Below are 54,558 nucleotides of genomic sequence, written 5' to 3'. Positions count from 1 at the left end.
GCAAGATCAAGGATTACGACTTCTTCTACTTCGACCCTGCTGACCTGAGCGAAGCGGCCGAAAATGCCGTACAGCGCCATGTAGAAACGGTGCTGGCAGACCTGAACATAACCGTGGAAGTCGCCAACCAGGCGCGGGTTCACCTCTGGTATGAAGCGCATTTTGGCCATCCCTATGCGGCGCTAAGCAGTGCCAGGGAAGGCATCGACCGCTTTCTGATACCCGGAACATGCGTTGGCATTAACCCTGATGAGGTCTATGCACCAAACGGCCTTGAGCTTTTGTACAAGGGAACCCTGACGCCAAACCCGCTTACACCGCACAAAAGCCTTTTTGCCCAGAAAGCTGCGTCCTATCAGCAGCGCTGGCCTTGGCTAAGCATCAGCGCTACTGAGCAGCCACTTCACGAGTGCCAGAAATGAATATCACCCTGCGCAACGAATCCCCCGCCGATATCGAGCAAATCCATTCCGTCACCGAACAGGCCTTTCTGGATGCGCCGCACACCGACCATACCGAGCAATTTATTGTTAAGGCGCTGCGCGACGCGGGCGCGCTGACGGTTTCGCTGGTGGCGGAACATGCGAGTGCGGTGATTGGCCATGTGGCGATTTCGCCGGTCCGCATCGGCGATGGCGCAGCCAACTGGTATGGGCTGGGGCCAATTTCGGTATTGCCGGCTTATCAGGACAAGGGCGTGGGCGCACAGCTGATGGAGGCGGCGCTGGCCGCTGTTGCTGCCAAGGGCGCGGCAGGTTGTGTGGTACTTGGCGATCCGGGTTACTACAGCCGTTTTGGCTTCACGGTTGTCGACGGTCTGGTTTTACCCGGCGTGCCCGCGGAATACTTCCAGGCGCTGGCCTTTACCGGTGGTTTTGCCCAAGGCGAGGTGAGCTACCATCAGGCGTTTTCGGCGCAGGCGTAATCGATGCCTGACCAACCTTAATTGCCGAGTTAAGCGCCATGCCCCAACTACCGCACTTCCAGTTACTGGCCCGCTATAACGCGTGGATGAACGCCAAGCTCTACGCGGCTGCCGGCCAGCTATCGGCGCAGGCGCTGAGCGAGGATCGCGGGGCGTTTTTCCCGTCCATTCTCGCCACGCTCAACCATATTGCGGTGGCCGATATCATCTGGCTTAAGCGCTTTGCCGAGCACCCGGCCTGCGCTGAGCTGCGCCAGGCGATCAGCGATCTACAACGGCCGACGGCGCTGGATCAGCTGTTGTTCGACACGCTCGAACCGTTGCATGCCTTGCGCAGCCGGCTGGATGGGCATATCAGCGACTGGGTAGCGGCGCTGACCGAGCAAGACCTAGAGCAGGTGCTGGCCTACGGCAATATGAAGGGCGTGCCGGCGCAGCGCCCGTACGCCAGCCTGATGCTGCATTTCTTCAATCATCAGACCCACCATCGCGGCCAGACCAGCGCCCTGCTGCACCAGGCCGGTCAGGATATCGGCGTGACCGATTTGCTGGCGCTGATTGCCGACATCGACGTCCCTGCGTAACCCGCACACAGCCCGCCGATTGAGCGACCTAGGCCTTGCACAGCACGCCATACCCATGACCGACAGGTCATCCTTGAAGCGTCATGCTTGATTGATCGCTCAACAATAACCGGCCTAGACTGCGCGCATTCCGGGGACAGCCCCATCGATGGAGAAGCAGATGCCCAAGGTCGGAATGCAACCGATCCGCCGCTCGCAATTGATCGCGGCCACCCTCGAAGCGGTGGATCAGGTCGGCATGAGCGATGCCAGCATCGCCTATATCGCGCGGATCGCCGGGGTCTCCAACGGCATCATCAGCCACTATTTCCGCGACAAGAACGGCCTGCTCGACGCCACCATGCGCCACCTGATGCAGGCGCTCAGCGATGCCGTGCGCGATCGCCGCGCCAGCCTACCGCCGGACCAGCCGCGCGAGCACCTGCGGGCGATGATTGAAGGCAACTTCGACGACAGCCAGGTCAACGGCCCGGCGATGAAAACCTGGCTGGCGTTCTGGGCCACTAGCATGCACCAGCCGGCGCTGCGGCGTTTGCAGCGGGTCAACGATCACCGCCTGTATTCCAACCTATGCGGGCAATTCAGCCGGGTATTGCCGCAGGAGCAGGCGCGCACCGCCGCCCGTGGCCTGGCGGCATTGATCGATGGCTTGTGGCTGCGCGGGGCGCTGTCCGGCGAGGGTTTCGACACCCGCCAGGCAATTGAAATCGCCTACGAATACCTCGATCTGCAACTGCTCAAGGCGCAGTAAGCGCCCCTCCTTTAAACAGCCCGAATGCTGCCGACACGCTCTGCGTGTCGCGTTTGGCTGCGCCTTGTCGTTTTTGTTGATTGATTGATCAATTAAGATAATTTAGCCTCGCATCTACATTGCCGACACCGACGACCTGCGCCAGGTGGCTCGCGTCGGCCACCGCCCACGAGGAACGTGCCATGCCCCGCTTCGATGAACAGCAGCTCTATATTGGCGGCCGCTATGTAACGGCCAGCAGCGGCGAGACCTTCGACAGCATCAACCCGGCCACCGGCGAAGTACTGGCCCGCGTGCAGCGCGCCAGCCAGGCCGATGTCGAGCTGGCCGTGGCCAGTGCGACCGCAGGGCAGAAGGTGTGGGCGGCGATGACCGCCATGCAGCGTTCGCGCATCCTGCGCAAGGCAGTCGACATCCTGCGCGAACGCAACGATGAGCTGGCCGAGCTGGAAACCCTCGACACCGGCAAGCCTTTGAGTGAAACCCGCTACGTCGATATCGTCACCGGCGCGGACGTGCTGGAGTACTACGCCGGCTTGATCCCGGCCATCGAAGGCGAGCAGATCCCGCTGCGCGAAACCAGCTTCGTCTACACCCGCCGCGAGCCACTGGGCGTGGTCGCCGGTATCGGCGCGTGGAACTACCCGATCCAGATCGCCCTGTGGAAATCCGCCCCGGCCCTGGCCGCCGGCAACGCGATGATCTTCAAACCGAGCGAAATGACCTCGCTGAGCGCGCTGAAACTCGGCGAAATCTACACCGCCGCCGGCGTGCCGGATGGCGTATTCAACGTGCTCACCGGCAGTGGCCGTGAAGTTGGCCAGTGGCTGACCGAACATCCTGGGATCGAGAAGATTTCCTTTACCGGCGGCACCGTGACCGGCAAGAAGGTCATGGCCAGCGCCTCCAGTTCGTCGCTCAAGGAAGTGACCATGGAGCTGGGCGGCAAGTCGCCGCTGATCATCTTCGAGGATGCCGACCTCGACCGCGCCGCCGATATCGCGGTGATGGCCAACTTCTACAGCTCCGGCCAGGTCTGCACCAACGGCACCCGCGTGTTTGTGCCGCGCATGTTGCAGGCGCGCTTCGAGGCCAAGGTGGTTGATCGGGTCAAACGCATCCGCCTCGGCGATCCGCTGCTTGAGGCCACCAACTTCGGCCCGCTGGTCAGCGCGGCGCATATGGACAGCGTGCTCGGCTATATCGCAACCGGCCGCAGCGAAGGTGCACGCCTGCTGATAGGCGGCAACCGCGTCACCGAGAGCAACTACGCCAAGGGTGCCTATGTGGCACCGACCGTGTTCACCGACTGCAACGACGGCATGACCATCGTCCGTGAGGAAATCTTCGGCCCGGTGATGAGCATCCTGGTTTACGACACGGAAGAAGAAGTGATCCGCCGCGCCAACGCCACCGAATACGGCCTGGCCGCCGGCGTGGTAACCCGCGACCTGAACCGCGCGCACCGGGTGATCCACAAGCTGGAGGCCGGCATCTGCTGGATCAACACCTGGGGCGAGTCGCCGGCGGAAATGCCGGTGGGCGGTTACAAGCAATCCGGCGTCGGCCGCGAAAACGGCCTGACCACCCTGGCGCACTACACGCGGATCAAATCGGTACAGGTCGAGCTGGGCGGTTACACCTCGGTGTTCTGACCACTGTGTTGTGGGAGGGGCTTTAGCCGCGACGCCTTTCGCGGCTAAAGCCCCTCCCACGAATTAAATCGCCGCCCCGTAGCCCGGATGCAATCCGGGAACAGTCACCGCGTTTGCCCCGGAGTGCATCCGGGCTACAGGAGCTTTTATGCCCCAGGAATTCGACTACATCATCATCGGGGCCGGCTCGGCCGGTAACGTGCTGGCCACCCGCCTGACCGAGGACGAAGGCGTCAGCGTGCTGCTGCTGGAAGCAGGCGGCCCGGATTACCGCCTGGATTTTCGCACCCAGATGCCCGCCGCCCTGGCCTTCCCGCTGCAAGGCCGGCGCTACAACTGGGCCTACCTGACCGAGCCCGAGCCGCATATGAACAACCGCCGCATGGAATGCGGGCGCGGCAAGGGATTGGGTGGCTCATCCTTGATCAACGGCATGTGTTACATCCGCGGCAACGCCATGGATTACGACGGCTGGGCCGAGGAAAAGGGCCTGGAAGACTGGAGCTATCTGGATTGCCTGCCGTATTTCCGCAAGGCGGAAACCCGTGACATCGGCGCCAATGCCTACCATGGCGGCGATGGCCCGGTGTCGGTAACCACGCCGAAGAACGGCAATAACCCGCTGTTTCACGCCATGATCGAAGCTGGCGTGCAGGCCGGTTACCCGCGCACCGACGACCTTAACGGCTACCAGCAGGAAGGCTTCGGCCCGATGGACCGCACCGTTACGCCCAAGGGCCGGCGCTCCAGCACCGCACGCGGCTACCTCGACCAGGCCCGCGAGCGGCCGAACCTGACCATCGTTACCCACGCCCTCACCGACCGTATTCTGTTCAGCGGCAAACGCGCCAGCGGTGTGGCTTATCTGCTGGGCGACAACGACACGCCAATCACCGTCAACGCGCGCCGCGAAGTGCTGCTGTGCGGCGGCGCAATTGCCTCGCCGCAGGTGCTGCAACGCTCCGGCGTCGGCCCGGCGGCGCTGCTGCGTGAGCTGGACATTCCCCTGGTGCACGATCTGCCTGGTGTCGGCCAGAACCTGCAGGACCACCTGGAGGTGTACCTGCAATACGCCTGCAAGCAGCCGGTGTCGCTGTACCCGGCGCTGCAATGGTGGAACCAGCCGATGATCGGTGCCAACTGGCTGTTCCTCGGCAAGGGCATCGGTGCCAGCAACCAGTTCGAGGCCGGCGGCTTTATCCGCTCAGGCAGCGAGTTCGAATGGCCGAATATCCAGTACCACTTCCTGCCGGTGGCGATTAACTACAACGGCAGCAACGCGGTGAAGGAACACGGCTTCCAGGCGCACATGGGCTCCATGCGCTCGCCGAGCCGTGGGCGTATCCAGGTCACATCCAAGGACCCGCGCCAGCACCCGAGCATCCTCTTCAACTACATGGCCAGCGAGCAGGACTGGCGCGAGTTCCGCGATGGCATCCGCATCACCCGCGAAATCATGGCGCAGGCGGCGCTGGACCCGTATCGCGGGCGCGAGCTAAGCCCCGGTGCCGAGCTGCAAACCGACGCCGAACTGGACGCCTTTATCCGCGAACATGCAGAAACGGCCTACCATCCGTCGTGTTCCTGCAAGATGGGTGAAGACGCCATGGCAGTGGTCGACGGCCAGGGCCGGGTGCACGGCGTGCAGGGCCTGCGGGTAGTGGATGCGTCGATCATGCCGCTGATCGTCACCGGCAATCTGAATGCGCCGACCATCATGATGGCCGAGAAGATCGCCGACAAAATCCGTGGTCGCGCCCCGCTACCACGCAGCACCGCACCGTATTTCGTCGCCGGCAACGCCGCCGCGCGTGGTACCGCACAGCGCTCCGCTTAACGCGTCGCGCCACACTCAAACGCCGCAGTGGTTTCGCCTCTGCGGCGTTTCTTTATATAGGCCCGGCGCGGCGTGATCTGCCGCCCATAGCGGCAGCCTTTAACCCGGCACAACCACACGCAGCTTGAAGCGGTGGGCGAAGGGCGTCGATAATGCGCAGTTTTCAACCAGCGCCTTTGTGCGCCGCCGCCCTAAACGGCCGACCGAGCAGACCATGAAAGACACTATTCGCCACCTGATCCAGCAAGCCCTGACCCGCCTCACCGCCGAAGGCGTGCTGCCGGAAGGCCTGAGCCCGGCCATTCAGGTGGAGAACACCAAGGACAAGACCCACGGCGACTTCGCCAGCAATATCGCCATGATGCTGGCCAAGCCCGCCGGCATGAAGCCGCGTGACCTGGCCGAGAAGCTGATCGCCGCGCTGCCGGCCGATGCCGCGATCAGCAAGGCCGAGATCGCTGGCCCGGGCTTCCTCAACTTCTATCAGAACACCCAGGCCCTGGCCGCACGTCTGGATACACTGCTGGCCGACGCCAAGCTCGGTGTGCGCAAGGCTGGCCCGGCGCAGCGCGTGGTGGTCGACCTGTCCGCGCCCAACCTGGCCAAAGAGATGCACGTCGGTCATCTGCGCTCGACCATCATCGGTGACGGCGTGGCGCGGGTGCTGGAGTTCCTCGGCGACGAAGTGATCCGGCAGAACCACGTGGGCGACTGGGGCACCCAGTTCGGCATGCTGCTGGCCTTTATGCAGGAAAACCCGGAGGCCGCCGAAAGCGAGCTGGCTGACCTGGAAGGCTTCTACCGCGCGGCGAAGAAGCGCTTCGACGAATCCCCCGAGTTCGCCGAGCGCGCCCGCGAGCTGGTGGTGCAGCTGCAGGCCGGCGACGCCGAATGCCTGCGCCTGTGGCACCGCTTCAACGATATCTCCCTCAGCCACTGCCAGGCGCTGTATGACCGCCTCGGCGTCAAGCTGAGCATGGCCGACGTCAAGGGTGAGAGCGCCTACAACGACGACCTGGCCAACGTGGTCGCCGACCTCAAGGCCAAGGGCCTGCTCAGCGAAAGCGACGGCGCCCAGTGCGTCTTCATGGACGAATTCAAGAACGCCGAAGGCAACCCGCTGCCGCTGATCGTGCAGAAGGCCGGCGGCGGTTACCTGTACGCCACCACTGACCTGGCCGCCACCCGCTACCGCGCCAACGTATTGAAAGCCGACCGCGCGCTGTACTTCGTCGACCAACGCCAGGCCCTGCACTTCCAGATGGTCTTCACTGCCGCGCGCCTGGCCGGCTTCGTCCCAGCCAGCATGCAGTTGGAACATATGGGCTTCGGCACCATGAACGGCGCCGATGGCCGCCCGTTCAAGACCCGCGACGGCGGCACGGTGAAGCTGGTCGACCTGCTCGATGAAGCCGAAGAGCGCGCCTACGCCCTGGTCAAGGGCAAGAACCCCGAGCTGGACGAAGCCGAACTGCGCCAGATCGCCCGCGCCGTGGGCATCGGCGCGGTGAAATACGCCGACCTGTCCAAGCACCGCACCAGCGATTACCGCTTCAACTTCGAGCTGATGCTCAGCTTCGAGGGCAACACAGCGCCGTATCTGCTGTACGCCTACACCCGCGTGGCCAGCGTGTTCCGCAAGCTGGGCAAGGGCTTCGAGCAGATCGAAGGCAGCCTCGACCTGCAAGCCGCCCATGAAATTGAACTGGCCGGCAAGCTCGCGCAGTTTGCGGAAGTGCTCGCCAGCGTCGCCGACAAGGGCGAACCGCACCTGCTCTGCGCCTACCTGTACGACCTGGCCGGGTTGTTCTCCAGCTTCTACGAGAACTGCCCGATCCTCTCCACCGAGGACGAGGCTGTGCGCAACAGCCGCCTGCGCCTGGCCGCGCTGACCGCGCGCACGCTCAAACAGGGCCTGGAACTGCTCGGTCTGCAAACCCTGGAGCGCATGTAAGTGGCAGCGAAGAAAAAGCCTGCTGCCAAACGCGGCGCCAGCCGTTATCAGGCCCCGGCGAAAAAGCCGGTGCCGGGCTGGTTCTGGCTGGTCTGCGGCCTGGTGATCGGCGGCTTTATGGTGTTTCTGTTCAGCCTCGAACCGGGCCGCAATGAGATCAAGCGCGACAAGGGTGAGCCGGCGCGCGCCAATCAGGCGAGCAAACCAGCGGCCATCACGCCTGCAGCCAGCGAGCCGGCCAAGCCCAAGTACGATTTCTACACCCTGCTGCCGGAATCGGAAGTGATCCTGCCGCCGCAAAGCATCGAGCCAGTCGCACCGCCTGCGCAGAAACCGGTCACCCCGGAAGAAGCCGCAAAAATCGACGCCGCCCGCGCCGAAGCTGCGCTCAACGGCCAGGTGCCGCCACCACCGCCGGTGGTCGCCAAAGGCCCGGTCAGCTCGCAGTTCTTCCTCCAGGCCGGCTCGTTCCGCCGCAAGGAAGACGCCGACAACCTGCGCGCGCAGATCATCCTGCTCGGCCAGAGCGTGAAAGTGGAATCCGGCACCGTGCGTGAGGAAACCTGGCACCGCGTGCTGGTCGGCCCCTACGCCACCCGCGAGCAGCTTGGCCAGGCGCAGAAATCCCTAGCCGCCAGCGGCTTTAGCAATCTGTTGTTACAGCAGCGCCAAAGCCAGTAAGTTCGAGCCCTGGGGCGCACTCGCACGACTATTTGTCGGACGGTTTACACCCCAGGGCTTGAAGCGAGCCAGCGCTGCCCCCACTTCATTCAGCATTAGGGCACTTTCGCCCCGCTGCGTGGAGACTCTCCCCTTGACCACCATCGTTTCAGTGCGCCGCAACGGCAAAGTCGTCATGGGCGGCGACGGCCAGGTGTCCCTCGGCAATACCGTGATGAAAGGCAACGCGAAAAAAGTTCGCCGCCTGTACCACGGCCAGGTGCTGGCTGGCTTCGCCGGTGCCACCGCCGACGCCTTTACTCTGTTTGAACGCTTTGAAGGCCAGCTGGAGAAACACCAGGGCCATCTGGTGCGCGCCGCCGTCGAGCTGGCCAAAGACTGGCGCACCGACCGCTCGCTCAGCCGTCTGGAGGCCATGCTGGCAGTCGCCAACAAGGACGCGTCCTTGATCATCACCGGCAACGGCGACGTGGTTGAGCCCGAGCACGGCCTGATCGCCATGGGTTCCGGCGGCGGTTTCGCCCAGGCTGCGGCCATGGCCCTGCTGCAGAAAACCGACTTGAGCGCCCGTGAAATCACCGAAACCGCGCTGAACATTGCCGGCTCCATCTGTGTCTTCACTAACCAAACCCTGACCATCGAAGAAGAAGACTGCGCCGATCCGGCCGTTTAAAGCTGCTGCGCTCGGCCATGCTGCGTTGAAAGCAGGCTCGGAATGCTCATTTACAGACGTAAACTCCGCTTCCTCGCCTACTTTCGCCTTGCCTGACCTTCGCTCGCGACGCTTTAAACACCCTGATTAGCGGTCTTTTCTGGAGTACCCCGCATGTCCATGACGCCCCGCGAGATCGTTCACGAACTCAACCGCCATATCATCGGTCAGGACGACGCCAAGCGCGCCGTGGCCATCGCCCTGCGTAATCGCTGGCGGCGCATGCAGCTGCCGGTTGAGCTGCGCGCCGAAGTGACGCCAAAGAACATCCTGATGATCGGCCCAACCGGCGTCGGTAAAACCGAAATCGCCCGCCGCCTGGCCAAGCTGGCCAATGCGCCGTTTATCAAGGTGGAAGCGACCAAGTTCACCGAGGTCGGCTATGTCGGCCGCGATGTCGAGTCGATCATCCGTGACCTCGCCGATGCGGCGATCAAGATGCTGCGCGAGCAGGAAATGATCAAAGTCCGTCACCGCGCCGAAGATGCCGCCGAAGAGCGCATCCTCGATGCCCTGCTGCCACCGGCCCGCACGGGTTTCAGCGAAGAAGCCGCGCCGGGCAGCGATTCCAACACCCGCCAGCTGTTCCGCAAGCGCCTGCGTGAAGGCCAGCTGGACGACAAGGACATCGAAATCGAAGTCGCCGACGCCCCGGCCGGCATCGAAATCATGACCCCGCCGGGTATGGAAGAGATGACCAATCAGCTGCAGAGCCTGTTTTCCAATATGGGCAAGGGCAAGAAGAAGAGCCGCAAGCTCAAGGTCAAAGAGGCCCTGAAGATGGTGCGCGACGAAGAAGCCGCGCGCCTGGTCAACGAGGAAGAACTCAAGGCCCAGGCCCTGGAAGCCGTGGAACAGAACGGCATCGTGTTTATCGACGAGATCGACAAGGTCGCCAAGCGCGGCAACACCGGCGGTGCCGATGTGTCCCGCGAGGGTGTACAGCGCGATCTGTTGCCGCTGATCGAAGGCTGCACGGTGAACACCAAGCTGGGCATGGTGAAAACCGACCACATCCTGTTTATCGCCTCCGGCGCGTTCCACCTGAGCAAGCCGAGCGACCTGGTGCCTGAGCTGCAAGGCCGCCTGCCGATTCGCGTCGAGCTGAAAGCCCTGACCCCGCAGGACTTCGAGCGCATTCTCACCGAGCCGCACGCCTCACTGACCGAGCAATACGCCGCACTGCTGAACACCGAGGGCCTGGGCATCCAGTTCGTCGCCGACGGCATCAAGCGCATCGCCGAGATTGCTTATCAGGTCAACGAGAAGACCGAGAACATCGGCGCACGCCGCCTGCACACCCTGCTTGAGCGTCTGCTGGAGGAGGTTTCCTTTAGCGCCGGCGACCTGGCTGGCCAGCAGGCTGGCGCGCCGATCGTGATCGACGCGGCCTACGTCAACAGCCACCTCGGTGAGCTGGCGCAGGACGAAGACCTGTCGCGCTATATCCTGTAACGCGCCCGCCCGTAGCCCGGATGCAATCCGGGCTACGGAGCAACCCAGGAAGCAATCATGCGCATCCCTACTGCGATAAAACTGCACAAAGCCTCGAAAACCCTGGAACTGCACTACGGGGCCGACGAGCGCTACACCCTGCCCGCCGAGTTTCTTCGCGTGCATTCGCCATCGGCGGAAGTACAGGGCCACGGCAAACCCATCCTGCAAACCGGCAAGCTGCATGTAGGCCTGAGCAAGATCGAGCCCGCCGGCAATTACGCCCTCAAACTGACCTTCGATGACGGTCACGACAGCGGCCTGTTCACCTGGGACTACCTCGAGCAATTGGCCATGCGCCAGACCGAGCTGTGGAGCGATTACCTCGCCGCCCTCAGCGCCGCCGGGCAAGCGCGTGACCCGAACGAGAGCGTGGTCAGACTGATGCTCTGAAACGCTGCACGCGGCCTGCCGGGCCGCGCTCAGGGGTTGCCTCAGGCACCTCAGGCATTTCCCCATCCAGCGGCTTGTCCAGCGGCAATCGGCCGCATCACGGCAAGCCCTCTAGCCCGCAGCTCGTGCCTGGTTAGAGCGCATTTTCTAATCCTTCCCGGCATACTCATCGCGCATTTGGCCAAGATCGTGGCCAGCTTGCACAAATTCACAAACTCGGGTAACCAAGTAGTTGGAAGTTTTCTTGCATCTGGCCAGGCCAGCGGCAGGGAATATTGCGGAGCGATCCGCCCTTGGTAATCCGGGCAATACCTGGCCCTTAGCCCTGTGTCGCCGTGCACAGCCGTACGCCGGTATTTCGTCTCAGGACAATGGAGCGTTGTAGATGACAGATAAGAATAATGATGACCTGAAACACCAGGCCTCCGAGAACACCTTGGGCCTTAACCCGGTAATCGGCATCCGCGGTAAAGACCTGCTTAGCTCCGCTCGCATTGTGCTCAAGCAAGCCCTCAAGCAACCCCTGCACAGCGCCAAACACCTTGCCCACTTCAGCCGCGAGCTGAAGAACGTGATGCTCGGCCAATCCGACCTCACCCCTGCAGACGGTGACCGCCGTTTCGCCGATCCGGCCTGGAGCCAGAATCCGCTGTATCGCCGTTATCTGCAGACCTACCTGGCCTGGCGCAAGGAGCTGCACGACTGGGTCGAGCACAGCAACCTGTCCGAACAGGATGCCAACCGCGGCCACTTCGTGATCAACCTGATGACCGAAGCCATGGCCCCCAGCAACAGCATGGCCAACCCGGCCGCGGTCAAACGCTTCTTCGAGACCGGCGGCAAGAGCCTGCTCGACGGCCTGTCGCACCTGGCCCAGGACATCGTCAACAACGGCGGCATGCCCAGCCAGGTCAACATGAAGGCCTTCGAGGTCGGCAAGAGCCTGGCCACCACCGATGGCGCAGTGGTGTTTCGCAATGACCTGCTGGAGCTGATCCAGTACAAGCCGGTCACCGAGCAGGTGCACGAGCGCCCGCTGCTGGTGGTGCCACCGCAAATCAACAAGTTCTACGTATTCGACCTGTCGCCGGAAAAAAGCGTGGCGCGTTTCCTCTTGCGCAACGGCGTACAGACCTTCGTGGTGAGCTGGCGCAACCCGACCAAGGCCCACCGCGAGTGGGGCCTGTCGACCTATATCGAAGCACTGAAAGAAGCCATCGACGTGGTCACCGCCATCACTGGCAGCAAAGACATCAACATGCTCGGGGCCTGCTCCGGCGGCCTCACCACCGCCTCGCTGCTGGGCCACTACGCCGCGCTGGGCGAGAAAAAAGTGCATGCCCTGACCCTGCTGGTCAGCGTGCTGGATAACCGCCTGGAAACCGATGTCGCGCTGTTCGCCGACGAGAAGAGCCTGGAAATGGCCAAGCGCCGCTCCTACCAGGCCGGCGTGCTGGAAGGCAGTGACCTGGCCAAGGTGTTCGCCTGGATGCGCCCCAACGACCTGATCTGGAACTACTGGGTCAACAACTACCTGCTCGGCAACGAGCCACCGGTGTTCGACATCCTCTACTGGAACAACGACACCACCCGCCTGCCGGCTGCACTGCATGGCGAATTTATCGAGATGTTCCAATCCAACCCGCTGATTCGTGCGGGCGCACTGGAAGTCTGCGGCACGCCGATCGACCTCAAGCAGGTCACCTGCGACCTCTACTGCGTGGCCGGCACCACCGACCACATCACCCCGTGGGAGTCGTGCTACAAATCGGCCAACCTGTTCGGCGGCAAAGTTGAGTTCGTGCTGTCCAACAGCGGGCATATCCAGAGCATCCTCAACCCGGTGGGCAACCCCAAGGGTCGCTACATGACCAACACCGAGATGCCCAAGGACCCGAAAGCCTGGCAAGCCAGTTCGACCAAACACACCGACTCCTGGTGGCTGCATTGGCAAGTCTGGCTGGCCGAGCACTCCGGCACACACAAGAAGGCCCCGACCCAGTTGGGCAACAAGAAACATGCCGCGGGTGAAGCAGCACCCGGCACCTACGTTCACGAACGTTGATTCACTGCGCGTTGCGCAACACTGCCCGCGGCACTGGAGGTGCCGCTCGCCCTGCTCGGGACTTCCCGGCCAGGGCGAACCAGGCTTTGCCCTGGCGGTTCTGGGAATGACCTGGACGGTCTGACTCAGCGATTTAATTGATAGGGCTTTTGCGCATGTCGCTACCATTCGTATTCCGTACCATCGAACTGGACGGGCAGACCATCCGCACGGCCGTTCGCCCCGGCAATGGCCAGATGACTCCGCTGCTGATCTTCAACGGCATCGGGGCTAACCTGGAACTGGTCATGCCCTTCGTTCGCGCCCTCGATCCGGGCCTGGAGGTGATCGCCTTCGACGTACCCGGCGTCGGCGGCTCCTCCACTCCCAGTACGCCATACCGCTTCCCGGGGTTGGCCAAACTGGCGGCGCGCATGCTCGACTACCTCGACTACGGCCAGGTCAACGTGATTGGCGTGTCCTGGGGCGGCGCCCTGGCGCAACAATTCGCCCACGACTACCCGGAGCGCTGCAAGAAGCTGATCCTCGCGGCCACCTCGGCCGGTGCGGTGATGATTCCTGGCAAACCCAAGGTGCTCTGGTGCATGGCCAGCCCACGGCGTTATGTACAGCCGTCCTACGGCGTGCAGATCGCCCCGGAGATCTACGGCGGAGCCTTCCGCCGCGACCCGAAGCTGGCCCTGGCACACGCCAGTAAAGTGCGTTCAGGCGGCAAGATGGGCTACTACTGGCAGCTGTTCGCAGGGTTAGGCTGGACCAGCATCCACTGGCTGCACAAGATTCGCCAACCGACCCTGGTAATGGCCGGTGACGATGACCCGCTGATCCCGCTGGTGAACATGCGCCTGCTGGCCTGGCGTATCCCCAACTCGGAACTGCACGTGATCGACGACGGCCACCTGTTCCTGGTAACCCGCGCCGAAGCCGTTGCGCCAATCATCATGAAGTTCCTCGAAGAAGAGCGGCAACGCGCCGTGATGCACCCGCAACCCACCCCGGCCCGCAGCCACGGATGACTGCACCTTGGTTGGGCGAGCACTCCCACAGCGCGCACTGACGCTGTGCCTGCAAGTCAGTGCTTGACCCCTTTTCGAGCACGTTGTATTACCTGGGACTTGTCGCGCGGCAGTCTGGAATGCACCTTGCGCGCGCATTGGTATAAGCCTTGCTGCTTATCTATCGACCTTGAAGTCTCATGGTTTGACGACGGAGTGTTGCCCAATGCGAGACCAGCTATCGAAACGCGCCTTACCGGCGGCCAACAGCGTGATGAACGCCCAGAATGCAGTGGTCGGCCTGCGTGGCCGCGACTTGCTCTCCACCCTGCGCAGCCTGGCCTTGCAAGGCGTCAGGCAACCCGTCCACAGCGCCCGCCACGTCATCGCCCTGGGCGGCCAACTGGGCCGCGTGCTGATGGGCGACAAGCCGTTCAAGGTCAACCCGCAGGACCCGCGCTTCGCCGACCCGACCTGGCGTGACAACCCACTCTACAGCCGCAGCCTGCAAGCCTACCTGGCCTGCCAGAAACAGCTGAACAGCTGGATTGACGAAAGCAACCTGGATGCCGACGACCGTGCCCGCGCACGCTTTGTCGCCACCCTGCTGGGCGACGCCCTGGCCCCGTCCAACACCCTGCTCAACCCGCAGGTGATCAAGGAACTGTTCAACAGTGGCGGCAGCAGCCTGCTCAAAGGCGCGAGCCACCTGTTCGACGACCTGATCAACAATGACGGCCTGCCCAGCCAGGTCAGCAAACACGCCTTCGAAGTCGGCCGCAACCTGGCCACCACCCCTGGCGCGGTGGTGTTCCGCAACGACATGCTGGAGCTGATCCAGTACAAGTCGATGAGTGAAAAACAGTACGCCAAGCCGCTGTTGATCGTGCCGCCGCAAATCAACAAGTACTACATCTTCGACCTGTCGCCGGAGAAGAGCTTTGTCCAGTACGCCCTGAAAGGCGGCCTGCAGACCTTCGTGATCAGCTGGCGCAACCCCGACCCACGGCACCGCGAGTGGGGCCTGTCGAGCTACGTCGAAGCCCTTGAGCAAGCCATCGACGCCTGCCGTGAAATCACCGGCAGCAAGGACGTCAACCTGCTCGGGGCCTGCGCCGGCGGCCTGACCATTGCCGCCCTGCAAGGCCACCTGCAAGCCAAGCGACAACTGCGCAAGGTCGCCAGCGCCACCTATATGGTCAGCCTGCTCGACAGCCAGATCGACAGCCCGGCCATGCTGTTTGCCGACGAGCAGACATTGGAAGCTGCCAAGCGCCGCTCCTACCAGCAAGGCGTGCTGGATGGTCGCGACATGGCGCGGGTGTTTGCCTGGATGCGCCCCAACGACCTGATCTGGAATTACTGGGTCAACAACTACCTGCTCGGCAAACTGCCGCCGGCGTTCGACATCCTCTACTGGAACAACGACAACACCCGCCTGCCCGCTGCCCTGCATGGCGACCTGATCGACTTCTTCAAGCACAACCCGCTGACCCACGCACGCGGCCTGGAAGTCTGCGGCACCCCAGTCGACCTGCAGAAAGTCACGGTGGACAGCTTCAACGTCGCCGGCATCAACGACCACATCACGCCCTGGGATGCGGTGTACCGCTCGACCCTGCTGCTGGGCGGCAACCGCCGCTTTATCCTGTCCAACAGCGGGCATATCCAGAGCATCCTCAACCCGCCGGGCAACCCCAAGTCCAATTACCTGGAAAACCCCAAACTGACCGGCGACCCACGCGCCTGGTACCACGACGCCGAGCACGTGCAAGGCAGCTGGTGGCCGGTGTGGCTGAACTGGATGCAGGAGCGCTCGGGCGAACAGAACGACACTCTGATGGCACTGGGCAACCAGCATTACCCGGCGCAGGAGGCGGCACCCGGCACTTACGTGCATGTGCGCTGAACCACTCGCAACCTGACCGCAGCCCGCTGCGGCCGGCGACCTTCACCCTTAACGCGGCCAGAATAAGAAGACCGGATGAAAACCCGCGACAGAATCCTCGAATGTGCCCTGCTGCTGTTCAATCAGAAGGGCGAACCCAACGTCTCCACCCTGGAAATCGCCAACGAGCTGGGCATCAGCCCGGGCAACCTGTACTACCACTTCCACGGCAAGGAACCGCTGGTTCTCGGTCTGTTCGAGCACTTCCAGGCCGAGCTGGCACCATTGCTGACGCCGCCGGAAGACGTACAGCTGGATGTCGAAGACTATTGGCTGTTTCTGCACCTGATCGTCGAACGCCTGGCCCACTACCGCTTCCTGTTCCAGGACCTGTCCAACCTGACCAGTCGCCTGCCCAAACTGGAACGCGGCATGCGCCATTGGCTGAATAGCCTGAAGCGTGCGCTGGCCGAGCTACTGGCGCAGCTGCACAGCCACGATCAGCTGCAAAGCGATACCCAGGCGCTCGGCCAGCTGGTCGAGCAGATCACCATGACCCTGCTGTTCTCCCTCGACTATCAGCGCATCATCGGTCGCGAAGGCGAAAGCCGTCTGGTGGTGTACCAGGTGATGATGCTCGTGGCCCCGCACCTGGCCGAAGAATCGCGCTACGCCGCCGAACACCTGGCGCAGCGTTATCTGGACGATTAACCCGCCCGTATAAACGCAAACGCCCGGCACTAGGCCGGGCGTTTGCGTTGACTGCTGCGCGTCTTACGACTGGGCGGCAGGTGTCACGGGTGCAGCAGGAGCGGCTACCGCAGCAGGCGCAGCAGCCACCGCCGGAGCAACCGGCTTGGCGGCTACGGGCTTGGCCGGTGCCGGCTTAGCTGCCGCTTTGACTGCCGGTTTAGCAGCAGGCTTGGCTACTGGCTTGGCAGCAGGTTTGGCGGCTGGCTTAGCCACAGCTTTGGCAACCGGCCTGGCAGCGGGTTTAGCAGCAGGCTTGGCCGCGGCTTTGGCTACCGGTTTAGCGGCAGGCTTAGCAGCAGGTTTGGCCGCTGGCTTAGCCGCAGCTTTGGCAACCGGCTTGGCAGCAGGTTTAGCGGCAGGCTTGGCAGCCACCTTCTTGACGGCAGGCTTGACCGAGCTCACCGATACGCCGGTGAGTTTCTCAATCTGCTTGGTCAGGCTTTCGACTTTGGCGTTGAGTGCTTTCACTTCATTGCGGCTCGGTACACCGAGGCGCGAAATGGCATTGTTCAGACGCTTGTCAAAGGCTTCTTCCAGCTCGCCCCACTTGCCAATAGCCTTGTCTTTGACTTCATCGACTTTCGACTTGGCCGAGCCCACTGTTGAACCCACGGTGGACTTCACTGCGCCAACTTGTTTGTCGACTTCGGTCTTGGCTTGCTTCTCAGCTTTTTCGCCATCCTTGACCAGCGTGTCGAACAGCTTGTTGCCGTCCTTGCTGACCTTGGAGTAGGCACCCAAACCAGCCAGCCAGATTTGACGCGAGTATTTTTCTACTTCGCCGATCCAGGAAGTGGTTTGCTTTTCGGTTTTCTTTTTGACAGCCATCCTGCTCTCCTTACTTGGTACGCGCGACGTGCTCGAGCAACGCGCTCAGCTCATCCAGCTTAGCAGAGAGTGCTTCAACATCCTGCTTGGACGGGATACCGATGCGGTTCAGGGCGCTGGCAACACGGTTGTCGAAGGCTTTCTCGATCTTGTCGAGTTGCACTTCAACCTTGCCTTTGACGCTGCTGACGTTGCTGGTGACAGTGCTCTTAACGCTGTCGATTTGGCTGTTGGCGGCTTCAACTTGTTCGTTGACCAGTTTTTTGCCTTGTTTTTCAACGCCTTCGCCGCTCTTCACGAGCTCTTTGAAGTACTCGGAACCTTCTTGACCGGCTTTGGCGTAGGCACCCAGGCCAGCCAACCAGATCTTGCGGGCGTAAACTTTTGCGTCGCTCAGCACGCTGCTGGTTTCTTCAACGACGGCTTTCTTTTTAACGGCAACTTTCGACATGGTGCACCTCACTCTAAATGTTTCGAGGAAACGCCCACGGAATGCAGGCTTAGCTGCACGGTATCGATGAAAATTAGAAACCGCATACTAAGCGTGAGAAAAAACTGCCGGGAGCAGTTTTTAACGTTGCGCAGCGACGGCCCGAAGGGGGGCTGCCAGGGATGGCAGGCCATCAAAAAACTGCCTAGGGGTCGTCAGGCGACACCTTACGCCTGCAGATTCTTATCCAGCACCTCTTCGATCTCACGCTTGATGCTGCCGCTCATGGCCGACAGCAGCAGACCCAGGCTGAGCTGCACGCGCACGCTGTGTTCATGCACTTCGATACGCCCATCCGCACCACTGCGCTTGAACTCCAGGGTGTCGCCATTCCAGCGATAACGCACGTCGTATTCGCGCGCCAGGCGCTCGGCCAGTTCTTCGGCCTTTTCCCGGGCAACTTCGCGACCGAGGTTATGGGAACGTTCAACACTGATTTTGGCCATGGCATTCTCCTCGCCAGTTAACTGCGACCTTAGGTCGCGAGACTATAGCAAGGCTGTCTGCGGCAAGCTGCACACACACCAGCACGCCCAGTTTTTCGTCTGCGCTTACCGGCCTGCGCCCGCAAGCGCTTTTTGGGTTTAGAATGGCCGCCACTTTGATTCAGCCTCTGTGTTTTAGGAAAGGGCACGATGAACGACCCGCGCAAGAGCAGCGACAGCGAACCCACCACACACTTTGGTTTCCAGAGTGTGCCGGAAAGCCAGAAGGCCGATAAGGTCGCCGAAGTCTTTCATTCGGTGGCGGCCAAGTACGACCTGATGAACGATGTGCTGTCCGGCGGCATGCACCGTCTGTGGAAGCGTTTCACCATCGAACTGTCCGGCGTGCGCAGCGGCAACCGGGTGCTGGATATCGCCGGCGGCACCGGTGACCTGACCCGCAAATTCTCCGCCCTGGTCGGCCCGACCGGCGAAGTGGTGCTGGCCGATATCAACGAATCGATGCTGCGCGTCGGCCGTGATCGCCTGCTCGACAAGGGCGTGGCCGGCAACGTCAGCTTCGTCCAGGCCGATGCGGAAAAGCTGCCGTTTCCGGACAACCATTTCGACGTGGTCACCATCGCCTTCGGCCTGCGCAACGTCACCCATAAGGAAGATGCCATCCGCTCCATGCTGCGGGTGCTCAAGCCGGGCGGCCGGCTGTTGGTGCTGGAATTCTCCAAACCGTCCAGCCCGCTGCTGTCGAAGTTCTACGACGCCTATTCGTTCAAGTTCATGCCGCTGGCCGGCAAGCTGATCACCAACGACGCCGAAAGCTACCGCTACCTGGCCGAGTCAATCCGCATGCACCCGGATCAGGACACGCTTAAAGCGATGATGGTCGAAGCCGGTTTCGAGCGCGTGACCTACCACAACATGACCGGCGGCATCGTCGCCCTGCACCGCGGCATCAAGCCCTGATGCTGCTCACCGGGCTGCTGGCCGGGGTCGAACTCGGCCTTAACCGGGTATTGGCCATGGACAGCACGGCGCTGCCGCGCCTGGCGCGCTTGAGCGGCAAAGTGATTGCGGTCGAGTGCGCCGCGCCGAATCTGCAGCTGTTTATTCTGCCCAGCGCCACTGGCTTGCAACTCGCTGCGCAGTGGGCCGGCGAAGCGGATTGCCGTTTGCGCGCACCTGCCGCCAGCCTGTTGCGCCTGGCCACCAGCAAAGACAAAACCAGCATCCTGCACAGCCCGGACGTCAGCCTGGATGGCGACAGCGCCGTCCTGCTGGAGCTGGCCGGGATTCTTCAGGATCTCGAACTGGACTGGGAATACGAGCTGTCGCGCTGGCTCGGCCCGGTCGGCAGCCAACTGCTCGGCGGCCATCTGCGCAGCCGGGTGAACTGGAGCAGCCAGGCGCTCGACAGCCTACGCCTGAACCTGGCTGATTACCTCAGTGAAGAATCCCGCAGCCTGGTGGGCCAGCGCGAAGCCGATGCGCGCTTCGACGAATTGGACCACCTGAAACTGTCCCTCGACCGCCTCGACGCGCGCATCGAGCGCCTCGCCCAACGCCATAAGCCCATCGCATGAAGCTGCTTGCCGTTCGCCGTCTGTTGCGTATTCAGCGCGTAGTCATTCGCTACCAGCTGGACGACCTGTTGTTCGCCCTGCCGCTGCCATTGTGGGCGCGCATACTGCGCTATGCCCTGCCCTGGCGCTGGCTGCCACGCCGCGATCTGCTGCTGTCGCGCGGCGCACGCCTGCGTCTGGCGCTGGAAGAGCTGGGGCCGATCTTTATCAAGTTCGGCCAACTGCTTTCCACCCGCCGCGACCTGCTGCCGCCAGACATAGCCGACGAACTGGCCAAGCTGCAGGATCAGGTGCCGCCTTTCGATCCGGCCAAGGCGCTGGCCCTGATCGAATCGCAGCTGGGTGCCAAGGTCGGCGAGGTATTTGCCCGTTTTGATACTCAGCCGCTGGCCTCGGCCTCCGTCGCCCAGGTGCATGCCGCGCAGCTGAAAAGCGGCGAAGAGGTGGTGGTCAAAGTCATTCGCCCCGGCCTGAAACCGGTTATCGAACAGGACATCGCCTGGCTGTTTTTGCTGGCCAAACTGGCGGAAAAATCCTCCGCTGATGCGCGCCGCCTGCGCCCGGTGGAAGTAGTCAGCGACTACGAAAAGACCATCTACGACGAACTCGACCTGCTGCGCGAGGCCGCCAACGCCAGCCAGCTGCGGCGCAACTTCGAAGGTTCGCCGCTGCTCTATGTGCCGCAGGTGTACTGGGACTATTGCCGGCCAAAGGTGCTGGTGATGGAGCGCATCTACGGCATCCAGGTCACCGACCTGGAAACTCTGGCCGACCAGCGTACCGATATGAAACTGCTGGCTGAACGCGGCGTGGAGATCTTCTTCACCCAGGTATTCCGCGACAGTTTCTTCCATGCCGACATGCACCCCGGCAATATCTTCGTCAGCACGCGCACACCGTGGAACCCGCAATACATTGCGATCGACTGCGGCATTATCGGCAGCCTCACCGCCGAAGATCAGGACTATCTGGCGCGCAACCTGATCGCCTTCTTCAAGCGCGATTACCGCCGCGTGGCGCAGCTGCATATCGACTCGGGCTGGGTACCGGCAGAAACCAAGATCAATGACTTCGAGGCGGCGATCCGCACCGTGTGCGAGCCAATCTTCGAGAAACCGCTGAAGGACATCTCCTTCGGCCAGGTGCTGCTGCGCCTGTTCCAGACCGCACGACGCTTCAATATGGAAGTGCAGCCGCAACTGGTGTTGTTGCAGAAGACCCTGCTGAATATCGAAGGCCTGGGCCGTCAGCTGTACCCGGACCTGGACCTGTGGAGCACCGCCCAACCGTTCCTCGAACGCTGGATGCGCGAACGCATCAGCCCGCTGCACCTGCTGCGCAACCTGCAACAGCAGGCCGAGCAAGTGCCACACCTGTCGCAGATCGCCCGCGACACCCTGGAGCGTCTCAACCAGCAGCCGGTGATCCGCCAGCAGCAGCCTGAGCCGAGCCGACAATGGCCAGCGCGTTTGCTCGGTGCCGCGCTGATCGGCGGGGCCGTCAGCCAGGGCCTGCTACTCAGCCTGGTGGCCTGGCCAAGTTGGCTGATGCTCACGGGCGGACTCTATCTGGTGCTGCGCCGATAGCCAGCGCGAGTGCGCACTGGCACACTGGCTCAATAATTGAACAAGCCCTGCGGGGCGGAATGCGTAATGACTGACTGGCTCGACGACATCAATTGGAACAGCGACGGCCTGGTGCCGGCGATCGCCCAGGACCACAAGACCGGCCGCGTGCTGATGATGGCCTGGATGAACCGCGAGGCCTTGAGCCTGACCGCTGCCGAACAGCGCGCCATCTACTGGTCACGTTCGCGTGGCAAGCTGTGGCGCAAGGGCGAGGAGTCCGGCCATGTGCAGAAACTGCACGAACTGCGCCTGGATTGCGACGCCGACGTGATCATCCTGATGGTCGAGCAGCTGGGCGGTATCGCCTGCCACACCGGTCGCGAGAGCTGCTTCTATCGGGTCTACGACAACGCCGAGTGGAAGATCGTCGACGCCGTGCTGAAAGACCCGCACGCCATTTATGCAGCAGGACATAAACATGAGTGATTCGGCCATGACTGACACCCTGAGCCGCCTGGCCGCAGTGCTGGAGTCGCGCAAGGGCGCGGCCGCCGACAGCTCCTATGTCGCCAGCCTGTACCACAAGGGCCTGAACAAGATTTTGGAGAAAGTTGGTGAGGAGTCGGTGGAAACCATCCTCGCCGCCAAGGATGCTGAGGTCAGTGGCGATTGCAGCGACCTGATCTACGAAACCGCCGACCTGTGGTTCCACAGTCTGGTCATGCTGGCCGCCTTAGGGCAGCACCCGCAGGCGGTACTGGATGAACTGGACCGGCGTTTCGGCCTGTCCGGGCACGCGGAAAAAGCCGCGCGCGACACCAATTAATCAATCTTACGAGGAGCGCCGTTCATGGGTATTTTCGATTGGAAACACTGGGTAGTCATTCTTATCGTGGTGATCCTGGTGTTCGGCACCAAGAAGCTGAAGAACCTCGGCTCTGACCTGGGCGAAACCATCAAGGGTTTCCGCAAGGCCATGAACACTGACGAGGACGCGGACAAAGCCGAGCCGCAGCCAGCCCCGGTACAGCAGGCACAAGCTGCCCCGCTGCACCAGCCGCAGACCATCGACGGACACGCGCAAAAAGTCGAAGAACCCGCCCGTAAAGACTGAGTCCACGCCATGTTCGATATCGGCTTTTCCGAGTTAGTGCTGGTGGGCGTAGTCGCCCTGGTGGTGCTCGGCCCGGATCGCCTGCCCGGTGCCATACGCACCGCGAGCCTGTGGATCGGCCGGATCAAACGCAGCTTCCTGTCGATCAAGCAGGAAGTGGAGCGCGAGATCGGTGCCGACGAAATTCGCCGGCAACTGCATAACGAGCAGATTCTCGACCTGGAGCGGGAAATGCAGGCGATGAAGCAGAGCCTTATCGCCCCCGCCACCCCCGTAGAAAACAGCGTGGCCCCGGCCGACACCAGCCTGCCGCCCACCATCGCCAGCCAGAACAAGACCCCACAACCATGAGTCGACGACCGGAAAGCGACCAGGAAATGCCCCTGGTGTCGCACCTGACCGAACTGCGTTCGCGCCTACTGCGCTGCGTGGTATCGGTACTGCTGCTGTTCGGCGGGCTGTTCTACTTCGCCCAGGACATCTACACCATCGTTTCCGCGCCGCTGCGGGCCTACCTGCCGGAAGGCGCGACGATGATCGCCACCGGCGTGGCCTCGCCGTTTCTCACCCCATTCAAGCTCACCGCCTGGATCGCCCTGTTTCTTAGCGTACCGGTGATTCTGCATCAGATCTGGGGCTTTATCGCGCCGGGCCTGTACAAGCATGAGAAGCGCATCGCCGTGCCGCTGCTGGTCTCCAGCATCTTCCTGTTCTACGGCGGCATGGCCTTCGCCTATTTCCTGGTGTTCCCGATCATCTTCCACTTCTTCGCCAGCGTGACCCCCGAAGGCGTGGCGATGATGACCGACATCAACGAATACCTGGACTTCGTCCTCACCCTGTTCTTCGCCTTTGGCGTGGCCTTCGAGATCCCGGTCGCGACCTTCCTGCTGATCTGGGTCGGTATCGTCGACGTCGACACCCTGCGCAAGAGCCGGCCGCATGTGATCGTCGGCTGCTTCGTGGTCGGCATGGTGCTGACACCGCCGGACATCTTCTCGCAGACCCTGCTGGCCGTGCCCATGTGGCTGCTGTTCGAGGCCGGCCTGCTGTGCGGCAGCATGATCAAGCGACACGACGAGCATGAGCCGGACGAAACCGCAGCAGAAGCCAAAGACCAGCCGCCAGCCCCACTGCCGTGAACCTGCTGCTGCTGGAAGACGGCGACTTTATTGCCGATGACCGCGTGCTGCTCAGTGGCCGTCGCCTAAAGCACCTGCATGAAGTGCACCGCGCCGAGGCCGGCGACAGCCTGCGGGTCGGTCGCCTGAATGGCCGAATGGGCAGCGGCCAATTGCTGCGCCTGGAGGCCGACCAGGCCGAACTGTCGATCCAACTCGATCAGCCGCCACCGGCCAAACTGCCACTGACCCTGCTGCTGGCCCTGCCACGACCGAAGATGCTCCGTCGCGTGCTACAGACTGTCAGCGCCATGGGCGTGCCCAGGCTGATCCTGCTGAACAGCTACCGGGTGGAAAAAAGCTTCTGGCAAACCCCCTTCCTCGAGCCGGCGGCGATCCGCGAACAGCTGATTCTCGGCCTGGAGCAAGCGCGCGACACCGTGCTGCCGGAAATCATCATCGAGAAACGCTTCAAGCCCTTCGTCGAAGACCAGTTGCCACAACTGGCCGCCGGCAGCCTCGGCCTGATTGGCCACCCCGGCGCATATCCCGCCTGCCCGCGCGCGGTCGAACAGCCGGTGACCCTGGCCATTGGCCCGGAAGGCGGCTGGATCCCCTACGAAGTGGAAAAACTGCAGGAAGCCGGCCTGCAACCGGTGCAGCTCGGCGAGCGCATTCTGCGGGTGGAAACCGCGGTCACCGCGCTGCTTGCTCGCTTGTTCTAAGCCTGTGCTTGCCTGGCATGCCAATGCGCCGGCAATAGCTGGCCCTTGAGCGCTGGCGCTTCGCGCAGCAGCACATCGCCCGGGGCCAACGGCTCACCACAATCGGAACACACCAGCACGCCGTGCATGCGCTGACCGCAGCTGCGGTGGATATGCTCGATCGGCGCGCCCTCGGCACCGCTCATATGGCGGTCACCCCAATTCACCAGCGCCATGATGGCCGGGTAGAGATCGCGGCCCTTGGCGGTCAGCCGATACTCCTCGCGCAGCGGGCGCTGCTGGTAGGCCACTTTCTCCAGCACCCCAGTCTCCACCAGCTTTTTCAGGCGATCGGCCAGCACGTGGCGGGTAATGCCCAGGCGTTTCTCAAACTCGTCGAAACGGCGGATGCCGAGGAAGCTTTCCCGCAGCACCAGCAGCGTCCAGCGGTCACCCACCACCGATAACGTGCGGGCTAAAGAGCAGGGTTGTTGCTCGAGTTCTTCCCAGCGCATTGTGCAGTCTCCATGTCGCGATGGCTCACCATAGCTTGACAGGTTCCAAAATGGAACCGACTATCAGGCCAGGTTCCAAAATAGAACTGACGGAGAACTGCAATGACCGAACGCAAAGCAATCCTGGTGGTGGGTGCCGGTGACGCCACCGGCGGTGCCATCGCCAAACGTTTCGCCCGCGAGGGCTATGTGGCCTGCGTGGCACGGCGTAATGCCGACAAGCTGACGCAACTGGTCAGCGAGATCGAAGCCGCAGGCGGCAGCGCGCGCGCCTTTGGCTGTGACGCGCGGGTCGAGGAACAGGTAGTCGAGCTGTTCAGCACCATCGAGCGCGAGGTCGGCCCGCTGCATGCGGTGATCTTCAACATCGGCGCGAACGTGCAGTTCTCCATCACCGAGACCACCGAACGGGTCTACCGCAAGGTCTGGGAAATGGCCGCACTGGCTGGTTTCCTCACTGGCCGTGAGGCGGCCAAGGTCATGCTGCCGCGCGCTCAGGGCACCATCATCTTTACCGGGGCCACCGCCTCGTTGCGTGGCCGGGCGAATTTTTCCGCCTTTGCCAGTGCCAAGTTCGCCCTGCGCGCGCTTGCCCAGAGCATGGCCCGCGAACTCGGCCCCAAGGGCCTGCATGTCGCCCACCCGATTATCGACGGAGCCATCGACACCGCGTTTATCCGCGACACCTTCCCCCAGCTGTACCAGCTCAAGGATCAGGACGGCATCCTCAACCCTGAACACATTGCCGACACCTACTGGCAGATCCATTGCCAACCCCGCGATTGCTGGGTGCATGAGCTGGATCTGCGCCCCTGGAGCGAAACGTTTTAAACAGCACGCCCAGCCAATAACAAGACCTCCTTGAGGAGCATGCAATGAGCAAAACCCTAGAGTTCTTTTTCGATTTCGGCAGCCCGGCCAGCTACCTGGCCTGGACCCAGTTACCGCGCATTGCCAGCGCGGCCGGGGCGCAGATCGTCTGGCGGCCGATGCTGCTCGGTGGCGTATTCAAGGCCACCGGCAACCAGTCACCGGTCATGATCCCGAGCAAGGGTGCCTGGATGCTCAAGGATCTGGCACGCTTTGCCCGCCGTTATGGCGCGCCGATGAACTTCAATCCGAACTTCCCGATCAACACCCTGACGCTGATGCGCGGCGCGGCCGGTTATCTCGACAACGATCGTTTCACGCTCTATGTGCAGACCATCTTCGAAGCGCTATGGGTGCAGCAGAAGAACCTCGGCAAGCCCGAAGTGGTTGCCGAAGTACTGAGCGCCGCCGGCTTCGACCCGGTCGAGTTCGAGCGCCTGGTCAGCGATGAGGCGGTCAAGGAGCGGCTCAAGGCCAACACCGAGGAAGCGGTCAAGCGCGGGGTATTTGGCGCACCAACCTTCTTCGTCGGCAGCGAGATGCACTTCGGTCAGGATCGATTGGACTTCGTTGCCGAAGCCCTGGCGCGCTAGCTTTCCAGCAGAAAGGTCACCGGCCCGTCATTAACCAGATGCACCTGCATATCGGCACCGAACTCCCCGGTGGCGACCTGTGGGTGCTTGGCCCGAGCCTGCTCGACCAGCAATTCGAACAGTTCAGCCCCCAGAGCCGGCGGCGCAGCGCTGGAGAAACTTGGACGCAGGCCGCCCTTGGTATCGGCGGCCAGAGTGAATTGCGACACCAGCAGCAAGCCGCCGCCGACGTCGCTAAGCGACAGGTTCATCTTGCCGGCGGCATCGCTGAATACGCGGTAATTGAGCAGCTTGTGCAGGATTTTTGCGACGCTGGCAGGAGTGTCCTGCGGCTCGACGCCGACCAGCGCCAGCAGGCCCTGATCAATCGCGCCAACCACCTCACCCGCCACCTCCACCCGTGCACCACGAACGCGCTGAATCAGTGCCTTCATGCTTCGTCCGGTGCCAGGTTGAGCAGGCGTCGCGCCAGTTCATCGGCCGCTCGCACCAGGGCATCGGTGATCCCGGTCTCGGCCGCCGAATGGCCGGCGTCGCGGATGATCTGCAGCTCACTGTTGGGCCAGGCCTGGTGCAGCGCCCAGGCGTTGTCCAACGGACAGATCACGTCGTAGCGACCATGCACGATCACCCCGGGTAGATGGGCGATCTTCGGCACATCGCGCAGCAGCTGATCGGGCTCAAGGAAGGCGTTGTTGACGAAGTAATGGCATTCGATGCGGGCGATCGACAGCGCCCGGTGCGCCTCGCTGAAACGGTCGACCACCTGCGGGTTGGGGCGCAGGGTGGCGGTGCGCCCTTCCCAGGTCGACCAAGCCTTGGCCGCATGCATCTGGGCAATCTGGTCGGGCCCGGTCAGGCGCTTGTAGAACGCCTGCATCAGGTCGCCGCGTTCGTCCGCTGGAATTGGCGCGAGGTAGTCTTCCCAGTAATCGGGGAACAACCGACTGGCCCCTTCCTGATAGAACCACTGAAACTCCTGCGGGCGGCAGAGGAAGATGCCGCGCAGAATCAACCCATGCACGCGCTGCGGATGGGCCTGAGCGTAAGCCAGCGCCAGGGTCGAACCCCAGGAGCCACCGAACAGCACCCATTTGTCGATGCCGAGGTGCTCGCGGATAAGCTCCATGTCGGCGATCAGGGCCTGGGTGGTGTTGTTTTCCAGGCTGGCGTGCGGGGTGGAACGGCCACAGCCACGCTGATCGAAGGTAACGATGCGGTACAGGTTAGGGTCGAAATAGCGCCGGCTGGCGGCGTCGCAACCGGCACCCGGGCCACCATGGATAAACACCACGGGCAGACCATCCGGCGAACCACTCTCGTCGACATACAGCACATGCGGCGACTGCACCGCCAGCTCATGACGGGCGTAGGGTTTAATCTCCGGATACAAGGTCTGCATGGCATGCTCCTGAATAGATGCGTAGCGTTGGCGGCCTGACACGTGTCGCTAGCGGCCTACACTCTGCCGGGCATCATAACCATGAAACAGGACCATGAGACAGGAGCGAGCATGCCAAGCCGATTATTTGCCTTATCTTTTGTAATGCTTTGCGCACTGCTCGCCGGCTGCGGCGGCCAGGATGACCCGCAGGCGGCGCTGGAAGCCGCCGTGCAGCAACTGCAGGACAACCTCGAGGCGAAGCAGAACAGCGCGGTACTCGACCAGCTACACCCGCAGTTCTCCGCTCAGCAGCAGTTCGACCGCGAGTGGGCGCAGCGCACCATGCTGTTGCTGTTTATGCGCCACAAGAACATCAAGGTGCTGGCCCTGAGCAAGAGCAGCCAGATCGACCCGACCTACCGCGAAAAAGGCCACACCGAGGCCCAAGTCGCCCTGGCCGGCGCCGAGGGCCTGATCCCCGACAGCGCGCGCCACTACAGCGTGAGGATGGAATGGTGGCTGGAAGGCGATGAGTGGAAGCTGGCGCGGCTGAGCTGGGAATAACGGTTGAGCTACGGATTAGAACAACCAGGGGATAAACATCTTGCTGCGCTGCATATAGACGCGATACGCCTCGCCGAACTGCACCAGGCATTCGGCCTCGTCGCGCTTGGCGGTCAACCACAGCGCCAGGCTGGCCAGCAGCGCCAATATCCAGCTCAGACTATTCGGCTGTTTGCAGGCCACACCCCAGGCCAGCAACAGCAGCGAGGCGTACAGCGGGTGGCGGATCAAGCGGAAGATGCCGCTGGTCACCAACTGCGAGGTGCGCTCGAAGGCGAACAGCTCGGCGTCCGTGCGCTTCCCATCCGGACGACCCATGCGCCGTAGCTGATAAAGGCCGGCAAACAGCAGCAGCAAGGACGCGAACAGCAGCAGCCAGGACAGGCGCTGGTGCAGAGCAAAACGGTCGACAAACCAGACCGGTCCGTTAAGCACCAGCAAAGCCAGAATCGCCTCCCAGGCGAAGAAGCGATAGAAGCCATGGGACTGCGGACGGCGCAACGAACGCCAGGACAACGCCAGCAACAGCAGCGTCCCCAGCACAAAAGCCAACCCCTGCAACCACGCCATAAAGCCCTCTCCAACTCCGTCCGATAGTCCGTCAAAGCCAAGCGCTGCGTGCGTTGTAGCCCCTCTGTTACACTGCCGACCTCTTCGTCTCGGCCGCCCGCAATGGATCGCACCCAACTGCACAGCCTGCTGCCCCATCAAGGCCCGTCCCTCTGGCTCGACGGTCTGTTGGCGCATGACAGCCTGAGCATCCAAGGCCTAAGCGCCTGGTGCTATCTCGATGCATTTGGTCCCGAGGCCTCGCCCTGCCTGCTGTTCGAGGCGGCGGCCCAGCTGTGCGCCGCGCATGGTGCCTTATACGGCGACCGCAATGCCATTGAAATGGCCCTGGTCGGCAAGCTCTCGCAGCTGCAGCTGCACCACGAGCCGGTGCAGCGCAGCGGTGCGTTGCAGGTCAGCGCCAACCAAGAGGCACTGAGCCCCGCCGGCGCGCTGTATGCCTTCAGTATCCACAGCGACCAGCGCCTACTTCTCGACGGCAAACTGCTGCTGGTGTTGATCCATGCTTGAGCTGCGCAATGTCGTCCACAGCTACCCAGGCACCAGCCGCGCGGCGCTGCAGGGTATCGACCTGCAGCTGCAGGCCGGTGAATGCCTGGGGCTGCTCGGCAGCAACGGTGCCGGCAAGACCACCCTGCTCTCCTTACTTAGCGGCGTGTTGGCGCTGCAGCAGGGCGAGCTGCGCTGGAGCGGCAAGCCCAGCCTTGGCCTGGTGCCGCAGCAGCTGGCTTTCTATGCCGGGCTCAACGTGGGCGAGAACCTCGAACTGTTTGCCGACCTGTATCGCCTGCGCGGCGCCGAACGCCGTCAGCGTCTGCAGCAATGCATCGATATCTGCGCCCTGGAAGACAAACTGACGCGGCGCAGCGAACAACTCTCCGGCGGCGAACAACGCCGACTGAACTTCGCCATCGGCCTGCTGCAACCGGCCGATCTCTATCTATTCGATGAAGCCACCGTGGGCGTGGATGCCAGTAGTCGCCAGCACTTGCTGGCCGCCGTCGAGCAACTGACTGCCGACGGCAAGGCGGTGATCTACACCAGCCATTACCTGGAAGAAGTCGAGCGGGTGGCGCAGCGCATTCTGCTGCTGCATGAAGGCCAGGTGCGCCTGGACCTGGACACCCGCCAGCTGCTCGGCGACGACCACGGCCTGCTGTTGGAATGGCCGGACGCCGCGCCCGCAGGCCTGAGCGAACTGCTCGCGCGCCTGCAGCTGACGGCCGAAGCCCTGCCCAAGGGCCTGCGAATCGCCGCCCTGAATGGCCAGCAACTGCTGGCGATCACCGAATTTGTCGCCGCCCAGGATGGCCTGCCCAATCTGCTGCGCTTCGGCCGCCCTTCGCTCGAGCAGCTCTACCTGCGCCTTAACAGAGGCCGGCTATGAGGCTCTGGGCGCTCGCACGCAAGGAAGTGCTGTTACTGCTGCGCGACCCCCATGCGCTGGCCGTGCTGTTTATTATGCCGACGCTGTTTCTGCTGCTGATGGCCGGGGCCATGTCCAGCTATATGCAGGACAAACCACCGGCGCTGCGCCTGATTATCGAAGCGCCGCACGACGACGCCAGCCAGTTCTTCCGCGAAGCCCTGCAGGCGCAACTGGCGGACAGCACGCTGCTCACAAACAGCGACGAACATCTGGCACGTGTGCGCCTGCCCGCAGACTTCTCCGACAAATTGCTGGAAAGCCCGCACCAGGGCCCTAGCCTGAGCTTTCCGGCGCAGTTCGATAAACTCTCGCGCCAGCGCCTGCACAGCGCGGTGAGCATCGCCCTGGCGCAAACCCGACTGCTGGCCTATTTGGAAGACAGCGGCGTGGTGGATGCCGAACTAAGCCGCGCCGAGCGCCTGCAACTGGTGCAGCAGCGCACCCAGAGCCGGATCGACGAGCAGGAACAACTGGCCAGCGGCGACCTTAGCGGTCGCGCCAATGCCACCCAGCTGAGCGTGCCGGCCTGGCTGATCTTCGGCATGTTCTTCGTGGTCCTACCGATGGCCGGCGGTTTTCAGCGCGAGCAGCAGAGCGGCACCCTGCTGCGCCTGCGCTGCCTGGGGCTAAACCTCGGCACCCTGGTGCTGAGCAAGCTGCTGCCGTACCTGGCGATCAACCTGCTGCAATTTGTGTTGCTACTGGGCATCGGCGTCTACGGCCTGCCGCTGCTCGGCTTGCCGGCACTAAGCCTGCCCGGCAGCGCCGTGGCCTATCCGCTGCTGGCCATCAGCATCGCCCTGGCCACCTGCAGCCTGGGCCTGTTGCTCGCCGCATTGGCGCGCAGCAGCGAACAGGCGCTGCTGCTCGGCGGCGGCATCAATATCCTCCTCGCCGCGATTGGCGGAATCATGGTGCCGAAAAGCGTCATGCCGGCGGCCATGGCCCAACTGGCGGAAATTTCCCCGATGAGCTGGGCGCTGGACGCCTTTCTCACCCTGCTGGTGGGCCACGGCTCACTGGCCGACATCGCCCCCTACTGCGCGCGCCTGCTGCTGTTTGCAGCGCTGTGCGGCATGGCTGGGCTGCTTCTGTTCACCCGACGAGTACAGCGCACGCAATGGACCACTCACTACTAGAACAACAACTCAAACAACTGCTGATCCGCGAGTGCGACAAGGAAGACGATATCGACTGGCAGAGCATCAGCGATGACGAACCGCTGTTCGGCGCGAAAAGCCGTATCGCCATGGACAGCCTGGATGCCCTGCAAGTCTCCCTGGCGCTGCAACAGCACTACGGCGTGCGCATCGAGGGTGCCAAGGACGGACGGCGTATCCTCGGCACAATCGCCAGCATTGCCGCCTATATCAGGCAGCAGCAGTGACCCCGATCTACCTGCAACGCGCCGCCCTACATTGCGCCCTAGGCGATGACCTGCACAGCGCCGCCCAGGCCTTGCAGGCAGGCCAGCAGCCACAGGGTGAAACTTTCCTGCTACATGAAGTGCATGAACCGCGCACTTATCTGTTCGCCGCTAAAACCGGCGAAAGCCTGAGCGAGCGTCTGGATCGCCTGCTAAGCGAAACCCTCGGCGCAGATGCCCAGGCCCTCGACGATTGCCTGCTGATCATCGCCAGCACCAGCCTGGATATCAGCGAGCTGGAAGCCCTGACCCGCCAGCAGCAGGGCTTTCGCCCGGAAGATTCCACGCCGCTGGATCTGCTCGCCAGCCAGCTGCGCCAGCGCTGGGGTTTTGCCGCCGCTTTTACCCTGAACACCGCCTGCACCAGCGCCGCCAACGGCCTGCTGTACGGTGCCAGGCTGATCAACGCCGGCCAGTATGCGCGCGCCCTGGTGCTGAGTTTCGAGACACCCAGCGCCATCGCCATGCAGGGTTTCGGCGCGCTGATGCTGACCAGCCCCAGCGGCCAGTATCGGCCCTTTCACCCCGAGCGTGACGGCCTGTTGCTGGGCGAAGCTTATGCCGCGGTGCTGCTCAGCCGCGAGACGGGTGACGCCCCACTGGCGCGTCTGCTCGGCGGCTTTAGCGCCTGCGACACCAGCAGCCTGACCACCACCCGCGAAGATGGCAGCCATATCCACGGGGTGATGCAACAGGCGCTGAACAGCGCCGGCTGCGCGTCTGCGCAGATCGACCTGGTGAAACTGCACGGCACCGCCACCAGCGCCAACGATGAAGCCGAAAGCAACGGCATGCGCCTGCTGTATGGCGAACAGATGCCGGCCTTGAGCCTGCTTAAACCCTGGCTCGGGCATACCTTGGGGGCCTGTGGGCTAAGTGAAAGTCTGCTGCTGCTCAAGGCCCTGCACAACGGCCCGCTGCCCGGCGTGAGCTACGCCAGCCAGGCCATGCTGCCGCTGAGCGCAGAACCGCAGACCCTGGCGGCAGACAGCCTGCTGCTGGCCAACTTCTTCGGCTTTGGCGGCAATAACGCCAGCCTGGTTCTGCAAGGCTGCGCACAGGGAGAAAGGGCATGACGGTCATAGCCGCCAGCGAGATCCACGGCCTGGCCGCCACCAGTGATAAAGAGTTGAAGGCAGCCCTCGGCCAATGGCTGGACAGCCCGCCACGGCGCATCGACCGCTTGATCCTGCAATGCCTGCTGGCCGCCGCGCCCTTGAAAGCGCGGGTACGCAACAACTGCGGTCTGTACCTGGCCTCCGCTCACCCGGCGCGGGCCACCATTGGCGCGCTGCTGGAGGCGGTGTGCGTGCAGCACAAACAGCCCAAGCCTTTCGAGTTTGTGAATAGCGTGAGCAATGCCGCCGGTTTCCACATCGCCCAGCAGCTGGGTATCGACGGGCCAAACCTGTTTATCGGTGCAGGGGAACAGGTCTGGGCACAGTTGCAGGCCCTGGCCAATCTGGATTTGCAGGATGGTTTGATTGAGCAGGCGCTGTTGCTGGTCTGCGATGAGTGCGGGGATTTCTGCGTGCAGGCGGTGTTGCTGGACGGTGCAACGACCGGCATACATGCCAATAACTTTGCCAAGTTGACGGCAGATACCGAGGTAGAGCGGATCAAGCTGTAAGGCAACCTTAAACAGGTGATTCTTGGATCAGCGCAGCATTGTGCTTATCCTGAGCGCCCACCATTACGCCGGAGTTTTTTCATGGGTTCTATCTTGTACAACCTTATCGCCTTCGCCATTTTTGTCCTGGATATCTGGGCGATCATCCATGTAGTGAGAAGCAATGCAGAAACCCTGAAGAAGGTTCTCTGGGTCGCACTGATTTCGTTCCTCCCGGTGCTCGGTCTAATCATCTGGGCCCTGACCGGTCCACGCGGCAGCAGTCGCCTGTAAACCTTCACCCCACTGACGAGCAGCACACAAGCCCAGCTTGATCGGTTTGGAGCCGAACACCCTAGACGCGCGTCTTAGCGCTTGCTCCAGGCCGCCAGCTCTTTCATCAGCCCACGCTCCTGCAAGGCGATAGCCCGCAGGTTCTCGGCGATGGGGGCGAAGTTCGGCGTCTCGCCCTTGTTGCGGCTGGCACGCACACAGGCCGAAGCGAACTGCCGCCAGTCATCACCAATCGCCGTCAGCTGAGTCGATGCCTCCTGCAAGCTGGCGTCGCCGATCAGCTCGCCCGCCTCCTGCAGAAAGCTCGCATACATAAAGCGGAAACCCGCGCCGCCGGTGCCGATCTCTTCCTGCATGCGCACGATATGGGTCAGGTACAGACGGTTGTATTTGCTCTGCGCCGGGTCGAGCTGGTCGATCTGTTTGGCCAGGTGCTGGATGCCGCGAATACCGATCCAGGGTAGCGGCATGCCGTCGAGAATCCGTGTGGTTGACAGCACGCTCTGGCGGATCAGCGTGTTCCAGTCCTGCTCCAGCGGCACATCATCGAGCCAGTACATCAGGCCCTTGGCCGCCAATGCGCCCTTGGCGAAACGGGCTTTTTGCAAGTCTTCGGCGGCGCAGCGCACCGGTTCTTCGAACACCGGGTCGCTGATCAGGTAGTCATTGCCGTCACGGCCGTAGGCCAGCAGGTTGTGCGCGTTGAAGTGAAAGCGCATCTCTGGCGGAAAGTACGGCAGCCAGAACACCGAGCTCTGCAGCCCGGCCAAGCGCCCACTGTCCAACGCCGCATCCAGCTCACGACGGCCCTGCTCGGGATCGCCGAAGGTGCGCGTGTGCAGGCGCGCACCAAGGCGCTTGCTCAGGGTCTTGATCAGGTGTTTGGGCGGCATGCGGTAGGCAATCAGCGGCATACCGCTGAGTTTGACGATCGGCAGGTAGGCAAATGCCAGGCCGGAGGCCAAACCAAACGCCATCGGCTCGCTCATCGGCAAACCGGCATGGCTCAGCAAGCTGGCCATCACCCCGCTCTCGCAGTGGGCGCTCTGGCGGTGTTGGAAAGGCTGCTGCAAACGGCTCATACCGGGTCCTTCTGGTAAGCGATCAATTGCTCGACGGGCAGGCCGAAAGCCTCCGCGTAACGCACCAGAATGGCGACCGACAAGCGCGGATAAATGGCCGGGAGAAAGTGCCGGCGAATGCGCCACTGCCACAGTCCGGTGATCTGCGCGAGCGCCGGTTCATCCAGGCGGTAGCGATACATCAGACACTTCAGTGGCGACAGCTCGCCACGCTGCCAGGCGGCTGCGGCCTCGGCTTCCTGCTCTTGCAACTCGGCCACCGCCAACTGGGTGGCAAAAGCCTCCGGCTCCCAACCGTCGCTCTGCGCGCCCTGGTAATGGCCGCTGGCGTCCACCGCGTAGACCAGCTTGCAATGGCCGCCGTACGTGGAGCTGTGGTCCTGAGGTACGTCATCAAGCTTCATGATTGCTTACCGTCCTGGCCGACCACTGTCAGGTGCATAAAGGCACTGGAGAAACGCCCGCTTTCCGGAACGTAGCAGAGCAGGCGCTGGCCGCTGCGCAGCTGGCCGCCATTGAACAACTCTTCCAGCATGATAAAGATCGAAGCCGCGCCGGTATTGCCCTTGCTGGTCAGGTTGGTGAACCAGCGCTCCTGCGGGATCGGCAAATCGGCATTGGCCAGGCCCACGGCCAGGCGCTCACGGAAGAACTCCGAGGAGTAATGCGGCAGGAAGTAGTCGATGTCCGCCGCATGCAGCTCGCGGCGCGCCATGATGCGTTTGAGGGTTTCTTCTACGGTGTATTTGACGATGTTGTCATTAAGCAGTTTGACGTCCTGCTTGATCGCCATCAGCGAGCGACGGTTGCGTTCCTCGCCGTCGAAGCGGCTCCAACCCTGCAGCTGGCCATCCTCCATCTCGGCCCCAGCGTACATGCAGGCCGGCATCTGATCGGCAAAGGAGAAGATGTCGATCCAGTCGATGCGCAAGCTCAGGCCACTGCTATTGGGTTGGCCCTGCAGCAGCACCGCGCCGGCACCGTCGGAGAGCATCCAGCGCAGAAAGTCTTTCTCGAAGGCAATTTCCGGCTGGCTTTCCAGCTCTTCGACACGGCTTTCGTATTCACCATTGAAATTGCGCGCGTGCATCAGGCTGGAGGCGACTTCTGAACCGCAGGCCACAGCATTGTGGCTCTCACCACTGGCCACGCTCATCCAGGCGTATTTCAGCGCGGTCATGCCGCACAGGCAGATACCGGCGGTGGACACCACCTCGCACGGAGGATTACCCAGCTCACCCTGGACCATCACGGCATGGCCCGGCATCACCTGATCCGGCGAGGAGCTGCTGGCCACCAGGCAATCGATGGCCTGCAACGGCAGCTCGGCGCTGAGCAGACCGCGAATCGCCGCGGCGCTGAGCTGGGCATTGTTCATGCTCGGCTCGCCGGTCTGCGGGTCGATCGCATAGTGACGCTGGACAATGCCATTGCTGCGCAGAACCAGCCGCCGCGCCCGCGACGGCTTGCCGCCGACCAGGCCCAGACGCACCTCCATCTGCTCGTTATCGACGGGCTCATGGGGCAGAAAAGCGCTGATGCGATTGATAAATACAGGTTGTACCACGGGGTATCCTCGGGTCACTTCAGGGCACCTCTAAAAACGTAAGCGAGGCAGTCAGCGCAAGGCGAAAGCAGGCGAAAAAGCGCAGTTTACGTGCGGTAAATGAGCATTTTGAGCCTGCTTTTAACGCCGCGATGGCAACGCAGCTAGTTTTTAGAGACTCCCGTTACTCGCCGGACGGGCCGGCGAAGTAAGCCTTCTCACGCTGCGTTCGCTCCTTGAACAGAGGTGCCAGCAATTTTTTAAGCAAGGCACTGAGCGGCACCACGGTGACGATCAGGCACAACAGAAAGACGATATACACCACCAACCCGGCAGCACGGCGGCGGCTCTGCTGCGGGCCAAGCGCGGCGAGCAAACGGCTCCACAACTGGAAACTGCGATTGCCGACCTTCTCGCTGGCGATCAGCTTTTCATCAATACGCACCGCGCCCAGGCCTTGCAGCATCGGATGTTCGAGCGGCAGCGCATCGGCCGTCAGCCGCTGCGCAATGGCTGTGCCGAAACGGCTGGCGGCGACAATTTCCGCCTCATCAATACCGGCGCGCGGCACCCAGCTGTAAGGCTTCTGCCGGCCGGTAAACAGCCACAGCGGCGTCGCCAGGAAGCTCGCGGCGGTGCCACAGGCGTCGGTCAGGGCGATATTGTCCAGCAGGTGCGCGCCCAGTTCAGTGAGCCGGTTCTTAACCTTCTCCTGAGCCATCAACCACATATTGCGGCAGCCGATCAGGGTCACCACCGGGGTGCCCTTGAGCAACTGCGCCGCTTCTGGGGAGGCGAGAAAGGCGGTCATCGGCTGCGACGGTGAAAGGAACCACACCTGATAGGCCAGGATCACCAGGTCATAGCGTTTGCTCGCATCCACCGCCAACGGTAGCAACGGCTGCGGGCGCATCAATACGGTTTCCGGAAAGATCCGAAAGAAGTCGAGAAACGGCCAGGGAAAGGGGTAAGGTTGCGCGGGTTGCAGCGGCAAAAAGTCCAGCTGCACGCCAGTCTGCGCCTGCAACGGCGCGCATACCGATTGCGCCAACCTGTCTAGCTGGCCGGTTTGCGAAAAATGAACGATCAATACCTGACGCATCGCCAGCCACTTCCTGCGAAATGCCCGGATTATGCCACAGAGACCTATTCAAACCGTAAAGAAGGCCGGCTCCGCCACTGGCCTTTTGCTGTTACTGGTCAGTTCGTGGGCGCAGGCGGGTGATGTCCTGGTCAAGGTCGAAGGCATACAGGCCAGCGGCACCTTGCACCTGGCGCTGGTCGCGGCCGCAGGGAGCACCTGGCCCGAGCCACCCCTGCGCCTGTTGCAGGGCGAAGGCAACCTGCTGCGCCTGAGCGCGCTGCCACCCGGCCGCTATGCCATCCAGCTGTTTCAGGACAGCAATGGCAATGGCCGGCTCGATCACGGTCGCCGTGGTATTCCGCTGGAGCCCGTGGGGTTTTCCGCCAATCCATCGTTGCTCAACGGTAAGCCTGAGCCCCGCGACTGCCTGTTCGAGCATGGCACGGCGGACACCCAGCTGCGCATCCGCCTGCAGAGCCCAAAAGCCAAACGCTAGCCGCTAGTTGAGCAACTTGAGCTCCGCATCGGTGCGCCGCCAGATCAGCTCTCCGGTGTCATAGCCGCGCTTGCGTGCCTGCTCCAGCAACAGGTCGCGATTGGCCGCGCTGAGCTGCGGATTGCGTGACAACAGCCACAGGTAATCGCGATTCGGGTGGCCGACCAGCGCATGCTGGTAATCCTCATCCAGGTAGAGCACCCAGTACTCACCCTTGCTTGCACCGGGCAGCAGATCGCTGGCCCAGCTGTCGAAGCGCACCCAGAGCTTATTGGTCTCGCCCGCCACCTGCGGAACGGCCTGGCCCTGCACCTGCTGCATATCACCCGCGAAGGTACGGCAGCGGTTGGTCACGCCAAGCGTGCCGCCGTCCTGCAGTTCGTAGAGCGCCTCGGATTGCGCGCAGTTGCGCTGGAAGAACATCGGCAAGCGCGCCTGCTCGTACCAGGTGCCCTGGTAGCGCTGGAGGTCCACCTTGTCGACCGTGGCCGGCGGCACCACACCGGTGCCGGAGTTGGCGCAACCGGCCAGCACAGCCGCTGCGGCCAATACCGCCAGCAGGCGCATCACTTCAAGCCCTTGCCGGAGAACATCATGACCTTGTCGCCGGCGTACTGAACGCTGATAAAGCGCTGCTCATCACCCCAGGTGCAACTGGACATGCCCAGCGCGCCAGCGCATTCGGTCGGGTTGCCCAGCAGGCTCTCGACCTCAGCCTTGCTCATACCCGGCTTGAGCTGGCTGTAATTATCCTGGCTGACCTTGTTGCAGGCAGCCAGCAGCAGGCAACCGGCGAGTAGTGCGACGACACGCAGAGACATGGGGAAACTCCTGAGGAAATAACCAAGACCAGCTTGGCATAGCAATACCGAGCGTGCCTGCTTGGACGCTAGAAGCGCGAGCCAGGTTCCAGCAGAAAGGCAGATTCCTCGACGCTGGAGGTGCGTCCGAGTATCGCGTTGCGATGGGGAAAGCGGGCAAATCGTGCAATTACCCGTTGATGGCGCTCGGCATAGTCGAGGTAACCGGCAAATAACGCCTGCTCGCCAGGTTCAGCGCTGCCGAGTAATGCAGTGAAATGCCTGATGGCCTGGTCTTGCAGCGCCAGCTCTTCTGCGTGCTCAAGCACCAGGTAGATAAACACCCGCTGGATCGGTGCCAGCTGAAGGTCCCAGCCCTGCGCCAAGCCGTGCTGGGCCAGCTTCCGGGCCAGCGCGTCGCCTGAGAAGGCCTGCGGGCTATCGCGAAACAGCATGCGGGGCAGCTGGTCGAGCAGCAGAATGTTTGCCAGCCAACCCTGCGGAGTGACCTGCCACGCCGGCAAGCCGCCGGCCAGAGCCTGCTCGACCTGTTCGGCGAAGCGCTCGCGGGCCTCGCTATCCTGACTGTCCTGCTTGCCGAACCACAGTTTGCCGCGCGCGGCGGCCACCTCAGCAGCCGTTGCGCCGCGACCAAACCACCAGTCGAGCAACGGCTGCCAGGGCGCGCTCATTGCTTACTCGCGGTGATAGGCGCTGATGCGCAGCACTTCTTCCTTGGAACCGAGGAAGACCGCAACGCGCTGGTGCAGCGAGGTCGGCTGGATATCGAGGATGCGCTGGGTGCCGTCGGTGGCCACGCCGCCGGCCTGCTCGATGATCATCGACATCGGGTTGGCTTCGTACATCAGGCGCAGCTTGCCCGGCTTCTCCGGCTCGCGGCTGTCGCGCGGGTACATGAATACACCACCGCGGGTGAGGATGCGGTGTACGTCGGCGACCATCGCGGCGACCCAACGCATGTTGTAGTTCTTGCCCAGCGGCCCGGTCTCGCCCGCCAGCAGCTCGCTGACGTAACGCTGCACCGGTGCTTCCCAGTGGCGCTGGTTGGACATATTGATAGCGAATTCTTTGGTCGCTTCCGGCACCTTGATGTTGTCGTGGGTGAGCACGAAGCTGCCCAGTTCGCGGTCCAGGGTGAAGCCCTTGACGCCATCGCCCATAGTCAGCATCAGCATGGTCTGCGGGCCGTAGATCGCGTAACCGGCGGCAACCTGCTCGGTGCCCGGCTGAAGGAAGGCCTCCTCGCCAAGGTCACCCTCATCGCCATTGCGATCCGGGCAGCGCAGCACCGAGAAGATGGTGCCGACCGAGACGTTGACGTCGATGTTGCTGGAGCCGTCCAGCGGGTCGAATACCAGCAGGTAGGCACCTTTCGGGTATTTGCCGGGGATCTGGTAGGCGTTGTCCATTTCTTCCGACGCCATGCCGGCCAGGTGACCGCCCCACTCGTTGGCCTCCAGCAGGATTTCGTTGGAGATCACGTCGAGCTTCTTCTGAACTTCACCCTGCACGTTCTCGGTGCCCATGCTGCCCAGCACGCCGCCCAGTGCGCCCTTGGACACCTGATGGCTGATTTCCTTGCAGGCCCGCGCGACCACTTCGATAAGGAAACGCAGATCGGCCGGGGTGTTGTGGCTGCGGGTCTGCTCGATCAGGTAGCGGCTGAGGGTAACGCGGGACATGGATGGCTCCGGGAAGGAAGAAAAATCGCGCGCAGTTTACCCCTTTAGCGGGAAAAGCGCCTCAGCACTGGATAGAAGGAGTCGCGAAGGATAAAGCCAGTGCAATCAGGCCAGGCTGCACACCCGATTACGCCCTTCATGCTTGGCCCGGTAGAGCGCCGCATCGGCAGCCTGCAACAACTCATCCAGCGCCAGCCCCTGTTCGGGCCAAAGCGCCAGCCCGGCCGACAGGGTAACGTAGCGCGCACCGCCACGGGTCGGCAGCGGATGCGCGGCCAAATCCCGGCAGATGGTTTCCAGGCGCTGACGTGCCTCGTGAGCATCGGCGCGCGGCAGGATCAGCAGGAACTCCTCGCCGCCGATACGGAACACCGCATCGGAGCTGCGCAGGTTTTCCAGCAGGTGCTGCGCCACGCCCTTGAGCACATCGTCACCTTCGAGGTGACCGTGCTCGTCATTGAGCAGCTTGAAGTGATCCAGATCGATCAGCGCCAGCGACATCGGCGACTGCTCGCGCTGCGCCAAAGCCAGCTCGCGAGCGAAGAACTCATCCAGGTAGCGGCGGTTGTACAGGCCGGTCAACGGGTCGCACAGCGCCTGTTCCTGCAGCTGTTCATGCAGGCTGGAAATCGTGCGTAGACGCTCCTCGCTCAATGCCAGAGCCTCGGCCAGCTTCAACTCACTGAGATGGCGCTGGGTGACATCGCGCAGGTAAAGCATCTGCCCGAGCACCAGGGTGCCGCGATGGGTCACACGCTCGATGGCGCGGATGCGCACCTCGAAATAGCGCGCCGAGTTGGCCAAGGTCAGCAGCTGTTCCTGCTCATCCTGGCTCTGCCGGCTGAGCAGCTGCTGCAAATCGGCCCCCAGAATCGGCCAGTCGGATAACTGGCGACCCTGCCAGCCACTGCGCAAACTGGCCAGCTTCAAGGCCGCAGGGTTGGCCTCGATCACCCGCAGCTGCGCATCGACCACCAGCACCGGGTCGAGCAGCGCGTCCAACAGCAGATGGCGGGCCACAGGTAGCAGGTCGAACAGGCGCACACCGACGATCAGCCAGGCAAACGCCAGCAGAGTGAAGGCAAAGCTGAAAGGGGTCGGGTCGAAGCCAAACAGCATCCAGCCGAATACCACATAGCTGATATTGGCGACCCAGGGCACCGCAGTGACGAAGACAAACGCCAGGTAGTGCCGGCGGTGCACGCCATGGCTGACCAGCGCCGCGCGCAGCACCACACCCATGCAGAAAGTCATAAACAGATACACGTAAGCCGCCGCCGCGTAGAACAGCGGGCCATGCTGATAGCGAATGGGCGACCCCAGCTCATCACTCAGCGGTGCGGTACCTGCGCCATAGAACAGGCCATGCCAGGGATTGCTCAGGGCCATCAGCCAGATCAGCACCGGCGCCACGATCAGGCCCAGGGTGCTGTTCAACGGCAAGGGCTGGCGCACACTGTTGACGTACTGCCAGAGAAATACGGCCCAGAAGGTCGGCACCGAGAGAATCCCCGGCCAGGCCATGGTCGCCCAAAACACCTTGCAGTTAGCGCCTTGTGCGGACATTTCCAGGCTGGCGGCGATCAGCCACCAGAGGCTGGCCAGGTGCAACACGATAAAGCTCTCGCGCCCAGGGAAGTAACGTTGCCGGGTGACCCAGCGCGCCAGCAACAGCACACCGATGCACACGGTGGCGGTCAGCACCACCGGCGCACTCAGCGCCCAGCCGGAATCACCGCACATATTCATCGGGAGCGGGTTGCAATAGACAAAGGCTGGATACGCCGGCAGAACGGGGCTGCCAAACATGCCGAAGTTGCGGAAACTGCCTGCTGGCGGGTCGAAATAGGGATACGCAAGGGCCTTCCTGACCTCAAACGTCGATCAATTCAAGATGCCGACCATACCGCAAAAATCGTTAGGCAGCTGGGCTTTATTTATGCTGCGCAGCCGCCAATAGCGCTTACTCAGCGCTCGGCCGACGCAGCAGGCTGACCGCCATCAGTGCCAGCAAACCCACACCCAGCAGCAACACCGCCCACAATCCCCAGCGCTTCCAGTCGCCCCGCGCGGTCGCGGGTGTCGCTTGCGCAGCGGCTTGCTCCGTCGGCAACTGCACCTCGGCCAGGCCCAGCTGCGATAAGCGCGCAGGCTGGTAGCCGGGAATCAAGGTCGCCAGGGGCAAGGCTGCCGATTGCGCGCCGGCTCGCCCCAAAGCCAAGCGATACGGTGGATTGCCGCGCTGCAGGAACACCAATTGGCTAGCACGCACCGCCACCTGGATCTGCGGCGGCGTGCTACCCAGGCCGCCGCCGCGCTCATCGACCTGCAAGCGCAGCTGCTGCGCCGGCCAGCCGGGCAGCTGCAGCTCATCCTGGCGAATCTCCACACCGTTCTCCGGCAGGCGATAGAGCAAGCCCTGCGCCAGCGGCTGCCAGGGGCCCTTGCCTTCGCTGCGAGCGCTGACGCGAATCGGCGCCAGGCTGTTGGCCTGGGTGAGCTCGACCTTGAGCCGCTCCAGTGGCAAGGCCAGCGGCAATTGCCACTGATATTCGCCATCCGGGCTGCGCACCGCCGTCAGCGGCTGCGACCACACCAGCGGCGCAGGCGCACTGTCGCTGCGCTGGCTGCGCAAGGTGGCGCTGCTCAGTTGCGGGGCCTGTTGCGGACTCAGCCAGAGCAGACGCAGGTAGCGCGCCTTGTGCCCCGGCAGCTCGACCTGCTGCTGATCGATACGCTCGCCGCCAAACGACAACCGCGCCAACTGCCCGGTGCCCCAGGGCTGCCAGTCTTGCAGGTCATCACTGGCCTCGATGCTGAAGCGCTGAAAACCCTCTTCACCGCCGGTCCAATCCAGGCTCAAACGCACCAGGGCGGCGTCGATACCACTGGCATCGAGCAACCAGCCACGCAGTTGCGCCGGTTTTTGCGCCGCGTCCGGCTGCTCATCCAGCAGCTCGATCAGGGTACCGCCAGTGCTGCGCTGCACCCGCAGGCTCGGGGTGCCGGCGCTGTCGCCCGCTTCGGCATACAGCGGAAACCATTTCACCGCCTGTTCCTGCTGACTATCGCGGGACTCGCTGTGCCCCGCCACCAGGGCATAGGCCAGCGCCTGACCCTCGGCATTGAACACCCGCAGGTCACGCAAGTCGCCATAGCGCGCGGCGAAATGCAGCGCCATGGGCACGTCCAGGCGATACCAAGGCCCCTCGCCCGAGAGAGTCAGAGGTAGTTGCTGCGCGTAGTCATCCAGCTGTTCTTGCGCCAGTACCAGCGGGCTAAGCAACAGGCCGGCGAGCACGCCCCAGGCCGCGTAACGCGATTTGATCATCTTCATACCTGCTCCTGCGGCTGATCCGCCTCGGCCTTGCGCGGCGGCAGTGGGGCGAAATAACCGACGACCAGCAGCAACACGCCCACTCCAATAAACGACACGATACGCTCCAGGCCACCGCGATTACCCAATTCGATAAAGAACAGCTTGGCCACCACCAGGGCGATCAAGGCAGCACCAACCAGCCACAACTCGCGCCGGCCACGGCGGTTGCCGAGCACCATCAGCGGCAGGGCAATCAGCGTCCAGACGATCGATAGACCGGCCTGCACCAGCATCGAGTCGAGTAACGCATCCAGCTGATACGGCACGCCGCCCCAATGATGAGCGGTGCGCATCACCATCGCGGTCAACAAGGCAAACAGCGAGGCACCGGCCAGCGCGTGCGTCAGCCACTGGCTGCGCTGGCCATCCAGGCCCTGCTCGGCCAGGGCCGCGCGCGACCAGGCATACGCCGCGCCCAGAGCAAACAGCAGCCCCAGTTCCAGTGGATTGAGCAGCGGCAGATAGGCCAGCGGTTCGGCGTCGCCAGCGCTCATCACGTTGGCCAGCCAGAACCAGCCGAGCATCAGCACGGCCAGCGGCGCTGCCGCCAACAGACGATATTCGCGGGGATAGGCGGCCAACGGCCAAGGCCAGTTACGCGGCAACGACAGTAGCCACAGGTAGGCACTCGGCAACAGCGCCCAACCGAGCCAGCGCCAGGCGTTGTAATGCTCAGACAGGGCGAAGAACAGGTAACGCAGCTCCAGCGCCAGCACGCCCAGCAGCAACCAGCAGCCCAGCACATGCGCGGCGCTCAGGGCACCGGCGGGCAGCAACCCGGCCAGGCGGCGCAACGACCAGAAGTGCACGGCAAACAGCAGCGCCCAGGCCAGCCAGCCGAACTGCGCCGCCGGGTGATAGTGCAGGTGCCAGGCATACAGCAACACCACAGCCGCCAGCGGGATCAGCAGACTGCATAACAGCGCCAGCTCCTGCCAGCGCGCACGCGGCGCAAGGAAGCTGGCGACGGCCACGCTCAGTGCGAGCAGGCCGAGCAAGGCCGCGCTCTGCCACTCGGGGCCGACGAAACGCAGCACTTCGCTGCTCAGCGCCAGCGCCCACCAGGCCGCGCCCCACACCAACAACAACTGCGCCAGGCCGAGCAGGCTGAAATTGCCCAATGCCCCAGGCGCTTCGCGCCGCGCCAACTGCTGCAAGCGCCAAGCGCCGACCAGTGCGGCAATGCCCAGCACCAGCGGCGTCCAGAAATCGACATGAGCCAGCGGGCGCAAGCCCTCTGCGTCCAGCTGGCCGAACAGCAACGGGCTGACGCTGAGAAACACCAACCCAGCCAGCGCCTGCAGCAGCAAACCGAAGACGAAGCTCGCGCGTTGTTGCAGGTGCAGGCTGAGCCAGATGATCAACAGCCCGCTGCCACCCCACACCGCGCTTGCCGTGGCCCACGGCAAGACGAACAGCACCGCCAGATTGATAAACACCAGGCCAACCAACAGCACCAGCGACAGCCCACGCAGCAACCGGCGATCCGCGCTGACCTGTGGATCCCGCGCCGCCAGCAACATCCCGGCGATCAGGCCGAAACCGATCAGCGAGGACGTCAGCAAGCCCTGCCAGCCGGCGGAAAAACCACCACCGCCAGTCGCCGCATCACCGGCCATCTGCGCCATAAACACCAGGCCACCGAGCAGTTGCACAGCGAAAGCGCTGAACAGGAAGGCGCGTGATTGCAGACGCAGGCCCATCAGCAGGGTCAGCAAACCAGCCAGCGCCCAACTGATCGCCGTGCCCTGAGCGTCGAACAGCAGCGGTGCAAGCAGATAGACAAAAGCCAGGCCGCCACAGGCCAGCACCGGCAGACCACGCACTTCCCAACGACTGGCCAGCGCCATGTTCTGGCGCAATTGCCAGTAGCTGAACAGCAAGGCCACACCGAGCATCAGCGCGCCCAGCGGCGCACCGTCCAGCAGGGTTTGAAAGCCGCCCTGCAAGCCGCTGACAAAGGCCAGCGCCGCGCCGAACTGCAGCAACAAGGCAAACGCCCGCGCCAGTCCGCGCTGCTGACGCAAGCCGAGCCAGTAGATGCCCGCGCCCTCGACCGCCCAGGCCGCCGAAGTCCAGCGCACATCCAGGCCCAGGGGAATCGCCAGGCTGGCAAACACCACGCCCAGCGCCAGGCAGGTTTCCACCAGCAGCGCGGCACGATCACCGGTACGGCTAACCAGCAGCCGCGCCAGCACCATATAGAACAGCCCCAGCGCCAGTGCACTGAAGGCCGCGGCAAACTCGATGTGCTGCACCAGCGCGAACTGCAGGCCAAAGCCCACCAGCGGCGGGCCGAACAGCACGGTGGCGTCGATATAGTCGCCCTTGCGTGCGGCCCACAGCAGCAGCGCATCGCGATCCTCGGGCGCATCCAGGGCTTCGCGCAGCTTGCGCCGGGCAAACAGCAGGCCGATCGCCACGTACATCAGGAAGAACAGAATCAGGAACGGCTCGGTGCTCCACAGCAGCTCCGGCTTGTAGGAGCGAATGCCCCAGGCGAACCCGATGCCGAAGGTGCCGACGAAACCGATCAGGTTGAGCAAGCGCCAGGCCTTGAACCAGGCAATGGCGAAGATCCCGGCGTTGAGCAGGGCGAAGTAGCTGAACAGCGCCACATGGTTGCCGCTACCAGTCGAGGTCAGGATCGGCGCGGCAAAACCGCCCAGGGCCGCGGCGGCAGCCAGGCCCAAGGCATTCTGCTTGACCGCCAGAATCGCCGAAAACAGCGTGACCAGCACCAGCAGGCCCAGCGCCACGCCGGCGTCGAGCAGCGGATGCAGGCGCATGGCGGCGAACACCGTCAGGTACAGCACGGCGATCCCGGTGCCTTGCAGCATCAGCGCGTAGCTCGGGTTGCGCAGACGCAACCACCAGCCCAGCCCCAGCAAGGCCACCGCACTGGCGGCCACGCTGGCGTAGCGCATCTCAACCGGCACCACCATGCCTTCGGTGGCATAGCGCAGAAGGAACGCCAGGCCGAGGAACAGCAGCACCACGCCGACACGCAGCACCGTGTTGCCGCCCAGCAGCCAGTTTTTCGCGGCACTGAAGCCGCGCTCGATCAGCGTCGGTTCGCGCGGGGCGGCAGGCTTGCGCGGCGCAGCGGGCGGCGGTGTGATCGGCGCGGCCTGCATGGCGGCGACCGGCGCGGGCGCAGGTTCGGGCAGAACAAAATCCAGGGTCCAGTCCAGCTCAGGTTCGGCCGCCTGGGCACTGACGACTGGCGCAGCCACCGGCTCGGCGACCGGGCTGACCGCATCCGCCATTGACGGTGCCTCGGGGGCGGACGTTGCGCCCTGCTCCAACGTGAGCAAACGCTCATACAGCGCCGCCGTACCCTGCTCGAAGCGCTGGGAGAAGGCCTTGAGCTGAGCCGTCAGCGCGGCATTCTCGCGCTCCAGCCCCTGCAATTTGAGCGCCTGGCCAAGGCCCAGACCCACCAAGGCACCCAACAGCGCGGCCGTCAGCGTCTCATCCGCCAACGCCCCGAGCACCAAGCCCACCAGCATGAAGATCCATTGCATGCAGCGCGTTCCTATTCAGCTAAACCCGAACATCCTGTTGCCCAGCACCCGGCGCAAACTGCGCAGCAGTATAGGAGCCTGCCCCGTGCATACCCAGGTAGACGAATGCCGCCCCGATCACAGACACATAAAGATTTTCCCCAGGTAAATCGGGGGAAATACGACCAGCCGGCAGATAGTCATCCACAAATCCCCCAAGGCCGCTATCATCGCGCGCCGCACAACTGATGCATGCGAGGGTCTGTTCCCGTTTCGTCGCGAACCACGTTGCTGCGCAAAGTCTCGCCAGGCTAGGCGGAGGACGCAGGTAATGGTTGTTCCCTTGCCAAGTCCTCCAACACCGCATGGCGAGATTTTGCGCGCAACCCGAAGGGCCGGGCCAGTTTTAGCGCGATGCTGCGTTTCTCGACACTCATTTGGAACACCAAACTTCGCGTCTCGCGCCTTGCCTCGCGCTAAAACTGGCTCCGGCGTGGCCGCGAACGAAACGGAAACAGACCCTAACTCCGATGAAAAACAACCTGATTGCCGCCGCCGAACTCGACCGCCTGGAAACCTGGGCCAAGTACACCGCCGATATGTGCCACAGCTGCATGTCCAGCTGCTGCACGCTGCCGGTCGAGGCGCGTCTGAACGACCTGATCCGGATCGGCGTGGTCGACGAATTCGAACGCAGCGAGCCGCTGAAGAACATCGCCAAACGCCTGCAAAAAGACGGCATCGTCGAACGCTTCCATCAGAAGTCGGGCATCTTCACCCTGACCCGCATGAGCAATAACGACTGCTACTACCTCGATCGCAAGACCCGTCTGTGCACCATCTACGACAAGCGTCCGGACACCTGTCGCAACCACCCGAAAATCGGCCCGCGCCCAGGCTATTGCGCCTACAAGCCGAAGAACTGAGCCAACCGGGTCGCGGCAATGCGACACATGCAAGGCGCGCGCGACTCTGGTTAGACTGGCCGGTCAGGTCAGCCGCACAAGACAGTCGCGCATGAATTCGCCCGTTTCACTCAGCCCACTCAGCCTACTCAGCCCCAGCCAGCATGGCCTGCGCTTCCACCCGGAACGCGAGGCGCTGTTCAACGAACTGCATACCCGGCCCTTCCCGGTACTGCCCACGCCAACCCGGCTGGTGCAGCTGGTGTTGCTGCCCACGGCGCAACAACCCACGGCCGAGTACCAGCACCTGCTGCGCCTGTGCGAGCGCCATGCGGTACTGCCGCCGCCCGCCGAATCGTCCTGCTACTACCAGGACTTCGGCGGCTTCGAGCTGCGCTGGGAACGCCACACCGAGTTCTCCACCTACACCCTGATCAGCCAGCAGCTGCAAGGCCAGCCCTTTAGCCAGGACGCCCTGGCCCTGCTGCCGGAACACTGGCTACGGCAACTGCCGGGGCAGTTGATCAGCTGCAACCACCTGGAAATCATCGCCGCCCCGGCCACCACGCCCAGCCCGGACGAGATGCGCGTGCACTTCGAGGGCCAGCGCCTGATCAGCTCCCAGGTCGGCGACGGCCTGGCGCGCCTGTGGAGCGCCTACCGCATCCACAGCGACGGCAGCGGCCGCCTGCTGATCCACAACCACGGCCTCAACCCCTGCCAGACCGGCCGCCTGGTGCGCACCCTGCTGGAGATGGAAACCTACCGCATGATGCTGCTGTTGGCGCTGCCGCAAGCCAAGGCCATCGCCCCGCAGATCAAGGCGATGGAGCAGCAGCTGGCCGCCGCCATCCAGCAGATCAACCAGATCCGCGATCTGGGCGACGAGCGCCGCCTGCTCGGTGAGCTGGGCAGCCTGGCGGCGCGGGTCGAGCAACTGATCGCCGCGCACAACTTCCGTTTCTCCGCCAGCCGCGCCTATCACGAGCTGATCATCAATCGTCTGGGCGAGCTGCGTGAGCAGGAGTGCACCGGCCTGCAGACCTTCAGCGAATTCCTCCAGCGCCGCCTGACCCCGGCCTGGCGCACCAGCGAGGCCGCCGAGCAGGGCCTGAGCGACCTGGCGCGGCGCATCGACCGCGCCAGCGAACTGCTGCGCACGCGGATCGACCTGACCATCGAAACCCAGAACCAGCAGCTGATGCTGGCCATGGACAAACGCAGCCATATCCAGCTGCGCCTGCAACAGACGGTGGAAGGCCTGTCGGTGGCGGCCATCAGCTATTACCTGATCGGCCTGTGCAAATACCTGGCGGAATCGGCCAAGGCCCTCGGCCTGATCGACAGCAGCGCCCTGGCCACCGGCATCGCCGTGCCACTGTGCGTGACCGCGGTGTGGCTGGGCATGCGCCGGCTCAAGCAACGCCTGCACCTGCCCGGCGCGCACGACTGACCGCCGGCATTGAGTCGGCCTGCGCCATCGGGCACTCTCGACGCCATCAACCCGTTCGAGACGCTTATGCAGGCCGACGCCTTCGCCGATGATGCCGCACAGACCGAGCGCACCCGCGCCGCGGTGCTGCGTTATCACTACAGCTGGAAAGACCGCGACCTCGACGCGGTGATGGCGCTGTACCACCCGGATATCCAGTACCACGACTTCTTCCAGCAGCGCTGCATGGGCTTTGCCGAGCTGCGCGACTACGTGCGCAACAACCTGCCGCGCCAACCCGGCGAGGCGCTGGAGCACACCGACCGCATCCGCATTGACGGCCATACCGCGTTTATCCAGTACCGCATCAGTCTGCAGGGCAGCGGCGGCCTGCTGGCGTTTCGCACGGGCGAGGCGATTACCGTGCGCGATGGCCTGATCTGGCGCATCCATGAATACGCCACGCTGATGCGCGAGGAGCGCGAGCAATCCTCCGCCAGTGATTCACGCCCGGCCCTTAGCCGCCTCGGCCTCAGTGCCCGCCAGCTCGGCCTGTTGGCGCAGGATCTGGAAGAGTACATGCAGCGCGCCCAGGCCTACCTCGACCCGCAGCTCAGCCTGCAACAGGTCGCCGCGACCACCGGTTACAGCCGCAATCAGATCTCCCATCTGCTCAATCAAGTGCTCGGCCAGAGCTTCTATCGCTATATCAACCACAAGCGCCTGCAGCACCTGCTCGCGGGGCTGGACGCCGGTAACGACCTGCAGCGCATGGATGACCTGGCCTTCGCCGCCGGCTTCAACTCGCTCTCAGCGTTCTACAGCTGCTTCCGCCGCCATACCGGTTTGTCGCCCAAGGCCTACCTCAAGCAAATTTCCTTGCGGGCACGCACACAAGACAAGCCCTGATCGACCTCCTAGTCTCTGCGCAGAGTTATTGACTTGCCGGAGATCGACGATGAGCCCATGGCGCTCCCTCAGCCTGTGGATGGACCAGCTGGACGAACCGCTGGCCGCCCGCCCGGCGCTGAGCGAAGACCTGCACGCCGATGTGGCCATCATCGGTGCCGGCTACACCGGCCTGTGGACCGCCTATTACCTCAAGCGCCAGGCCCCGCAGCTGCGCATCGTCATCCTCGAAGGCGAAATCGCCGGCTTCGGTGCCTCCGGGCGCAATGGCGGCTGGCTGATGGGTGGCATGCTCGGCGAAGCTGCCATGCTGGCCGACCAGCCCAGTGCGCAACGGCATGCCGCCTTCCAGGTGCTGCACGGGATTCCCGATGAGGTCGCCAGCGTGCTGCAGCGCGAGCAGATCGCCTGCGATTACCGCAAGGCCGGCGTGCTCTACTGCGCCGCGCGCTATCCCGAGCAACTGGCCAGCCTGCGCGAGCAACTGACCGCCCTGCATGCCCTGGGTCTGGATGAAACGGATTACCGCTGGCTGACGCCCTTCGACCTCGGCAAGCAATTGCAACTGGCCAATGCCTACGGCGCGATCTACACGCCGCACTGCGCCACCATCCAACCGGCCAAGCTGGTGCGCGGCCTGGCGCGCTGCGTTCAGGCCATGGGCGTCGAGCTGTATGAACAGAGCCGGGTGACCGACTGGCAAACCGGCCAGGTGCGCACCGCCACCGGCAGCGTGCGCGCCGACTGGATCGTCCCGGCCGTGGAAGGCTATGCCGCCAGCCTGCCACCCCTGGGCAAATATCAATTACCGGTACAAAGCCTGCTGGTGGCCACCGAGCCGCTGTCCAAGGAAATCTGGGCCGACATCGGCCTGGAGCGCGGCCAGGCCTTCAGCGAAAACAGCCGCCAGGTCACCTACGGCCAGCGCAGCGCCGATAACCGGCTGATCTTCGGTGCCCGTGGCGGCTACCGCTTTGGTGGCCAGTTGCGCACCGACTTCAACCTCAACGAAGACGAGCGCGACCTGCGCCGTTACCTGTTCGGCGAACTGTTCCCGCAGCTCAAGCAGGCGCGCATCAGCCATGCCTGGGGCGGCAACCTGGGCATGGCGCGGCGCTTTCGCCCACACATGCTGGTGGACCGCAGCAACGGCATCGCCCTGTCCGGCGGTTACGGCGGCGAAGGCGTGGGCGCGAGCAACCTCGGCGGGCGCACCCTGGCCGACCTGATTCTTGGCCAGCAGAGCGAGTTGACCCGGCAACCCTGGGTGCTGGGCGACCAGCCGCTCAGCCGCCTGCCGCGCTGGGAGCCGGAGCCGCTGCGCTGGCTCGGCTACAACGCAATTATCCAGAGCTTCGTGCACGAAGACCGTGTGCTGGCCAATCCCCACAGCGCGCCGTGGCGACGCCAGCTGGCCAGCGGCCTGGCCGGCACCCTGGAAAAATTCATGCATTAACGGAGAGAGTGATGAGCATCCAACACTTCAAGAACACCGCCCAACTGTCCCTGGCGGATATCAGCCCGGTCGCCGTGCCGCTCAGCGAACCAGTCGCGATCACCCGCAGCCACGGCATCGAACACGCCGACGGCGTCGCCGCCGGGATTTGGGAATGCACGCCGGGGCGCTGGCGGCGGCAGATCGCCCAGCAGGAGTTCTGCCACTTTATCGCCGGGCGCTGCACCTTCACTCCGGATGGCGGCGAGCCCATGCAGATCCAGGCCGGCGATGCGCTGCTGATGCCCGCCAATACCTTCGGCATCTGGGACATCGAGGAAACCGTGCGCAAGAGCTTTGTGCTGCTCAAGTAACCGCTCCAACGCAGGCCATCCACCCCGTTTTAACTGCCACTTCGACAACACCAACAAAAAACGATGAGGTATTTCCATGCTGAAGAAACTGCTTCCCCTGCTACTGCTCAGCAGCGTCAGCCAGGCCGCGGAAACCGTGCGCATCTACAACTGGACTGATTACATCGCCCCCGACACCCTCAAGCAGTTCGAGCAAAGCAGTGGCATGCAAAGCCACTATGACGTTTACGACAGCAACGAAACCCTCGACGCCAAGCTGATGGCCGGGCGCTCGGGCTATGACGTGGTCTTCCCCTCTAACCACTACATGGCGCGACAGATTCAGGGCGGTGCGCTGAAGAAGCTCGACAAGAGCCGCCTGCCAGGCTGGAAGAACCTCAACCCGATCCTGCTGAAAACCCTGGAAACCAACGATCCCGGCAACCAGTACGGCTTCCCCTACCTGTGGGGCAGCACCGGCATCGGCTACAACGTCGACAAGGTGCGCGAAGTACTCGGCAAGGATGTTGCGCTCGATTCCTGGGACCTACTGTTCAAACCCGAGCACATGGCCAAGCTGAGCCAGTGCGGCGTGGCGATTCTCGATAATGGCCCAGAGCTGCTGCCGATTGCCCTGCACTACCTCGGGTTGCCGCACCACAGCCAGAAACTCGACGACTACAAGCAGGCCGAAGCGCTGCTGCTGGAAATGCGCAAGAACGTGCGCTACTTCCACTCGTCCAAGTACGTCGGCGACCTGGCCAATGGCGATATCTGCCTGGCCGTGGGCTTCCCCGGCGACATCATGCAAGCCGGCATACGCGCCGCCGAAACCGGTAACGGCATCAACATCGACTACGTGATTCCCAAGCAAGGCACGTCGATCTGGTTCGACATGGTGGCCATGCCGGCGGACAGCAGCAACGACACCGCCAGCTACGCCTTTATGAACTACCTGCTGCAACCCGAGGTGATGGCCGGCATCAGCAACTATGTGCAATACGCCAACGGCAACAGCGCCGCCGACGCCCTGATCGACCCCAAGCTGAAGGCCGACGCCACCGTTTACCCACCGCAAGACACGATGGACAACCTCTACGCCCTGGAAGCCATGCCCCTGCAGATCGACCGCGTGCGCACGCGCATCTGGAGCAAGGTCAAAAGCGGGATCTAAGCCACCCGCAAGCCGCTAAACCCACTTTACAGGCAATAAAAAAGCCCCCGCAGGCTCTCGCCGGCGGGGGCTTTTTTTAGCTGCGGTGGGCTGGTGTTACGTCAGGAGAAGAGCAGTAATCATGGCTTACCCTCCTCAAGCTGCTGACTAGTTGCCTTGCCCCTCTGACTGCGAATCGCCACTAAAGATTACTTCTTGAGTATCAAAATTCTGAATCTTCGAGTGGATAACAATGTAGCTGTTATGACCTCGGGTCATTCCTGATGTGTTCCAGGTCACCAAGTAACGCTGCCCAGCCTTGAACTCGACATCGCCGGCTCGAAAACTACAGGTCCCGCCACCGGTTCCCAATGAATTTTTGGAAACCCAACACCACTGTAAACTGTGCTTACCCGGCGTAACCTTTACCGCCTGATAGCCACTAAAATCATAAAATTCGCCCCGCCCAGCGCCAGCAAGATGTTGGTCATCGACGTGCGTGGCCAGCAACAGGCGGTGGAATGGAACGCCGAGATCACGGTATGTGGTGGTATCAAAATAAATAATCGGGGCGCCAGGGGTTCTTCCTGAAAGGTCATAGGGCTTTATAACTGCAGGATCAATCTGCCCCTGATAATCCTTGTAGTTAAACCCAGAGCAAGCACCCAGAGCCAAAGAAATAGCAACCAAAACAGAAAAATTAAAAACTCGAATCACAAGAACCCTCTTTATATACGCTTGATTTATTTATACTCCAAATATCATTTGACAACTATCGCCACGTGACACCACATAAAGCTGACAATCCAGAAAAGCAACCCCACTCTAAGCATATCTGACTTATTCCTCCACGAAAGCTTTCAGCAAAGCAAAGCAAAGCAAAGCAAAGCAAAGCAAAGCAAAGCAAAGCAAAGCAAAGCAAAGCAAAGCAAAGCAAAGCAAAGCAAAGCAAAGCAAAGCAAAGCAAAGCAAAGCAAAGCAAAGCA

At 62.9% G+C, this 54,558-nt stretch carries 60 protein-coding genes (1 of these 60 only partly in view); 41 read left to right on the top strand and 19 right to left on the bottom strand.

All coding sequences use genetic code 11. From position 1 onward, the window contains the following. The 15 genes from WBK23_RS16910 to WBK23_RS16840 form a co-directional block, all read left to right on the top strand. On the top strand, positions 1 to 422 hold the 3' portion of the coding sequence (locus WBK23_RS16910) for a nucleotidyltransferase family protein (RefSeq protein WP_424485092.1). It extends 154 nt beyond the left edge of the window; only the last 422 of its 576 coding nucleotides appear in the window; its start codon lies beyond the left edge, outside the window; it ends in the stop codon at positions 420 to 422. Further along, complete coding sequence (locus tag WBK23_RS16905) at positions 419 to 925, top strand: GNAT family N-acetyltransferase (RefSeq protein ID WP_424485091.1); 507 nt, start codon at positions 419 to 421, stop codon at positions 923 to 925. Before WBK23_RS16910 ends, WBK23_RS16905 begins: the two co-directional genes overlap by 4 nt. 38 nt (positions 926 to 963) lie before the next feature. Next, entirely contained in the window at positions 964 to 1,509 is a 546-nt protein-coding gene (locus tag WBK23_RS16900; protein ID WP_424485090.1) for a DinB family protein, read from the top strand. 160 nt (positions 1,510 to 1,669) lie between these two features. Next, positions 1,670 to 2,260 carry a transcriptional regulator BetI gene (gene betI / locus WBK23_RS16895; protein WP_424485089.1) on the top strand — a complete coding sequence of 197 codons (591 nt, stop codon included), beginning with the start codon at positions 1,670 to 1,672 and terminating at the stop codon, positions 2,258 to 2,260. Positions 2,261 to 2,442: 182 nt separating this feature from the next. After that, positions 2,443 to 3,915: a betaine-aldehyde dehydrogenase gene (betB, locus tag WBK23_RS16890; RefSeq protein ID WP_424485088.1), complete on the top strand. Its 1,473-nt coding sequence runs from the start codon at positions 2,443 to 2,445 to the stop codon at positions 3,913 to 3,915. A gap of 148 nt (positions 3,916 to 4,063) precedes the next feature. Then, positions 4,064 to 5,752, top strand: coding sequence for a choline dehydrogenase (betA, locus tag WBK23_RS16885; RefSeq protein ID WP_424485087.1), 1,689 nt, complete (start codon positions 4,064 to 4,066; stop codon positions 5,750 to 5,752). A 214-nt stretch (positions 5,753 to 5,966) separates the two neighbouring features. After that, on the top strand, positions 5,967 to 7,706 hold the full coding sequence (argS, locus tag WBK23_RS16880; protein ID WP_424485086.1) for an arginine--tRNA ligase: 1,740 nt from the start codon (positions 5,967 to 5,969) through the stop codon (positions 7,704 to 7,706). Continuing rightward, positions 7,707 to 8,387 (top strand): SPOR domain-containing protein, encoded by a 681-nt coding sequence (locus tag WBK23_RS16875; RefSeq protein ID WP_424485085.1) that lies wholly within the window; start codon positions 7,707 to 7,709, stop codon positions 8,385 to 8,387. Positions 8,388 to 8,520: 133 nt separating this feature from the next. Next, complete coding sequence (gene hslV / locus WBK23_RS16870; protein ID WP_167146634.1) at positions 8,521 to 9,060, top strand: ATP-dependent protease subunit HslV; 540 nt, start codon at positions 8,521 to 8,523, stop codon at positions 9,058 to 9,060. 153 nt (positions 9,061 to 9,213) lie between these two features. Continuing rightward, positions 9,214 to 10,554 carry an HslU--HslV peptidase ATPase subunit gene (hslU, locus tag WBK23_RS16865; protein ID WP_424485084.1) on the top strand — a complete coding sequence of 447 codons (1,341 nt, stop codon included), beginning with the start codon at positions 9,214 to 9,216 and terminating at the stop codon, positions 10,552 to 10,554. A gap of 57 nt (positions 10,555 to 10,611) precedes the next feature. Further along, positions 10,612 to 10,986, top strand: a complete 375-nt coding sequence (locus WBK23_RS16860; protein ID WP_424485083.1) for a gamma-butyrobetaine hydroxylase-like domain-containing protein — start codon at positions 10,612 to 10,614, stop codon at positions 10,984 to 10,986. A 385-nt stretch (positions 10,987 to 11,371) separates the two neighbouring features. Then, positions 11,372 to 13,051 (top strand): class II poly(R)-hydroxyalkanoic acid synthase, encoded by a 1,680-nt coding sequence (gene phaC, locus WBK23_RS16855; protein WP_424485082.1) that lies wholly within the window; start codon positions 11,372 to 11,374, stop codon positions 13,049 to 13,051. A 155-nt stretch (positions 13,052 to 13,206) separates the two neighbouring features. After that, entirely contained in the window at positions 13,207 to 14,067 is an 861-nt protein-coding gene (gene phaZ / locus WBK23_RS16850; RefSeq protein ID WP_424485081.1) for a poly(3-hydroxyalkanoate) depolymerase, read from the top strand. A gap of 205 nt (positions 14,068 to 14,272) precedes the next feature. Further along, positions 14,273 to 15,955 (top strand): class II poly(R)-hydroxyalkanoic acid synthase, encoded by a 1,683-nt coding sequence (phaC, locus tag WBK23_RS16845; protein WP_424485080.1) that lies wholly within the window; start codon positions 14,273 to 14,275, stop codon positions 15,953 to 15,955. 75 nt (positions 15,956 to 16,030) lie between these two features. Next, positions 16,031 to 16,645 (top strand): TetR/AcrR family transcriptional regulator, encoded by a 615-nt coding sequence (locus tag WBK23_RS16840; protein ID WP_424485079.1) that lies wholly within the window; start codon positions 16,031 to 16,033, stop codon positions 16,643 to 16,645. 63 nt (positions 16,646 to 16,708) lie between these two features. On the opposite strand, the gene WBK23_RS16835 is transcribed toward WBK23_RS16840, so the two are convergent. The 3 genes from WBK23_RS16835 to WBK23_RS16825 form a co-directional block, all read right to left on the bottom strand. Continuing rightward, positions 16,709 to 17,515 (bottom strand): phasin family protein, encoded by an 807-nt coding sequence (locus WBK23_RS16835; RefSeq protein WP_424485078.1) that lies wholly within the window; start codon positions 17,513 to 17,515, stop codon positions 16,709 to 16,711. 10 nt (positions 17,516 to 17,525) lie between these two features. Next, complete coding sequence (locus WBK23_RS16830; protein WP_424485077.1) at positions 17,526 to 17,966, bottom strand: phasin family protein; 441 nt, start codon at positions 17,964 to 17,966, stop codon at positions 17,526 to 17,528. 206 nt (positions 17,967 to 18,172) lie between these two features. After that, on the bottom strand, positions 18,173 to 18,451 hold the full coding sequence (locus WBK23_RS16825) for a polyhydroxyalkanoic acid system family protein (RefSeq protein ID WP_424485076.1): 279 nt from the start codon (positions 18,449 to 18,451) through the stop codon (positions 18,173 to 18,175). 189 nt (positions 18,452 to 18,640) lie between these two features. On the opposite strand from WBK23_RS16825, the gene ubiE reads away from it, so the two are divergent. The 9 genes from ubiE to WBK23_RS16780 all read left to right on the top strand — a co-directional run bounded on the left by ubiE (position 18,641) and on the right by WBK23_RS16780 (position 24,556). Continuing rightward, complete coding sequence (gene ubiE, locus WBK23_RS16820) at positions 18,641 to 19,411, top strand: bifunctional demethylmenaquinone methyltransferase/2-methoxy-6-polyprenyl-1,4-benzoquinol methylase UbiE (RefSeq protein ID WP_424485075.1); 771 nt, start codon at positions 18,641 to 18,643, stop codon at positions 19,409 to 19,411. Further along, on the top strand, positions 19,411 to 20,028 hold the full coding sequence (locus WBK23_RS16815) for a ubiquinone biosynthesis accessory factor UbiJ (protein ID WP_424485074.1): 618 nt from the start codon (positions 19,411 to 19,413) through the stop codon (positions 20,026 to 20,028). The genes ubiE and WBK23_RS16815 overlap by 1 nt, the downstream gene beginning before the upstream one ends. Then, the gene (gene ubiB / locus WBK23_RS16810; protein WP_424485073.1) at positions 20,025 to 21,614 is read left to right on the top strand and encodes a ubiquinone biosynthesis regulatory protein kinase UbiB; all 1,590 of its coding nucleotides are present in this window, start codon (positions 20,025 to 20,027) and stop codon (positions 21,612 to 21,614) included. Before WBK23_RS16815 ends, ubiB begins: the two co-directional genes overlap by 4 nt. A gap of 66 nt (positions 21,615 to 21,680) precedes the next feature. Further along, a complete protein-coding gene (gene hisI / locus WBK23_RS16805) occupies positions 21,681 to 22,082 on the top strand; it encodes a phosphoribosyl-AMP cyclohydrolase (RefSeq protein WP_424485072.1) in 402 nt (133 codons plus the stop codon). Between the two features lie 7 nt (positions 22,083 to 22,089). Next, the gene (locus WBK23_RS16800) at positions 22,090 to 22,422 is read left to right on the top strand and encodes a phosphoribosyl-ATP diphosphatase (RefSeq protein ID WP_424485248.1); all 333 of its coding nucleotides are present in this window, start codon (positions 22,090 to 22,092) and stop codon (positions 22,420 to 22,422) included. A 24-nt stretch (positions 22,423 to 22,446) separates the two neighbouring features. Then, complete coding sequence (locus WBK23_RS16795) at positions 22,447 to 22,710, top strand: twin-arginine translocase TatA/TatE family subunit (RefSeq protein WP_424485071.1); 264 nt, start codon at positions 22,447 to 22,449, stop codon at positions 22,708 to 22,710. Between the two features lie 9 nt (positions 22,711 to 22,719). Next, a complete protein-coding gene (tatB, locus tag WBK23_RS16790) occupies positions 22,720 to 23,061 on the top strand; it encodes a Sec-independent protein translocase protein TatB (protein WP_424485070.1) in 342 nt (113 codons plus the stop codon). Continuing rightward, positions 23,058 to 23,852 carry a twin-arginine translocase subunit TatC gene (tatC, locus tag WBK23_RS16785; RefSeq protein ID WP_424485069.1) on the top strand — a complete coding sequence of 265 codons (795 nt, stop codon included), beginning with the start codon at positions 23,058 to 23,060 and terminating at the stop codon, positions 23,850 to 23,852. The genes tatB and tatC overlap by 4 nt, the downstream gene beginning before the upstream one ends. Further along, positions 23,849 to 24,556, top strand: coding sequence for a 16S rRNA (uracil(1498)-N(3))-methyltransferase (locus tag WBK23_RS16780; protein ID WP_424485068.1), 708 nt, complete (start codon positions 23,849 to 23,851; stop codon positions 24,554 to 24,556). The genes tatC and WBK23_RS16780 overlap by 4 nt, the downstream gene beginning before the upstream one ends. Here the strand turns inward: WBK23_RS16780 and WBK23_RS16775 are convergent. After that, entirely contained in the window at positions 24,553 to 25,050 is a 498-nt protein-coding gene (locus tag WBK23_RS16775) for a winged helix-turn-helix transcriptional regulator (protein WP_424485067.1), read from the bottom strand. The two genes, WBK23_RS16780 and WBK23_RS16775, sit on opposite strands and share 4 nt — an antisense overlap. 102 nt (positions 25,051 to 25,152) lie before the next feature. Here WBK23_RS16775 and WBK23_RS16770 point away from each other — a divergent pair, with 102 nt between their 5' ends. Next, on the top strand, positions 25,153 to 25,881 hold the full coding sequence (locus WBK23_RS16770; RefSeq protein WP_424485066.1) for an SDR family oxidoreductase: 729 nt from the start codon (positions 25,153 to 25,155) through the stop codon (positions 25,879 to 25,881). 44 nt (positions 25,882 to 25,925) lie between these two features. Further along, entirely contained in the window at positions 25,926 to 26,513 is a 588-nt protein-coding gene (locus tag WBK23_RS16765; RefSeq protein WP_424485065.1) for a 2-hydroxychromene-2-carboxylate isomerase, read from the top strand. On the opposite strand, the gene dtd is transcribed toward WBK23_RS16765, so the two are convergent. Next, on the bottom strand, positions 26,510 to 26,947 hold the full coding sequence (gene dtd / locus WBK23_RS16760) for a D-aminoacyl-tRNA deacylase (RefSeq protein ID WP_424485064.1): 438 nt from the start codon (positions 26,945 to 26,947) through the stop codon (positions 26,510 to 26,512). The genes WBK23_RS16765 and dtd overlap by 4 nt on opposite strands. After that, entirely contained in the window at positions 26,944 to 27,915 is a 972-nt protein-coding gene (pip, locus tag WBK23_RS16755; protein ID WP_424485063.1) for a prolyl aminopeptidase, read from the bottom strand. The genes dtd and pip overlap by 4 nt, the downstream gene beginning before the upstream one ends. 111 nt (positions 27,916 to 28,026) lie before the next feature. Between pip and WBK23_RS16750 the strand changes: the two genes are divergently transcribed. Beyond that, positions 28,027 to 28,461, top strand: a complete 435-nt coding sequence (locus tag WBK23_RS16750; RefSeq protein WP_424485062.1) for a hypothetical protein — start codon at positions 28,027 to 28,029, stop codon at positions 28,459 to 28,461. 15 nt (positions 28,462 to 28,476) lie between these two features. On the opposite strand, the gene WBK23_RS16745 is transcribed toward WBK23_RS16750, so the two are convergent. Continuing rightward, entirely contained in the window at positions 28,477 to 29,031 is a 555-nt protein-coding gene (locus WBK23_RS16745; RefSeq protein ID WP_424485061.1) for a methyltransferase family protein, read from the bottom strand. Between the two features lie 102 nt (positions 29,032 to 29,133). On the opposite strand from WBK23_RS16745, the gene WBK23_RS16740 reads away from it, so the two are divergent. The 7 genes from WBK23_RS16740 to WBK23_RS16710 all read left to right on the top strand — a co-directional run bounded on the left by WBK23_RS16740 (position 29,134) and on the right by WBK23_RS16710 (position 33,789). Continuing rightward, the gene (locus tag WBK23_RS16740; RefSeq protein ID WP_424485060.1) at positions 29,134 to 29,541 is read left to right on the top strand and encodes a beta-hydroxyacyl-ACP dehydratase; all 408 of its coding nucleotides are present in this window, start codon (positions 29,134 to 29,136) and stop codon (positions 29,539 to 29,541) included. Beyond that, on the top strand, positions 29,534 to 30,418 hold the full coding sequence (locus WBK23_RS16735; protein WP_424485059.1) for an ABC transporter ATP-binding protein: 885 nt from the start codon (positions 29,534 to 29,536) through the stop codon (positions 30,416 to 30,418). Before WBK23_RS16740 ends, WBK23_RS16735 begins: the two co-directional genes overlap by 8 nt. After that, complete coding sequence (locus WBK23_RS16730) at positions 30,415 to 31,599, top strand: ABC transporter permease (RefSeq protein WP_424485058.1); 1,185 nt, start codon at positions 30,415 to 30,417, stop codon at positions 31,597 to 31,599. Before WBK23_RS16735 ends, WBK23_RS16730 begins: the two co-directional genes overlap by 4 nt. After that, on the top strand, positions 31,581 to 31,847 hold the full coding sequence (locus tag WBK23_RS16725) for an acyl carrier protein (RefSeq protein WP_275962216.1): 267 nt from the start codon (positions 31,581 to 31,583) through the stop codon (positions 31,845 to 31,847). Before WBK23_RS16730 ends, WBK23_RS16725 begins: the two co-directional genes overlap by 19 nt. Beyond that, on the top strand, positions 31,844 to 32,962 hold the full coding sequence (locus WBK23_RS16720) for a beta-ketoacyl synthase N-terminal-like domain-containing protein (RefSeq protein WP_424485057.1): 1,119 nt from the start codon (positions 31,844 to 31,846) through the stop codon (positions 32,960 to 32,962). Before WBK23_RS16725 ends, WBK23_RS16720 begins: the two co-directional genes overlap by 4 nt. After that, on the top strand, positions 32,959 to 33,516 hold the full coding sequence (locus WBK23_RS16715; protein ID WP_424485056.1) for a hypothetical protein: 558 nt from the start codon (positions 32,959 to 32,961) through the stop codon (positions 33,514 to 33,516). Before WBK23_RS16720 ends, WBK23_RS16715 begins: the two co-directional genes overlap by 4 nt. An 81-nt stretch (positions 33,517 to 33,597) precedes the next feature. After that, a complete protein-coding gene (locus WBK23_RS16710) occupies positions 33,598 to 33,789 on the top strand; it encodes a PLDc N-terminal domain-containing protein (protein ID WP_424485055.1) in 192 nt (63 codons plus the stop codon). Between the two features lie 74 nt (positions 33,790 to 33,863). On the opposite strand, the gene WBK23_RS16705 is transcribed toward WBK23_RS16710, so the two are convergent. The 4 genes from WBK23_RS16705 to WBK23_RS16690 form a co-directional block, all read right to left on the bottom strand. Continuing rightward, a complete protein-coding gene (locus WBK23_RS16705) occupies positions 33,864 to 34,871 on the bottom strand; it encodes a BtrH N-terminal domain-containing protein (protein WP_424485054.1) in 1,008 nt (335 codons plus the stop codon). Next, positions 34,868 to 35,275: a hypothetical protein gene (locus tag WBK23_RS16700; protein ID WP_424485053.1), complete on the bottom strand. Its 408-nt coding sequence runs from the start codon at positions 35,273 to 35,275 to the stop codon at positions 34,868 to 34,870. The genes WBK23_RS16705 and WBK23_RS16700 overlap by 4 nt, the downstream gene beginning before the upstream one ends. Beyond that, positions 35,272 to 36,438 (bottom strand): beta-ketoacyl-ACP synthase III, encoded by a 1,167-nt coding sequence (locus WBK23_RS16695; RefSeq protein WP_424485052.1) that lies wholly within the window; start codon positions 36,436 to 36,438, stop codon positions 35,272 to 35,274. Before WBK23_RS16695 ends, WBK23_RS16700 begins: the two co-directional genes overlap by 4 nt. Positions 36,439 to 36,601: 163 nt before the next feature. After that, positions 36,602 to 37,519: a dialkylrecorsinol condensing enzyme gene (locus WBK23_RS16690; RefSeq protein ID WP_424485051.1), complete on the bottom strand. Its 918-nt coding sequence runs from the start codon at positions 37,517 to 37,519 to the stop codon at positions 36,602 to 36,604. A gap of 31 nt (positions 37,520 to 37,550) precedes the next feature. Between WBK23_RS16690 and WBK23_RS16685 the strand changes: the two genes are divergently transcribed. Further along, positions 37,551 to 37,997 (top strand): DUF2141 domain-containing protein, encoded by a 447-nt coding sequence (locus WBK23_RS16685; protein WP_424485050.1) that lies wholly within the window; start codon positions 37,551 to 37,553, stop codon positions 37,995 to 37,997. Positions 37,998 to 38,000: 3 nt separating this feature from the next. On the opposite strand, the gene WBK23_RS16680 is transcribed toward WBK23_RS16685, so the two are convergent. The 7 genes from WBK23_RS16680 to WBK23_RS16650 form a co-directional block, all read right to left on the bottom strand. Beyond that, on the bottom strand, positions 38,001 to 38,564 hold the full coding sequence (locus WBK23_RS16680) for a lipocalin family protein (RefSeq protein ID WP_424485247.1): 564 nt from the start codon (positions 38,562 to 38,564) through the stop codon (positions 38,001 to 38,003). Beyond that, positions 38,564 to 38,818: an outer membrane protein assembly factor BamE domain-containing protein gene (bamE, locus tag WBK23_RS16675; protein WP_424485049.1), complete on the bottom strand. Its 255-nt coding sequence runs from the start codon at positions 38,816 to 38,818 to the stop codon at positions 38,564 to 38,566. Before bamE ends, WBK23_RS16680 begins: the two co-directional genes overlap by 1 nt. Positions 38,819 to 38,886: 68 nt before the next feature. Beyond that, positions 38,887 to 39,489, bottom strand: a complete 603-nt coding sequence (locus WBK23_RS16670; protein ID WP_424485048.1) for a DUF924 family protein — start codon at positions 39,487 to 39,489, stop codon at positions 38,887 to 38,889. A 3-nt stretch (positions 39,490 to 39,492) separates the two neighbouring features. Beyond that, positions 39,493 to 40,500 (bottom strand): class 1 fructose-bisphosphatase, encoded by a 1,008-nt coding sequence (locus WBK23_RS16665; RefSeq protein ID WP_424485047.1) that lies wholly within the window; start codon positions 40,498 to 40,500, stop codon positions 39,493 to 39,495. A 105-nt stretch (positions 40,501 to 40,605) separates the two neighbouring features. Beyond that, on the bottom strand, positions 40,606 to 42,249 hold the full coding sequence (locus WBK23_RS16660) for a histidine kinase N-terminal 7TM domain-containing diguanylate cyclase (protein ID WP_424485246.1): 1,644 nt from the start codon (positions 42,247 to 42,249) through the stop codon (positions 40,606 to 40,608). A 214-nt stretch (positions 42,250 to 42,463) separates the two neighbouring features. Then, complete coding sequence (locus WBK23_RS16655; protein ID WP_424485046.1) at positions 42,464 to 43,837, bottom strand: DUF3999 domain-containing protein; 1,374 nt, start codon at positions 43,835 to 43,837, stop codon at positions 42,464 to 42,466. Then, the gene (locus WBK23_RS16650) at positions 43,834 to 47,406 is read right to left on the bottom strand and encodes a DUF2339 domain-containing protein (RefSeq protein ID WP_424485045.1); all 3,573 of its coding nucleotides are present in this window, start codon (positions 47,404 to 47,406) and stop codon (positions 43,834 to 43,836) included. Before WBK23_RS16650 ends, WBK23_RS16655 begins: the two co-directional genes overlap by 4 nt. Before the next feature lie 509 nt (positions 47,407 to 47,915). Here WBK23_RS16650 and WBK23_RS16645 point away from each other — a divergent pair. From WBK23_RS16645 to WBK23_RS16620, 6 genes are all read left to right on the top strand, one after another. Then, complete coding sequence (locus WBK23_RS16645; protein WP_160014837.1) at positions 47,916 to 48,311, top strand: YkgJ family cysteine cluster protein; 396 nt, start codon at positions 47,916 to 47,918, stop codon at positions 48,309 to 48,311. Positions 48,312 to 48,402: 91 nt separating this feature from the next. After that, positions 48,403 to 49,743 (top strand): DUF3422 family protein, encoded by a 1,341-nt coding sequence (locus WBK23_RS16640; protein WP_424485044.1) that lies wholly within the window; start codon positions 48,403 to 48,405, stop codon positions 49,741 to 49,743. Positions 49,744 to 49,809: 66 nt separating this feature from the next. Then, entirely contained in the window at positions 49,810 to 50,631 is an 822-nt protein-coding gene (locus WBK23_RS16635) for a helix-turn-helix domain-containing protein (RefSeq protein ID WP_424485043.1), read from the top strand. A gap of 49 nt (positions 50,632 to 50,680) precedes the next feature. Next, positions 50,681 to 52,087, top strand: coding sequence for an NAD(P)/FAD-dependent oxidoreductase (locus WBK23_RS16630; RefSeq protein WP_424485042.1), 1,407 nt, complete (start codon positions 50,681 to 50,683; stop codon positions 52,085 to 52,087). A gap of 11 nt (positions 52,088 to 52,098) precedes the next feature. Next, entirely contained in the window at positions 52,099 to 52,440 is a 342-nt protein-coding gene (locus tag WBK23_RS16625; RefSeq protein WP_424485041.1) for a cupin domain-containing protein, read from the top strand. 76 nt (positions 52,441 to 52,516) lie between these two features. Further along, positions 52,517 to 53,593, top strand: coding sequence for a polyamine ABC transporter substrate-binding protein (locus WBK23_RS16620; protein ID WP_424485040.1), 1,077 nt, complete (start codon positions 52,517 to 52,519; stop codon positions 53,591 to 53,593). A gap of 147 nt (positions 53,594 to 53,740) precedes the next feature. Here WBK23_RS16620 and WBK23_RS16615 read toward each other — a convergent pair whose 3' ends face one another. After that, complete coding sequence (locus tag WBK23_RS16615; protein WP_424485039.1) at positions 53,741 to 54,289, bottom strand: hypothetical protein; 549 nt, start codon at positions 54,287 to 54,289, stop codon at positions 53,741 to 53,743. Positions 54,290 to 54,558: the final 269 nt, after the last annotated feature.

It is taken from the genome of Pseudomonas sp., assembly GCF_049653025.1.
GTDB lineage: Bacteria > Pseudomonadota > Gammaproteobacteria > Pseudomonadales > Pseudomonadaceae > Aquipseudomonas.
The sequence above is the reverse complement of the archived record's forward strand: the minus strand, read 5'-3'. Positions and strand labels throughout refer to the sequence as shown.

What these genes read in the sequence shown, in the direction of transcription:
- bamE (WP_424485049.1), bottom strand. Translation starts at nt 38,818, where the DNA reads ATGTCTCTGCGTGTCGTCGCACTACTCGCCGGTTGCCTGCTGCTGGCT.
- phaC (WP_424485082.1), top strand. Translation starts at nt 11,372, where the DNA reads ATGACAGATAAGAATAATGATGACCTGAAACACCAGGCCTCCGAGAAC.
- WBK23_RS16630 (WP_424485042.1), top strand. Translation starts at nt 50,681, where the DNA reads ATGAGCCCATGGCGCTCCCTCAGCCTGTGGATGGACCAGCTGGACGAA.
- WBK23_RS16750 (WP_424485062.1), top strand. Translation starts at nt 28,027, where the DNA reads ATGCCAAGCCGATTATTTGCCTTATCTTTTGTAATGCTTTGCGCACTG.
- WBK23_RS16645 (WP_160014837.1), top strand. Translation starts at nt 47,916, where the DNA reads ATGAAAAACAACCTGATTGCCGCCGCCGAACTCGACCGCCTGGAAACC.
- WBK23_RS16635 (WP_424485043.1), top strand. Translation starts at nt 49,810, where the DNA reads ATGCAGGCCGACGCCTTCGCCGATGATGCCGCACAGACCGAGCGCACC.
- WBK23_RS16770 (WP_424485066.1), top strand. Translation starts at nt 25,153, where the DNA reads ATGACCGAACGCAAAGCAATCCTGGTGGTGGGTGCCGGTGACGCCACC.
- WBK23_RS16835 (WP_424485078.1), bottom strand. Translation starts at nt 17,515, where the DNA reads ATGGCTGTCAAAAAGAAAACCGAAAAGCAAACCACTTCCTGGATCGGC.
- WBK23_RS16705 (WP_424485054.1), bottom strand. Translation starts at nt 34,871, where the DNA reads ATGAGCCGTTTGCAGCAGCCTTTCCAACACCGCCAGAGCGCCCACTGC.
- WBK23_RS16680 (WP_424485247.1), bottom strand. Translation starts at nt 38,564, where the DNA reads ATGCGCCTGCTGGCGGTATTGGCCGCAGCGGCTGTGCTGGCCGGTTGC.
- hisI (WP_424485072.1), top strand. Translation starts at nt 21,681, where the DNA reads ATGACTGACTGGCTCGACGACATCAATTGGAACAGCGACGGCCTGGTG.
- WBK23_RS16650 (WP_424485045.1), bottom strand. Translation starts at nt 47,406, where the DNA reads ATGCAATGGATCTTCATGCTGGTGGGCTTGGTGCTCGGGGCGTTGGCG.
- WBK23_RS16825 (WP_424485076.1), bottom strand. Translation starts at nt 18,451, where the DNA reads ATGGCCAAAATCAGTGTTGAACGTTCCCATAACCTCGGTCGCGAAGTT.
- WBK23_RS16730 (WP_424485058.1), top strand. Translation starts at nt 30,415, where the DNA reads ATGAGGCTCTGGGCGCTCGCACGCAAGGAAGTGCTGTTACTGCTGCGC.
- WBK23_RS16685 (WP_424485050.1), top strand. Translation starts at nt 37,551, where the DNA reads ATGCCACAGAGACCTATTCAAACCGTAAAGAAGGCCGGCTCCGCCACT.
- WBK23_RS16700 (WP_424485053.1), bottom strand. Translation starts at nt 35,275, where the DNA reads ATGAAGCTTGATGACGTACCTCAGGACCACAGCTCCACGTACGGCGGC.
- WBK23_RS16625 (WP_424485041.1), top strand. Translation starts at nt 52,099, where the DNA reads ATGAGCATCCAACACTTCAAGAACACCGCCCAACTGTCCCTGGCGGAT.
- WBK23_RS16860 (WP_424485083.1), top strand. Translation starts at nt 10,612, where the DNA reads ATGCGCATCCCTACTGCGATAAAACTGCACAAAGCCTCGAAAACCCTG.
- WBK23_RS16725 (WP_275962216.1), top strand. Translation starts at nt 31,581, where the DNA reads ATGGACCACTCACTACTAGAACAACAACTCAAACAACTGCTGATCCGC.
- WBK23_RS16655 (WP_424485046.1), bottom strand. Translation starts at nt 43,837, where the DNA reads ATGAAGATGATCAAATCGCGTTACGCGGCCTGGGGCGTGCTCGCCGGC.
- WBK23_RS16840 (WP_424485079.1), top strand. Translation starts at nt 16,031, where the DNA reads ATGAAAACCCGCGACAGAATCCTCGAATGTGCCCTGCTGCTGTTCAAT.
- phaC (WP_424485080.1), top strand. Translation starts at nt 14,273, where the DNA reads ATGCGAGACCAGCTATCGAAACGCGCCTTACCGGCGGCCAACAGCGTG.
- tatC (WP_424485069.1), top strand. Translation starts at nt 23,058, where the DNA reads ATGAGTCGACGACCGGAAAGCGACCAGGAAATGCCCCTGGTGTCGCAC.
- WBK23_RS16795 (WP_424485071.1), top strand. Translation starts at nt 22,447, where the DNA reads ATGGGTATTTTCGATTGGAAACACTGGGTAGTCATTCTTATCGTGGTG.
- argS (WP_424485086.1), top strand. Translation starts at nt 5,967, where the DNA reads ATGAAAGACACTATTCGCCACCTGATCCAGCAAGCCCTGACCCGCCTC.
- hslU (WP_424485084.1), top strand. Translation starts at nt 9,214, where the DNA reads ATGTCCATGACGCCCCGCGAGATCGTTCACGAACTCAACCGCCATATC.
- WBK23_RS16765 (WP_424485065.1), top strand. Translation starts at nt 25,926, where the DNA reads ATGAGCAAAACCCTAGAGTTCTTTTTCGATTTCGGCAGCCCGGCCAGC.
- WBK23_RS16830 (WP_424485077.1), bottom strand. Translation starts at nt 17,966, where the DNA reads ATGTCGAAAGTTGCCGTTAAAAAGAAAGCCGTCGTTGAAGAAACCAGC.
- phaZ (WP_424485081.1), top strand. Translation starts at nt 13,207, where the DNA reads ATGTCGCTACCATTCGTATTCCGTACCATCGAACTGGACGGGCAGACC.
- WBK23_RS16620 (WP_424485040.1), top strand. Translation starts at nt 52,517, where the DNA reads ATGCTGAAGAAACTGCTTCCCCTGCTACTGCTCAGCAGCGTCAGCCAG.
- WBK23_RS16815 (WP_424485074.1), top strand. Translation starts at nt 19,411, where the DNA reads ATGCTGCTCACCGGGCTGCTGGCCGGGGTCGAACTCGGCCTTAACCGG.
- betA (WP_424485087.1), top strand. Translation starts at nt 4,064, where the DNA reads ATGCCCCAGGAATTCGACTACATCATCATCGGGGCCGGCTCGGCCGGT.
- WBK23_RS16660 (WP_424485246.1), bottom strand. Translation starts at nt 42,249, where the DNA reads ATGAATATGTGCGGTGATTCCGGCTGGGCGCTGAGTGCGCCGGTGGTG.
- WBK23_RS16740 (WP_424485060.1), top strand. Translation starts at nt 29,134, where the DNA reads ATGGATCGCACCCAACTGCACAGCCTGCTGCCCCATCAAGGCCCGTCC.
- pip (WP_424485063.1), bottom strand. Translation starts at nt 27,915, where the DNA reads ATGCAGACCTTGTATCCGGAGATTAAACCCTACGCCCGTCATGAGCTG.
- betB (WP_424485088.1), top strand. Translation starts at nt 2,443, where the DNA reads ATGCCCCGCTTCGATGAACAGCAGCTCTATATTGGCGGCCGCTATGTA.
- WBK23_RS16640 (WP_424485044.1), top strand. Translation starts at nt 48,403, where the DNA reads ATGAATTCGCCCGTTTCACTCAGCCCACTCAGCCTACTCAGCCCCAGC.
- WBK23_RS16905 (WP_424485091.1), top strand. Translation starts at nt 419, where the DNA reads ATGAATATCACCCTGCGCAACGAATCCCCCGCCGATATCGAGCAAATC.
- betI (WP_424485089.1), top strand. Translation starts at nt 1,670, where the DNA reads ATGCCCAAGGTCGGAATGCAACCGATCCGCCGCTCGCAATTGATCGCG.
- WBK23_RS16665 (WP_424485047.1), bottom strand. Translation starts at nt 40,500, where the DNA reads ATGTCCCGCGTTACCCTCAGCCGCTACCTGATCGAGCAGACCCGCAGC.
- WBK23_RS16745 (WP_424485061.1), bottom strand. Translation starts at nt 29,031, where the DNA reads ATGGCGTGGTTGCAGGGGTTGGCTTTTGTGCTGGGGACGCTGCTGTTG.
- ubiB (WP_424485073.1), top strand. Translation starts at nt 20,025, where the DNA reads ATGAAGCTGCTTGCCGTTCGCCGTCTGTTGCGTATTCAGCGCGTAGTC.
- WBK23_RS16715 (WP_424485056.1), top strand. Translation starts at nt 32,959, where the DNA reads ATGACGGTCATAGCCGCCAGCGAGATCCACGGCCTGGCCGCCACCAGT.
- WBK23_RS16670 (WP_424485048.1), bottom strand. Translation starts at nt 39,489, where the DNA reads ATGAGCGCGCCCTGGCAGCCGTTGCTCGACTGGTGGTTTGGTCGCGGC.
- tatB (WP_424485070.1), top strand. Translation starts at nt 22,720, where the DNA reads ATGTTCGATATCGGCTTTTCCGAGTTAGTGCTGGTGGGCGTAGTCGCC.
- WBK23_RS16690 (WP_424485051.1), bottom strand. Translation starts at nt 37,519, where the DNA reads ATGCGTCAGGTATTGATCGTTCATTTTTCGCAAACCGGCCAGCTAGAC.
- WBK23_RS16800 (WP_424485248.1), top strand. Translation starts at nt 22,090, where the DNA reads ATGACTGACACCCTGAGCCGCCTGGCCGCAGTGCTGGAGTCGCGCAAG.
- ubiE (WP_424485075.1), top strand. Translation starts at nt 18,641, where the DNA reads ATGAACGACCCGCGCAAGAGCAGCGACAGCGAACCCACCACACACTTT.
- WBK23_RS16775 (WP_424485067.1), bottom strand. Translation starts at nt 25,050, where the DNA reads ATGCGCTGGGAAGAACTCGAGCAACAACCCTGCTCTTTAGCCCGCACG.
- dtd (WP_424485064.1), bottom strand. Translation starts at nt 26,947, where the DNA reads ATGAAGGCACTGATTCAGCGCGTTCGTGGTGCACGGGTGGAGGTGGCG.
- WBK23_RS16900 (WP_424485090.1), top strand. Translation starts at nt 964, where the DNA reads ATGCCCCAACTACCGCACTTCCAGTTACTGGCCCGCTATAACGCGTGG.
- WBK23_RS16710 (WP_424485055.1), top strand. Translation starts at nt 33,598, where the DNA reads ATGGGTTCTATCTTGTACAACCTTATCGCCTTCGCCATTTTTGTCCTG.
- WBK23_RS16735 (WP_424485059.1), top strand. Translation starts at nt 29,534, where the DNA reads ATGCTTGAGCTGCGCAATGTCGTCCACAGCTACCCAGGCACCAGCCGC.